We start from the raw sequence: 54066 nt of genomic DNA on the forward strand, positions 1-54066 counted from the left end.
TGCTAGCGCGATGCGCGCGCTGTCGATCGCCTGCGCGGTGCGGGCCTGCTCGCGCGTCGCGGCCGCGACTTCGCTTTCCGCCTGGCGTTGCTGCGCGACGTTGTCGATGCCTTTCGTGACGCGCTGGCGCGTGAGCACGAGCGCTTCGTCGGCGCGCGTGTATTCGGCCTGCGCGACGTCCTGCTGATCAAATGCGTACGCGAGATTCACGTAGGCGCGCGCAACGTTCACCGACAGCAGCACGCGTGCGGCTTGCGCTTCGATCTGCGCGGCGCGCGCTTCGCCGAGTGCGGCTTCCCACGCGGCACGGCGGCCGCCCCAAAGATCGAGATCCCAGCTCAGGCCGAGATTGATCTCGCGCGTGTGGCTGAAGAAGCCGCCGCCCTCGCCCGACGAGAACTGGGTGCCGGACAGCCGCTCGGCCTTCGCGCTCGCGCGGCCGACGAGATGCGGCAGCCGCGCGGCCTGCGCCTCGACTACCAGTGCCTGCGCTTCGCGGGCGCGCGCATCGGCAGTCGCGAGATCGGGGTTGCCGGCGAGCGCCTCGTCGATCAGGGCAGTCAGTTGCGCATCGTTCAGCGCACGCCACCAGTTGGCGGCCGGCCAGTCGGCGGCCGGCGCATGCGCGAGGCTGCGCGATGCGGCGAGCGCGTCGGCATTGCGCAACGTGCCGGCCGGCGCGAGCCCGTCGCGGCTCGCGCACGCGCCGAGCATGACGAGCGCCGCGGCGGCTGCCATTCGCGACACGCTACGCCGCGCGACGGCATGGCGTGTCCAGGGAGCAAGTGCTGCATGCATCGCATTCCTCTGCTTCGTATCGGTTTGAACATGACACGCATTGTTGGACGCTCCCGGACAAAGCTGATAATGTTGTTTAGACAAAAAATAATGAATTCCGGCCATGCCCATCCGAGACCCTTCTCCCCCGCGCACCGTGCAGCGCGTCGACTCCGATCCGAGCGAGCGCGAGGACGGCCCGTCGCTGATCGCCGTCTGGGGCGAAGACGACGGCAGCAATACGTACCGGCTCGGCACCCGTGAGGTCGACTGGCACAGTCATCTGCGCGGCCAGGTGTTCTGCGTGGAAAGCGGTTTCGCACACGTGCGCACGCCGCACGGTTCGTGGCTGCTGCCGCCGCATCGCGCGGGCTGGATTCCGCCGGGTGAGCAGCACAAGGTCAGCATCAGCGGTGCGTTGAGCGGCTGGAGCGTCGTGATCGCACCGGCCGCGAGCCGGCGGATGCCGGGCCGGCCGTGCGTGATCGCGATCACCGAGCTGATGCGCGCGCTCGTGCGGCGCGCGGTGTCGTGGGCTGACCAGGATCGGCTCGATGTCGAGCAGGCGCGCATCAGCGTCGTGCTGCTCGACGAGATGCGTCGCGCGCCGCACGAGCCGCTGCACCTGCCGATGCCACGCGACCGGCGGCTGCTGCGCATCGCCAACGGGATCCTCGGGCAGCCACACGACAGCCGCACGCTCGAAGCGTGGGCGGAATGGGCCGGGTTGTCCGCCCGCACGCTGAGCCGGCTGTTCGTCGCGGAAACCGGCACGAGCTTCGCGCAATGGCGTCAGCAGGCGCGTCTGACGCATGCGCTCGAACGCCTCGCGAATGGCGAGCGCGTCGCCGATATCGCCGATGCGCTCGGCTATGCGACGCCGAGCAACTTCATCGCAATGTTCCGTCGCGCGTTCGGCGATTCGCCCGCGCATTACTTCGCGAAGCGCGCGCAGCCATAACGCGGCGCGGCTTTGCCCCGCTCCTGTCCCCCTGCCGGTACAGCACCTGCCTTGACGTCGCTACAGCCGCCGTGCGACCGGCCGACGGGCTGACGATGTCGTGCCGGTACGCGTGAGCGCGCCGGATTGAATGCGGGCGCAACGTATGGTCGCCCTCCCCTCCATCGAATCGATCGAGGAACACACGGGGATGGGCCGGGAAGTCGAACACCAGACGCGTTTTTGAAACGGCGAGTTTGGATATTTAATGAAGCTATTGTGATAAGAAAAGTTATCCAAATGGTGTCGACATGATCGAAACCAGACCATTCGAAAACGCCGGTCCGGCAACTCCACCGGACCGGAAAAAAGCGTGAAATGACCGAGGCATGACGCGCATGGTCGCAACCGGGCGGATGTCAGCGCCGCGTGGCGAAGACGTCGATGCCGGTCAGTTCGGCGGACAGCGCCCAAAGGCGGGCGGCCTCTCCGGGATCGATCGCGTGCGGTCGCACCCCTGCTTCCTCGTCGCTCGTGGTCACGGTCGCGATGTCGCAATCCTCGCAGTAGACCCCGCCGAGATGCGCCAGGCGTGACGACGTCGCCGCCCACACCTGGGTCGCGGCACCTTGTGCGGTTGTCTTGAAAGTCGGATCGATGGGTGCCCCGTGCTCGTCCACCCAGCCTTGCGCCATCATTTCCGCGTGGGTCAGATGCCGCTGCAGCGGCGTGGCGATCTTGCCCGGATGCAGCGAGTAGGCCCTGACGCCGCTGCGCGCGCCGAGCGCATCGAGCTGCACCGCAAACAGCGCGTTCGCGGTCTTGGACTGCCCGTATGCGAGCCATTTGTCGTAGCCGTGTGCAAACTGGACGTCGTCCCAGCGGATCGGCGACAGTCGATGCCCCAGCGACGACACCGCGACGATGCGCGCGCCGTGGCCATGAGCGAGCACGGGCCACAGTCGGTTGACGAGCGCGTAATGGCCGAGGTGGTTGACCGCGAACTGCGCTTCCCAGCCATCGCCGACGCGCGTCTCGGGGCACGCCATGATGCCCGCGCTGTTGATCACGATGTGCACGTCGCGCCGTGCGTCGACGAAACGCGCGGCGAATGCGGCTACGCTGGCCAGATCGGCGAGGTCGAGCGCGGTAATCTCGACGCCGCTCAGGCCGTGCGTCGCGGCCCGCGCGGCCTCGGGATCCCGTGCACCGACGACGACGTTCGCACCCGCTTGCGCGAGTGCGCGCGTCGTTTCGAGGCCCAGGCCCGAATGGCCGCCCGTCACGATCGCGGTCTTGCCGCCCAGATCGACGCCGGCCAGCACGTCGCTGGCAGTCGATGCGGAACTGAAGTCGGAATGCACGGGTATCTGATGACTCGTCATGGAAGACTCCTGAAGTGATGCATGGCGCTCGCGGCCGGGCGTCGGCCGCGTCGATGCATGGCATTCATTCTCGGGTGACGTTCCTGGACTGTGAATGCAATAAAATCCGGTTTTTCGTCGAGATCGTCCGAGGGGTGCATGGATCCGCTATCGGAGGTGCTGTCGCTGCTGGAAACGCGCGACTCCTATTTCACGGGCCTGCGCGCCGGTGGAGACTGGGCGATCGCCCTTCCCCCGCCCGACGGGATCAAGTTCAATGCGATCGTCGAAGGTTCGTGCTGGCTGACGGTCGATGGTGCCGGTCCGCCCGTCCGGCTGCGCGCGGGCGATTGCTTTCTGCTCACCGCGCCTCGCGCGTTCTGGCTGGCGAGCGATCCGGCCGTCGCACCGGTGGCCGCGGCGGAGGTGTACGTGAATACCGAGAGCGGCATCGCGCACTACGGCGAGCCGACGAATTGTTTCCTGATCGGTGGCCGCTTCTCTTATGAGGACGGGGCGCAGCTGTTGCTCGGCGGCCTGCCTCCGGTGGTTGTCGTGAACGGAGAGTCGGAGCAGGCGGCGGTGATGCGCTGGGCGTTGCAGCAGCTCGCACACGAATTCGGCGCGTCGTCGCCGGGGGCGTCGCTCATGGTCCGGCAGCTCGGGCACATGATGCTGGTGCATATCCTTCGGCTCTACGTGACCGAGGGCGCGCCCGACAACACCGGATGGCTCGCCGCATTCGGGGATGCGCGGGTCACGGCGGCGCTCAGCGCGATTCACGCGGCCCCGGCACGACGCTGGACCGTCGAGGATCTTGCCGCGTGCTGTCATGTATCGCGTTCGACGTTCGCGCTGCATTTCAAGCGACGGATGGGATTCGGGCCACTCGAGTACGTGCTGCGCTGGCGGGTGCAGCTCGCGATGCGCGAACTGCGCCGCTCGAACGTGTCCGTGTCCGCGATTGCGCAGCAGCTCGGTTACGACTCGGATAGCGCGTTCGGACACGCGTTCAAGCGCATCGTGGGTTGCTCGCCGCGCACCTATCGCGGTCTCGGCATCGATCCGGCCGGCTGAAATCCGGCTGCAACCCGGGGCACGCGACGACAGCCGGCACGCGATGCGATCGCCGTTCGCGCTGCACCCCGATCGCATTGCTATTTCCGTCGGACACCCTTACTGCCCGCGCTCCCGGCCGGTGACGCGGTTCACGCATGTGCCGCGCGACGGCAGCCTCCCTCCTCCCCATTTGTTCCCCCGACGCAAGACTGTTGCTCCACGGTGGGTGTTCGAGATCGTGACTTGCGCGCCTACAGTTGGTCCATCGGATTCATTGATCCGGTCGGCACCGAAGCCGAGAACCATTCACCTATCGAGGCATATCATGAGCGCATCCAAAGTCATCATCGTCACCGGCGCATCGCAAGGCATCGGCGCGGAAACGGTCAACGCATTCCGGGCCCGCGGCCATCGCGTCGTCGCCACGTCACGTTCGATCGGGCCGTCGAACGATCCCGATCTCGTCACCGTCGCGGGCGACATCGGCGATCCGGCCGTCGCACGGCGCGTGGTCGACGCCGCCATCGAACGTTTCGGCCGCGTCGACACGCTCGTCAACAACGCCGGCGTGTTCATCGCGAAACCGTTCACGCAATACACCGCGGACGACTATGCGCAGATCACGAGCGTCAACCTGAGCGGTTTCTTCCACGTCACGCAGCATGCGATCGCCGCGATGCAGAAGCACGGCAGCGGCCACGTGGTCAGCATCACGACGAGCCTGATCGATCACGCGAACAGCAACGTGCCGTCGGTGCTCGCGTCGCTGACGAAAGGCGGATTGAATGCGGCGACGAAGTCGCTCGCGATCGAGTATGCGAAGGCCGGCATTCGCGTGAATGCGGTGTCGCCCGGCATCATCAAGTCGCCGATGCAGGCGCCCGAATCCCATGCGACGCTCGCGTCGCTGCATCCGGTCGGCCGCATGGGCGAGATGAGCGACATCGTCGACGCGATCCTGTACCTGGACTCGGCGCCGTTCGTCACGGGCGAGATCCTGCATGTCGACGGCGGCCAGAGCGCCGGGCATTGACGCGCAGCGTTGAAACCGCGAGCCGGCGCGCCTATCGCGATGCGCCGGCCCGTTTGGCGCGTGTCGCGGCCACCGGCCTGGCGGGCGCGTGCGCCAGATGCTCGACGAGAAAATCGACGAATACACGCACGCGCGACGACAGAAAGCGCGCATGCGGATACAGCAGCATGAACGGCCGCGACCGGCCGCCCAGGCCGGGCAGCACTTCCACAAGCGTGCCGGCGCGCAGATCCTGCTCGACGATGAAGCGATAGGTCTGGAACAAGCCCGCACCGCTGCGCGCGAGCGTCACACCGGCAATGTAGTCCCCCGACGTACTGTAGCTGCCGGTCGTGGCGACATCGATTCCCTCCGATCCATCGTTGAACAGCCACGGAATCGGCCGCCCGCTGCTCGGCAGCTCGAACTGGATGCATTCGTGCGCATGCAGGTCGTCGATGGCGGTCGGCATGCCTGCGCGCTTCAGGTAGCCGGGCGTCGCGACGACCACGAGCTCGGCGTCCTCCAGCTTGCGTGCGACCAGGTTCGAATCGGCGGGCGCGCTGCCGCGGATCGCGAGATCGTAGCCTTCCTCGGCGAAGTCGATGTTGCGGTTGCTCAGGTGGGTTTCGACGCGTACGTCCGGGTACCGCTCGCGAAACGCCGGCAGCAGCGGCAGCACGCGATAGTGTCCGTACGGCGTCGGCATGCTGATCCGCAGCAAGCCGGCGGGCGTGGCCTGCTGGCCGGTCGCCTCGCGTTCCGCGTCGACGAGTTGCGACAGCGCGTCCCGGCATTGCTCGAAATAGCGGCGGCCGGAATCGGTCAGGCGGATCTGGCGTGTCGTGCGCACGAACAGCCGCACGCCGAGACGCTCCTCGAGCCGCGCGACCGACCGGCTGACCGCGGCCGGCGTGACGCTCGCCGCGTTGGCCGCCAGCGTGAAGCTGCCGAGTTCGGCGGCGAGACAGAACAGCTCGATGCTGCCGAGCAGCAGATCGTCGAATTGTCGTTGCATGGGGCGATTCCTGTCGTCTCCGGCGTGTGGCGCGCGATGAAGCCGAGTGTGCATGAATCTCGCGCGGGAAACCAGCAGGCGCGCATCGCGCGATTCGTTACACCGCGTCGTGAATCAATTGCGCCGCCGACATTTACCGGCTTCGGCCGCATGACTACAGTGGTTCACAGGCAGCACCGATCGCCCGAACCCTTATCCCGCAAGGAGCACGACATGACCGTCGAACAGAAGCTGGCCGACCTCGGCCTCACATTACCCGAACCGCCGAACCCGCTCGGCAGCTATACGGCCGTCAGCGAAGCCGGCAACCTGCTGTTCATCTCGGGACAGCTGCCGCTCGTCAACGGCAGGATTGCCTATACCGGCCGCGTCGGCGAGCAGTTGAGCGCCGACGAAGGCAAGCATGCCGCCCGGCTCGCGGCGCTGAACGTGCTCGCGCAGATCCGCCGGCACCTGGGCGGGTTCGAACGCCTGCGCAAGATCGTGCGCGTCGAGGGGCACGTGAGTTCGGCCGACGGCTTTTTCGGGCAGCCGGCCGTGATCGACGGCGCGTCGGACCTGTTCGCCGCCGTGCTGGGCGGCAAGGCCGGACACGCGCGCTCGGCGTTCTCCCAGCGTCAGTTGCCGGCCGATGCGGCCGTGATCCTCGTCGTGATCGCCGAGATCGACCCGGCGTGACGGTTCGGCCGCCCTGCGGGGCGGCCAGCCATTTCCTTCCGGAGGGTGTTTTCGCTCGCCCTGCCCGGATGCGTCGCTTGTGCCGATCCTTCGAATATCAGGGATCGATCGCCGGGAATCCTTGTCTGGCAATGCCGCACACGTTCCAGATACATTGAAATACAAAATATCGTATGCGATTTAATCGAATGCGCTTGACGAGGCCGATCGTCTCGACGAAACTCCATCGCATGCGATCGAATCGCATCTGAAACAAACCACCCAACTGACGGAGCAAATGATGAGCAAGATCGAAACAGTGCTGTACACGGGCAAGACGCATACGACTTCGGGCGGCCGCGATGGCGCGGCGCGCAGTTCCGACGGCCGCCTCGACATCCAGTTGTCGTCGCCGGGCAGCGCCGGCACCGGCACCAATCCGGAGCAACTGTTCGCGGCCGGCTGGTCGGCCTGCTTCATCGGCGCGATGCAGCTTGCGGCGCGTGCCGCGAAGGTGACGCTGCCGGCCGATCTCGCGGTCGACGCCGAAGTGGATCTCGGCACCGCCGGCAACGCGTACTTCCTGCAGGCCCGGCTGAACGTGAGCGTGCCGGGGCTCGATCGCGACGTCGTGCAGCGCATCGTCGACGCCGCGCACCAGACCTGCCCGTATTCGAAGGCGACGCGCGGCAACATCGACGTCGACATCCGTATCGCTTGAACGATGTATCGGGCGGCCGAGCGCCGCCTGCCGAATGCCCGATTCCTTTTCTTTCTTTTCGAGGTGAATGATGAATACCCGACTGATCGCCGCCCTGCTCGTCGCTGTTTCGGCCTCTGTTGCCGCACCGGCGTTTGCCAGCGAAGCCACCGTGACGCGTGCGCAGGTGCGCGCCGAGCTTACGCAACTGCAACAGGCCGGCTACCCGTTGAATCGCGCGACCGACGCAACCTATCCGGACGATCTTCAGGCTGCACTCACGCAGATCCATGCGGCCGATGCGGTCGCCCGCACCGAGCAGGCTTCCGGCTACGGCAGCAACGGCGATGCGGCGACGCAATCGGGCCGTCGGCATGCGGTCAGCGTGGCCGATCGCTCGGTGTATTTCGGTCATTGAGCGCGGCACATCGTCGATACGCGAACCCTGATTCCTTTCTATCCCAGTCCTGTCGAGGTAAATGATGAAAACCCAATTGATCGCCGCCCTTCTCGTGGCCGTTTCCGCATCCGCTGCCGCACCGGCGTTCGCCGATGCAGCCGTCGTATCCCGCGCGCAGGTGCGTGCCGAGCTCGTCCAGCTCGAACAGGCCGGCTATCGGCCGGGTCGCGCGAACGATCCGCACTATCCGGACGATCTGCAGGCCGCCCTGACGCGCATTCACACGAACGACACCGCAGTGGCCGATGCAGCGACGTCCAGCTATGGCAGCGATGCCGTCGCCGCGACGCAGTCGGGCAGTCGCAGCGCGGTTCGCACGGTCGAGCGCTCGATCTACTTCGGCCATTGAGCATGGCGTGGCGGAATCGTCGAGCCCATCCGGGCAGCTCGGTACGACGTGCGAGAAACGGGGCGCGCGAGCACGACGCGCGCCTCGTCGGTCTTCCGCAAGAAACAACGTTGCAGGTCGACATGCGCCCCGCGCGTGCGTCGGCTCGGGATTCGATGGCGCGCGGCGCCGATGTGGCTGCCGACCCTAGCGACCAGCCAGCGTGGAAGAAGCGACCGCAGCCGTGGCAGGCCGAACAGCCCCCCTTGCCCGAGCGGGTTCACGATGATGGACGTCCTTCCGTCGATGGCCCGGCGCCGCTCGAGTTGAGTGATGGCGCATGGGGACATCGGGTGATGTCGAGGCTGTGCAAAGTGGTTGCTTGCGCAACCGTATCCAGCTGCGGCCGAGCACCTGGCCACGGATGCCGGACCTTGTCGATCCGGCGTTCGAAGCGATACACGATGGCGGGCGGAAAATTCATCCACGCGACGCCGATCCTGACGGCGCGAATGCGCATGGCCTCCAGATAGCGCGCCGGGATCGGGCAGCGCGGCACATACGTGAACTGGTAGAACGCGCCGTCGGCGGCCAGGTGACGCGCGAACGCGCAGTGAACGATCGCGACGGCCTGTTCGACCGGCATCGCGACGAGCGGCAACCCGCTCACGATCGCATCCGCGCGCGCCCCCCCGAAAAAGTCGCCCGTCATGCCGAGTTGCGCGGCATCCATCTGCATGATCCGCAACGCGGGAAACTGCTGTCGCAGCGCGTTCGCGAAAGAGGGATCGGCCTCCACCAGCACCAGCCGGTCGCTCGAGACACCACGTGCGAGCAGCGCGCGCGTGAACACGCCGGTGCCCGCACCGAGTTCGATCACGGTGGCGCCGTCGCGCGGGATATCGGCGGTGATCAGCGCGGCGAGCGCCGGGCCGGACGGCGCGAGCGCGCCGACCCGGCGCGGATTGCGCAACCAGGTACGCAGGAACAGCATCCATTCAGGGATTCGCATCGACAGGCTCCAGGCGGGTTCGATCGGGCAACGACATGTCCGGCTAGGCGGCCGCTTGCGCGGCCAGGTAGCCCGCCGTGATGAACAGCGTGTTCCATAGCGCGATGCCGGCCGCGGCGCCCGACGCGAATCGCGCGAAGCTCGTTTCCAGCAAGCCGGCGAGCGCCGGGGCAACGAGCCGGACGAACGGCACCAGTTGCGACCAGAGTGCGAGCCGCGTGGGCCGCGTGCGGATTCCGTCGATCAGCGCGTCCATTCTTGCGGGCTGCAGCCTGCCCAGCGGCGCGACGCGGCGCAGCAGCGTCAGCACGCTGTCTTCCGGCCACAGGTTGCCGAGCGCGTAATGCAACAGGCAGCCCGCGAAGCTGCCGAGCGCCGTGACAACGATCGCTTCCGGCAAGGTCCATGCGCCTTGCGCGCTGGCGACGCCGATCATCGTCAGGAGCACGTGGGACGGCAGCACGGGGATCAGCCGTTCGATCAGCGACAGGCCGACGAGGCAGGCGATGCCGTTGGCGCTGGCCAGGCTGAGTGCGAGACCGAACGGGACGAGCGTGGCGAGCTGGTTCATCGCGCGGCTCCCGCGCGGCGGGCGCGCAACGCGCACGACGTGCGCGACCTTCCATGCCAGAATGGCCCGCACCGGGGCGGTGCGAAGCGGGTGCTTCGGGCCGCATTGCGTTGCAGCAACGAAATTGAAGGACGTGACACGGTCATCGCGAGCCTCTCGAAAAAACGCCAGATGCATTGCACCGGCAATGCGGCGAATGGCACGCATCGTGGCCGCCAGGCTTTAAGAAGTTTTTAATCGCGGTCGGTCAGGCTGGCGACCTCGACATTCGAGGAGCGAAACCGATGCATATCCTGCTGGTGGAAGACGATGTCATGCTGGCCGACGCCGTTTGCGCGGGCCTTCGGCAGAACGGCTGGCGCGCGGACTGGTCGGCCGACGTGCCGGCCGCGCGGCTCGCGCTCGTCGGCCATGACTACGACGCGGTGCTGCTCGACCTGCAGTTGCCGGGCGCGTCCGGATTCGCGCTGCTCGGCGCGATGCGCGCGAACTACGACCCGACGCCGGTATTGATCGTGACCGCGCGCGATCAGTTGAGCGACCGCATCCGCGGCCTCGACGCCGGTGCCGACGACTATCTCGTGAAGCCGTTCCAGCTCGACGAGCTCTATGCGCGGCTGCGCGCGCTGACGCGCCGCAGCCAGGGTCGCGTGTCGGAGCGTCTGATCTACCGCGACGTGCACGTCGATCCGGCGCGCCAGGCAGTCACGCGGGCCGGCGAACCCGTTGCGCTCAGCATTCACGAATACCGCACGCTGCTCGCGCTGATGGAGCGGCAAGGCCGCGTCGTCACGCGAGCGCAGCTCGAAGAGCGCGTGTACGGCAACGACAGCGAGATCGAAAGCAACACGATCGCGGTGTACATCCATCAACTTCGGCGCAAGCTCGGCGACGAACTGATCGTGACGGTGCACGGCTTCGGCTATCGCGTCGGGGAGAGCCCCGCATGAAGTCGCTACGTGTGCGCCTGCTCGCGACCGTGATGGCGGCGGTCGTCGTGTTCTGGGCGAGCTGGGGGGCGTTTCTCGGCATCGGCCTGTGGCGTGAGCAGCGCGGCTGGCGCGACAGCATGCTCGAGAGCGCCGCGCAACTATTGCTCCTGTCGTTGCCCGATGCGATCGACCGCCTGCCCGCGGCGAACGCCCAGGCGGTCGTACCGAACACCGCGTATGGCAAATACGACGTTGCGTTCCAGGTCTGGGTCGACGGCCGCAACGTGATGCACAGCGCGGATGCGCCGGGGCCGGCACTCAAGGCCGACCTGCGGGACGGATACGGGGTGAGCACCGGGCGTGGCGCCGCGCACGACGAGACCTGGCGGGTCTACTCGCTGTCGGATCCGGCGGGCCGGATTCACGTTCAGACGGGCGGCCCGGCCACGACCTGGCAGGAGAAGGCGAACAACGCGCTGCAACTCGGCCTGTTCAATACGGCGGTGATGCTCGGGATGCTGGGCGTCGTGATCTGGTGGGTGATCCGCTGGTCGTTCGGGCCGGTGCGCGAGGTCCAGCACGCGATCCAGCGGAAGGCCGCGTTCGATTTCTCGCCGTTGCCGCTGGTGACGCTGCCGCGCGAACTCCGCCCGCTGGTCGAGTCGTTCAATCGCCTGCTCGCGCGGCTGAGTCAGGCTGTCGACACCGAGCGCCGTTTCATCGGCGATGCGGCGCACGAGTTGCGCACGCCGCTCGCGGCCTTGTCGGCCCAGGCGGAAGTGGCGTTGCAGGCGAACAGTCTGGCGGACAAGAACGAAGCACTGCGTAGGCTGGCAACAGGCGTCGAGCGCAGCGCTCGTCTATCCGGGCAATTGCTCGAACTGGCGCGGCTGGATGCCGGTTCGCGCGCCGAACAGCATGGGCCGGTGGAACTGTCGCGGCTCGTTGCGCTGATCGCGAGCGACTTCGACGCGGCCGCGCATGCGCGTGGACAGACGGTGCGGATCGCGGTCGACCCGGTGCGCGTCTGGGGCGATCTGGACGAGATCGCGATTGCGGTGCGCAACCTGCTCGACAACGCGCTGCGTTACGGCCGTGACGGCGGGCGGGTCGAGATCACGTGCGCCATCCCTGCCGATGCGGATGGCGCGCGGGTCAAGCTGCGTATCGCCGACGACGGGCCCGGCGTGCCGGTCGGCGAGCGCACGCGGATCTTCGAACGCTTTTACCGCGTACCGGGTACGGTGCAGCCGGGCAGCGGCATCGGCCTGTCGCTCGTCGCGCGCATCGCGGAGTCGCACGGCGGGTCGGTCGAGGTGACGGCCGGTATCGGCGGGAACGGGCTGGCGGTGATCCTGTCGTTCCCGATCTGGGTGGATCCGGAACGGTGGCAGCGCTAGTGCGGCGTGCCGTGCCGGCGACGCGATCGATATCGTTACGCCGCGCCCTGCCCGGCCGATCACGGTCTATGCTGTGCCACCGACACCTTCAATCGAGGAGCAGCCGATGTCCGATGCAACGACCGGAAACGCGACAGGCCGTGCACACCCGCTCGACCACGTGGTGTGGAATGCGCTGACGGGCCGGCAGCGCCGCTTGGCGCTCGGCAACGACCGGGCATGGCGGTTTCCGGCGGCCATCGCGCCGTTTGCGGCGATCGAGGACCCGAGCGCGGCCTCGTTCGACGCGTTGCGCGCCCTGATTGCCGCACACGGGCCGGCGGCGCTGGTCACGCCGGACGAGGTCGAGCTGCCGGCGGGATTGTCGGCGATCCGGCGCGCGAACCTGCTGCAGATGGTCTGGCAAGGGGCGCTCGACCCGGCGCCCGAATCCGGACATGTCACGCTCGCCGAAGCCGACGTGCCGGACATGCTCGCGCTGACCACGGCCGCGCAGCCCGGCCCGTTTGGCCCGCGCACGTTCGAGCTCGGCCACTACATCGGCATCCGCAGCGAAGGCCGGCTGGCCGCGATGGCCGGCGAGCGGATGCAGATCGACGGGTATACCGAGATCAGCGCCGTGTGCGTGGATGCCGCGTTCCGGCGGCAAGGGCTCGCGGCGCGTCTGATGCGGGCGTTGATTGCGGAGATCGATGCGCGCGCGGATACGCCTTTCCTGCACGTCCTCACGTCGAACCAGGTCGCGATCGAGCGCTATCTCGCCCTTGGTTTCGCCATCCGCCGCGAGATGCACCTGCTGGTGCTGGGCGACGCGCACGCATGACGACGCGGCCGGCGCGATACACGTGCCGGCCGCCGCTTGTCCGGGCGTTTATTCTTCGGTTGACTGGATCAGGTTGCCGCGCAGCGTGACGATCGCCTTCTGCATCTTCGCGAATTCGTCCGGCTTCAACCCGGTGGCTTCGACCAGATTCATGTCGAGCCCCTTCTCGCGCAAGCGGCGGCCGCTCTTCGTCAGGCTGACGAGCACCTGGCGTTCGTCCGACGGATCGCGGTGCCGCTCCAGGTAGCCCATTGCCTCGAGCTTCTTCAGGATCGGCGTCAGCGTATTGGATTCGAGGAACAGCTTCTCGCCGAGCTGGCCGACCGTCTGGTTGTCCTGCTCCCACAGCGCAATGATCGCGATGTATTGCGTATACGTGAGGCCGAGCTCTTCGAGGATCGGTTTGTAGGCCTTGCCGAACGCGAGGTTCGCCGAGTAGATCGCAAAGCACAGGAACTCGGACAGCTTCGGCGCGGCGGCGGATGGGGCTTCGGTCGGTTTCATGAACGTCCTCCAGCGACGCGAACGGTCGCAGATGGACGCATTATATATCGCGTGCGATCTTATCGGAAGCATGATAATCGGCCTCGATGAACCGGCGGAGTGGCGCGACGCTGCCGGCGCGCCGTCAGTCTGCCCTGCGGCGCTTGCCGGTCTGTGTGCGGTTAACAGACAGCAGCGTGCATTGCACCGGATGCGCGATTTCGGTCGCGAGCCCGCCTGCTGCGAACAGCAGGATCATCAGCCAGCGTTTCATGCGTCCTCCACGACCGAGAGGCTCGCGCCGTCGGCGACCGTCGCGTCGAGTGCATACGGGTCGATGCCGTCGAGACAGCCGAGATTGACGCGCCAGCAGGCGGGATCCTTGCGCGTCTGATGGAACGGGTAGACGCCGCAATGGCTGCAGAAATAGTGACGGGCCGTGCGCGTGTTGAAGCGGTAGCACGTCAGCGCGCCCTCGCCTTCGACGATCTTCAGTTCGCTGGCGGCGAACATCGGGCTCATCAACGCGCCGCGCCGGCGGCACAGGCTGCAGTTGCAGCGCGCTGCCGGCGTAACGGCGGTTCGGACTTCGAATTTGACGGCCCCGCAATGGCAGGACCCTTTGAACCAGGTTGCAGACATGATGCGCTCCCGAAGAGGTCATGCCTGCTTTATAGCGGACGCCCGAACGTGCGTTGTATCGCGATGTATCCACGGTTCGTGCAGATACAGAACATTGCAAATCGGCAGGCGATCGGGGTGCGTTCCCCGATCGCCGGCATGTGGCTGCGGCCCGTTGCCTGCGGATCGCGCGATCAATCCAGCACGTGCTGCATCCGCTCGATCGCCGCCCGCGTTTCGCGTTCGAGCGTGGCGAACAGCTCGGCCGCCGGCAGCGACCGCACGAGCGGCGCCGCCTGCCCGGCCCATTGCGCGCCGTAGCCGAATTCACCCTTCGCCTTCGCGGCCGCATGCAGCGCCTTGCCGGCGTCGTACGCGATCGGATACGCGGGCGTGGCCGGCGCGTGCGCATCGTCGCCGAGCGCGGTCAGCCGGTTGGCGATGCCGCGCGCGATCCGGCCCGAGATCGCGGCCGTGAACGTCGTGCGGCGCGCCGCGTCGCCGAGCAGCGCGCGACGATAACCGTCGTCGATCGACGTCTCCGGGCACGCGACGAACGCGGTGCCGAGCTGGGCGGCCTGCGCGCCGAGCGCGAGCGCGGCGGCGATGCCCTCGCCGTCCATGATGCCGCCGGCGGCGATCACCGGCAGCGCGCATTCGCGCACGATCAGGCGCGTGAGCGCGAACGTGCCGAGGCGATCGTCGTGCGCGGTCGAATCGAACACGCCGCGGTGTCCGCCCGCTTCGATCCCCTGCGCGACGATCGCGTCGATGCCGGCGGCGGAGATCTGCTGCGCCTCGTCGAGATTCGTCGCGGCCGCGAACAGCGTGATGCCCGCGCGCTTGAGCGCGGCGATCACGTCCGCGGACGGCAGGCCGAAATGGAAGCTGACGACGGCCGGCTTCTCTTCGACGAGCATCGCCTGCATCGCTTCGTCCACGACGAAACTCGTATAGATCTCCGACAACGATGCGGGCGGCGTCGCGCCGTACTCGCGGAACGCCGGCGCGAGCCACGCGAGCCACGCGCGTTCGACGGCCGCGTCGGCGTGCGCCGGCTGGTGGCAGAACACGTTGATGTTGAACGGCCGGTCGGTGAGCGCGCGCGTGTCGCGGATCATCTTGCGGGCGCCGTCGGCGTTCGTCGCACCCACGCCGAGCGAGCCGAGCCCGCCCGCATTCGACACGGCGGCCGCCAGCGCCGGCGTGCTGACGCCGGCCATCGGCGCCTGGACGATCGGTGCGCGCATGCCAAGCGCGCGCAACAGTGTCCGGTTGTCGGTCGATTGATTCATGTTGCCTGCCTCCTGCAAGATCCGTCATCGAAATGCTTCGGCCGGATGCGGGCCGAAGCGCGTGGGTCGGGTTCGGATCGGTGCGCGTTCGTCGTGCTGGGTGCGCAACCGGTCACGTGAAAGCGATGTCGAAAACGATGCGCCGCCGTGCTATGCAGCGTCCGCGATGCGCGATGAACGCGTACGTAGTCGCCGCTTCCCGGCGCGCGCCCCCGCAACTGCGCCCATCCTACGCCAGCCTGCGATCCGCCGGCCAGGCGCTATCGGCCGCGTGCCCAATGCGCGAGCCCCGCGCAAACTGCCAGCAGCGCGCCCGTGACGAAGAACACCGAATGCAGCCCCAGCGCGACGCCGATCTGCCCGCCGATCACCGGGCCGATCACCTGCCCGCTGAACTGCGCGGACTGCAGGTAGCCGAGCATCTGCCCGGTCGCACGCTCGTCGACCGATTGCCGCACGAGCTTGCCGATCGACGGCAGCAAGCCCGCGAGCGTCATGCCCATCAGCACGCGCAGCGCGCCAAGCTGCCACCAGTGCGTGACGAACGCCTGCGGCACCATCGCGAGCGCGGTCAGCAGCAAACAGCCGATGATCACGTTCCAGCTGCCGATCCGGTCGGCCAGCGCGCCGAGGCGTGCGGCGGTCAGCATGCTACCGAGCGCCGAACACGCCATCACGACGCCGGCGACTCGCGCAAGGTGAGCGCCACCTACCCCGAGGCCGCCGATATAGACGGTGATGATCGGCTCGATCGACATGTTCGCGAGCAGCACCATCATCGCCGTCACCAGCAGCGCGGCGACCGCCGCGCGATTCGTGCGGTGCGGCGTGCCGCCCGCGGCGCTCGCGGTGCGCGTCCTGGCATCGGTGCCCGCGTGGAAGTCTTCCTTCACGACGAAGATCGTCAGCAGCGCGGCGACGGCGATCATCGCGCCACCGGCGAAGAACGTGCCGCGAATGCCGAGCCAGCCCGGCAGCAGCCCGCCGACGAGCGGCCCGATCAGGTTGCCCGCGAGCGCCCCGGTCGACAGGATGCCGAGCGCCCAGCCGGCGCGCTCGCGCGGCGCCTGGGTGCCGACCATCACGGTCGACGCCGACGCGTAGCCGCCGACGAGCCCCGCGAGCAGCCGCAGCGCGACGAGTTCGACCACGTTGTGCGCGACGCCGATCAGCGACATCACGATCGCCATGCCGATCGCCGCGCGCACGAGCATCGGCTTGCGGCCGAAGCGATCCGCGAGGCGGCCCCACAGCGGCGCGGTGACGGCCGTGCCGAGAAACGTCGCGCCGAACGCGATGCCGGACCACTGGATCACGGCCGACTGCGCATCGACGCCGAGTTGCCGCACGTACAGCGGCAGGAACGGCAACAGCATGCTCAGGCTGACGAGCGTCGTGAACGAGCCGAACACGCAGACGGCGAGATTGCGTCGCCAGTAGCGCGCGTTGCGCTCGGCATAGCTGGCGGCGGGCCGTTCGGCCCGGGCCGCGGCGGGCGCATGCGAGATCGTGCTCATTGCACCCTCGCCGTCGCGGTCATCGGTGCGGGAAAGCCCTGCGCGGCGAAGCTCGCCGGCAACGGCACACATGCGCACCGGGCAATGCCGATAGCGGACACCACGCGGTGCGTCAGTCCGGCCGCACGGGCGCGACGCGGGTCGGGAAGCGCTTGATGCATGTTGACCTCCATTCGCTGAACGGACGCCATGCGCGTCCATCGGTTGAAGGAAGTCTAGATTGAGTCGAATCCCGGGAGAATCCCCGTCATGCGAAAGCCATTCTTCCGCGTCCCGGTTCAATCGCCGTCGGTGATGGCCGCCAGCCGCGCGAAGTGCTCGCGCAGGCGCGGCGCCGCGAAATCGACGAATGCGCGCACCTTCGGCACCGAAAGGCGTCCGTAAGGCGTGACGAGATGGATCGGCAACGGCGCGTGTTCGCTGTCGCGCAGCACGATCCGCAGCGTGCCGTCCCGTACCGGTTCGGCAACGTGATACGAGAAGAGCCGCGTGACGCCGTGCCCGGCGACGGCCGACGCAACCGCGCCGCGGATCGTGTTGATGATGAAGCGCGGCGTGAACGGGACGACCTGCGGCAGCGCCGACGGCGTGGACGGCGGAAAGCTCCACGAATCGAGGCCGAAATGCGTCATCGAGATGATCCGGTGCTGCGCGAGATCGGCCGGCGTCTCGATCGCCGGATGCTGCGCCAGGTAATCGGGCGAAGCCACGACGACCCGCCGCACCGCACCGACCGGAATCGCGACCAGCGTCGAATCGGTCAGGTGCGCGATTCGCAGTGCGACGTCCATCCCTTCGTCGATCAGGCTGACGGGACGGTCGAGCAACTGCAGGCGGATCGACACGGCCGGATGGCGTTCGATGAATTCGTCGAGCAGCGCACGCAGCACGTCTTCGCCCGCGGCGACGGGCGCGGTGACCGTCAACAGGCCGCGCGGCGCCGAGCGTTCGTCGGCGACCAGCATGTCGGCTTCCTCGAGATCGGACAGGATGCGGCGGCACGCGGCCGCATAGCGTTCGCCGGCCTCGCTCAGCCGGATCGTCCGGGTCGTGCGGTACAGCAGCGCGGTGCCCGTATGTTCTTCAAGGAACGCAATCGCGCGGCTGACCGCCGCCGGCGACCGGCCGAGCTTCCGGCCCGCGCCCGCGAGGCTGCCCTCGTCCAGCGTGGCGACGAACACCTTCATCGCATCGATTCGATCCATGGTCTGGGTGGGCTGGGTGCGAACGGTCGTGTGAGGGGCGGCAGGCAAGCGAGCGAGCAGTCTACCGCACGCCGGCGCGGCGCTTGGCCCGGGGGATACTGCACTTGCGGTTTTGGCCCTACAATGCGCAGGCGAAGTAACCGCATGACCGGCCGTCAGGATGCCGCGTTCCTCGAACGCTGCGTCCGACATTCAAGCGGTTCCGCTGAATAACGAACAACATCCAAAACAGCACTCATGAAAAGAAGAACATTTCTCGCGCTGCCCGCCGTGGCAGCGTCCGGCATGCTCGCCGGCTGCGCCGATTTCGGTCCCGCCACGAAAGCGTGGATGAAGGATTCGGAATACGACGAAACCTTGTCGACCTTCCTGATTACCGCGGACGGCAAGCAACTCGTCGTGCTCGGCCAGAAGTATCACTACATCTTCGAGATGCCGCCGGGCCTCGCGACGGTGCTCACCGCGCCCTATCGTCCCAAGATCCACACGGCGTTCAACGATTTCGAGACGCACGGCGACGCGATCACCGGTCGCTACACGATGAGGCTGGACTACCCGGATGCGCCGACCGGCTCCGACGTCCGCGAGCGTGCGCTCGCGGACGGTTTCAAGAAGGACCATGGCTACCTGACGTCGGAAGGCACGATCAGCGGCAAGCGCTATCTGCCGAACGATGTCACGCCTTCGTCGGTTCCGCAGGCGTTCAATCGTCCTTACCATGTCACGGTGACGGACAAGCTGACGGCCGTCGGCCACGGCGCCAAGCTGGCGTTGTCGCCGATCGCGATGGCGGCCGATGGCGCGCTGGGCCTGCTCGGCCTCGCCCTGTTCCCGATCGCGCTCACCACCTTCATCATCATGGCAAGTTGAGACCGGAGTCCAGGATGACATCCCCTGCCCGAAAGCTGTTCCGGATCGGCTGCGTGGCCACCTGCCTGGCCTTCGCGCAGCACGCGTGCGCCGAAGGCGACTGGGACGCCGCGCGCCATGTCCGGACCGACTGGGTGTTCGCGTCGATGAAGGAAAGCGACGTGCGGCCCACGCTCGATCGCGCGCTGAAGGATCAGGTGCGCTGGGCCGACCTGCCCGGCAACGCGCCCGATGCAGGCGCGTTCCGCTGCACGAAGCTAGCGTTGCCGCCGCCGTCGGCCGAAGCCCAGGCCGCGTTCGACGCGGCGCCGTCGCCACGCGGCCGCGAAGCCGACATCGCGTATGCGAAGGCGGCCTCGCTCGGTTCGTGGCGCGCGGCCGCGCGCCTGGCGAGCAGTTCGCTCGACGACGAGGATTGGGAAGGTGCGCAGCCTGCGATCGCGTGGCTGCTCGTTCATCACGTGCCGGCCGGCTACAACAAGCTCGCGGATGTCTTGCAGGCGATGTCGGGCTACGACGGCGAAACGCCCGGCCAGGGCATGAGCGGGATGATCGCGTCGCTGCGCTGGCGCGCGGCCCGTGAAGGCGATCCGGTCGCGCAGATGGAGATGGCCGACCTGTTCGAGAAACTGGGCAAGGCCGATCTCGTCACCGCGCTGCGCGCCTGCGCGACGCAGCAGAATCCGGTGCTGAAATGAAACGAGCCGGTACGCCGCGATGACGTGCGGCGTACCGGCTCGTGTGGTGACGGCGTCGCATCAGACTTCGTAGCGCACCGCGTGCGCTTCGGTGGGTAGCGGCAGATCCCAGCGCAGCAGCATCGCCTCGAGCGCGCGATTCGTCAGTGACGTGTCGCGCCGCGCGTTGCGACGCAGCAGTACCGCGCGAGGCTGTTCGAGGTAGACGAGCGTCACGTCGGCGCCGTACGCAAACAGCAGGTCGAGCGTCTTCTTGCGCATCAGCGGCGACAGGTTCGTCGCGTTCCACACGAAGGGTTGCTGTTCGCGCAACAACGCCTTCGCGGCGTCGACCGCATGGTGCGCGACCGCGCCCTCGTTCTGGCCGTGGCGTAGCCCCAATGCATCGCGTGCATCGTCGAACGACACGACCGGCAGATCCGGATGATGCCGCGCAACCCACGTGTTCTTGCCCGACGCGGGCAGGCCCGACATCACGACGACCCGCGAGCCCGGCGTGCGGTACAGCGGATAGTCGGGATGCACGTCCGCGCCGCGAAAATAGCTGAGCGCCGTGTGCGCATCGGCGAACGCGCGCGGCTGGCCGTAACAGCCCTCTTCCCGCGCCAGCTCGCGCAACAATTCGATGTTGTCGAGTACGCGCTGCGTGTCGTCGCAGATGCGCCCGCGAATGTCGGCTTCGGCGAGCAGGCACAGCAGCGGCAGGCTGACCTGCCACGACAGCTCGCGCGCGATGAACTCGGGCGTGCCGCGGCGCGACCCGCTCATCGCGAAGAACGGCACCTGATGCACGGCGATCATCCGGCAGATCGCCTCGCGCACCGCGAACGGCATGCCGGCATCCCACAGCGCGATCCGTGCATCGATTGCGCCCTTGCGCGAGTGGCCGGGATGGCCGATCGCCCCGGTATCGGGATCGACGACCGTCGTGCTGTACTTGGCGATGTCGTGCAGCAGCGCGGCGAGGAACACGATCTCCTGATCCGCGCGCGACGCGGCCTGGTACTCGGGCAGCGCGAGCAGCGCATCGAGCACCATCATCGTATGCGTCCACACGTCGCCTTCGCCGTGATGCGCGGGCTCCTGCGGGGTCGTCTTCGCGTGTTCGAGCGCGGGAAACGCCGCGAGGCACGCACGATAGTCCGGCTGCCGGCCGGGCGCAGGCACGAGCGCCTGCAGTTGTTCGTACTTCATGATCAAGACTCCTCTCGAAACAGCGCTCGGCCGTTCCGCATTCATTGGTTCGGCTGCGCAGCGGGGATCGATGCCCACGTGACCGTCGGGCGCGGCGCATACAGGTCGACCTCCGGTGCGAGCAGGTTCGGGATGAACGGCTGCTCCGAGTGATGGCGTGCCGATTCGAGAATGGCCTGCACGAAATCGTGGCGCACCCACTTCAGGCGCGCGGTCGTCGTGTCGTCCGTCTCGACCTTCACGTAGAGCCCTTCGGAGCGCTCCGACTTGTCGCACTGCTGCCATGCCCGCGCGAGGTCGAGCCCCTGCCGCCGCACCGTTTCCTCGAACGCGCGACGCCAGTCCGGCGTCTTCGCGAGCGACGGGCCGAGCAATGCCTTCAGGTCCGCGAGCCGCGCCGGCGCGATGCCTTCGTACAGCACGGGCACCGACAGCACGGGCCCGTCGGCGAGCAGCGCGCGACGCGCGGGCGTCGACAGGAAGCGGCCCGTCGTGCGATCGAACACGTCGAACTCGAAGAAGTGATGCGGCAGCGCGTCGTAGAACACCGCGTGCTTCTTGCTCATCGTCTCGCCGTACATCACGTAGCGATCGCCGAGGCGATCGAGCAGCCAGCCGGCATGGGCGGCCGCCCAGGTCTTCACGAACCCGAATTGCCGCTCGCGGCCGCCGCCGGCCAGGTAGTGGCCGCGCGACTGCAGCAGCAGTTCGCCCGCCGGGCTGAAGCTGATACCCGTGTTTGCGCCATCGAGCTTTTCCTCGACGACGAGATGGGCGCCCGCGAGGGTGCGATAGGGAACGTGGTCGTGACCTTCGTCGCCGTCCTGCAGGCGCGAGCCTTCGAGATGCGGCGTGCGCGGGTAGCGGGCGAGGTCGAGCGATTGCGCGTAGGCGCGAAAATCCAGCGTCATGGTCTTTCTCCGGAAACAGGGGAAAAAGCCGACGACGTGAACGAACGATGGGGTGTGCGTTGCGGTGTCAGTGCGAGTCCGGGCGCGTTCCTGCGATCGACGTTCCGGTGCTGCGAGGCAGGCGGAAACGGGCAGGACGACACGCGGCCGGGACGGCAGTCGTCGGCGTATCAGGCGAAGGGACGAATGTTTGCGGGCACTTGGATCACCGATTCGATGAGGGTTCAGGGATGAAGCAGGCGGATGCTACGAAACGGCTTTTGTGCTGTCAAGCGTGGTTGGGCACATCCGTGGTGGCTGTCTGCGTACGTCGCATGCCTGCTGCGGCGCGTCGTGCGCGCCATCGACGATGGAATGATCCGGATTCCTATATGTATGATTTTCGCAACATCGAACGACGATTCGATGGACAGCGTTGCGCTGCCCGCTTGCTGCGACCGTCGCGAGCATGCTAGAGTCGCCGCCATTCCGATCAACCCCTCACTCGCAAGGAGAAAAAAATCATGACGTCACGCCAACACTCCTCCCGTCGCGGGTCGTAGTTCGGGTTTTTCGCGTCCGTTCGTTTCATCGTTCACGCCAAGCAGCACCACGCATCGCCGTCACGGCGATGAGCCGGGTCGTTCCGATCCGGTCGTGCCGCCCTCTTCCCGACTTCCGATGTCGGGCAGCGCATCTGTGCGCTGCCTGCGCCATGGCCCGCCGTTCTTCCTTTTCATCGAACGGAAACCTCCATGGGCAATTCCATGCAATACCTGGCCAAGCACATCACGCTGTGCGCTTGTGCCACCACCTGGATCGAAGGTGAGGCGATCCGGCAGCTCGAACACGCTGCCACCCTCCCCGGCATGCGGCGCGTCGCCGGCATGCCCGATCTTCATCCTGGACGCGGCTACCCGGTCGGCGCTGCGTTCTTCTCGACGGGCCGGCTGTATCCGGCGCTGATCGGCGGCGATATCGGCTGCGGGATGGCGCTGTGGCAAACCGCGCTCGACGCGCGGCGCGTCAGCGCGTCGAAGCTCGCGAGCCGGCTCGGCTCGATCGATGCCACGCCCGATGCCAGCTGGCAGCCGTGCATTGCGGCCGCCGGCTTCGCGGATCACGCGTTCGCGGCGTCGCTCGGTACGATCGGTAGCGGCAATCATTTCGCGGAGGCGCAGCGGATCGACGCGGTGTACGACGCGGATGCCGTCCAGGCGCTCGGCCTCGACCGCGACCGTCTGCTGCTGCTCGTGCACAGCGGGTCGCGCGGCTTCGGCCAGTCGATCCTCGAGCAGCACATGCGCGAGCACGGCTACAACGGCCTCGACGACACCGATGCCGCCTGCACCGCGTACCTCGCGCGTCACGATGCGGCGTTGCGCTATGCGGTCGCGAATCGCGACCTGATCGCGCGGCGCATGCTGGCGCGCTGGCGTACCGACGGCCAATGCGTGCTCGACGTGAACCACAACCTGGTGAGCCGCGCGAGCGTCGACGGCGAGCCGGGCTGGCTGCATCGCAAAGGTGCGACGCCGGCCGATGCGGGGCCGGTCGTCATTCCCGGGTCGCGCGGTGACTACAGCTACCTCGTCGCCCCGGTACGGCCGGACGATGCGGCCAGCCTTGCGTCGCTGGCGCACGGTGCGGGCCGCAAGTGGGCACGTGGCGATTGCAAGGAGCGCCTCGAACGGCGCTTCACGCCGTCTCAGCTCACGCGCACGCCGCTCGGCAGCCACGTGATCTGCGAAGACCGCGAACTGCTGTACGAGGAAGCGCCGCAGGCCTACAAGCCGATCGACAGCGTCGTCGACGCGCTCGAGGCGGCCGGCCTGCTGCGCAAGCTCGCGCGGCTCGCGCCGGTGCTGACCTACAAGACGTCCGCGGAGGCTGACCGATGCTGATGCAGATTTCTTCGGCGCATGGCCCGCTGGAGTGCCAGCTCGCGGCGGCCCATGCATTGCGGCGCCTGCAGGCAGAAGCCGACGCGCAGCGCGTCGTCGTCACGGTGCTCGATGCGCAGCCCGGCGAACGGCCCGGCACGCTGCGCTCGGCGCTGCTCGATCTCGACGGCGCTGGCGCGCACGCGCTTGCCGACCGCTGGACCGGCACGCTGCAATGGATTTGCGCGAGCCCGTACCGGTTGCGCCATCCACGCAAGAACTGGTTCATCGGCGTCACGCGCTGTGCCGACGCACAGCCGCTGCCGGATGGCGATGTGCGGTTCGAAGCGATGCGCGCACGCGGGCCGGGCGGCCAGCACGTGAACAAGACGAGCTCCGCGATTCGTGCGACCCATGTCGCGACCGGCCTGTCGGTGCGGGTGGAAAGCGAGCGCAGCCAGCACGCGAACAAGCGGCTGGCGCTGCAGTTGCTGCAGGTGCGGTTGCAGCAGGAAGCCGACCGTCACGCGTCCGATGCGCGCCGGCAGCGGCGCATGCAGCACTTCGCGCTGGAGCGCGGCAACCCCGTGCGCGTGTTTTGCGGGGCGGCGTTCGTGCCGGCTGACTGAGCACGCGATCCTGGCCGCCGGCGGCTGTTGCGCCGGCGGTCACACAACGGCGCTCATGGTTTTCCCGGCCTGCCGGTGGCGTGCAAGCGCAACCGGATCCGGGGCGTCAACGCGCGCCACGCAGGCTGCACGGGCCTGCCGCGGCCATGCCGGCCGCCGCGTGTTCCGCACCCTTTCTGCACAGGAAAGGACGCTTGAAACATCCGCAATTATCACGTGCCGCGGATTTGCCCACCATGTGCCGGACGATCGGTACAGCCCGCCTATCCGGCCCTTTCACGGGCCTTGCGGTGCCTGCCGCCACGTCGTGCGACCGGGTGCAGTGCGCCGGTCGCGAACGGCCGGGCCACGCGCCACGGCGTATCGATAATCAGGAGACACGATGAACAGCCATTCCCTCGATCTCGGCGGCAACGCGGGCGAACCCGCGTCCGCACGGCCGCCGGCCGCTGCCGCCGGCGTCGACGCCGATGCGTCGGCCCGCCCCGCCCGCCGTGTCACGCTCGGCGCTTTCATGGACGACCTGCCGGTTGGCGCATTGCACCGGTTCGTCGTCTGGGTGATCGGCATCGGGTTGTTCTTCGACATGTACGAGATCTTCCTCGTCAGCACGATCGGTTCCGCGTTGCAGAACGAATACGGGCTGAGCCGGCAGAGCACCGATTTCAAGCTGCTGCTGGCGTCGGCATTCATCGGCATGTTCGTCGGCGCGATGTGTCTCGGCAGCCTCGCCGACCGCATCGGCCGGCGCAAGGCGTTCCTGCTGACGCTCACGTGGTACAGCGCGTTCTCGCTGGTCGGCGCGTTTTCGGTGAATGCCGACATGCTCGTCGCGTGCCGGTTCCTGACGGGGATCGGCGTCGGCGCGATCTACCCGGTCGCCGACAGCTTCCTGTCCGAAATCCTGCCGAAAGAAAAGCGCGGGCGGCTCGCTGCGTGGGCCTATACGACTTCCTATGTCGCGGTGCCGCTCGTCGGCTTCCTCGCGCTGTGGCTGAACCCGTTGCATGTGGGGGGCGTGGCCGGCTGGCGCATCATCCTCGCGATCGGCAGCCTCGGCGCGGTGTATGTGCTGCTCGTCCAGCACCGGTTGCCGGAGAGCCCGCGCTGGCTGCTCGCGCAGGGGCGCACCGCGGAGGCGCACGCGGCATTGCGGCGCTTTGCGGAAGGCACCGGCGTGCGCGTGCCCGAGCAGTTCGCGGAGCCGGTCGAGCCGCAACGGCCGCTCGGGCTCGGCGAGCGTATCGCGCTGCTGCGTCGCGAGCCGTATGGTGCGCGCTACCTGATGCTCGCGATCTTTCACCTGTTCCAGGGCTTCGGTTATTACGGCTTCGGTACGCTGGCCGGTACGGTCGTGAAGAGCCGCGGTTTCGATGTGACGGACAGTACGCTGTTCATTGCGCTGTCGTTCATCGGCTATCCGATCGGCTCGCTGCTGTCGATTCCGCTGCTCAACTGGATCGAACGCCGCACGCTCGTGATCGTGTCGATCCTGTCGATCGCCGTGTTCGGACTGTGCTTCGCATACTCGGGCCATACGATGCTGATCGTCGGCTTCGGGTTCCTGACGACCTGCGCGTCGAACGTGTTCAGCAACGCGTATCACGTGTACCAGGCGGAGATTTTCCCGGCGCGCGTGCGTTCGACGGCGATCGGCAGTACCTATGCGTTGTCGCGGATCGTCAGCGGTGCGCTGCCGTTCGTGTTGCTGCCGGTGCTCGGCAGTTATGGCGCGGGTGCGATGTTCGGCGTGATTTCGATTGCGCTCGGTATCGTCGCCGTCACGCTGCGCGTGCTCGGGCCGCTGACGACGCGGCGCAGCCAGGACGAGATCAATCCGGTGTGAGCGTGTTTCGATGCGGGGGCGCGGGAACGCGCTCCCCGCATCATGTCTGGTGCGTCGCGACAAGGACGCTACGACGACATTCCCGCTCGAGAAACGACGACCGTAAATTCGATCCCCGATTCAAAATCCAGCGTCGTGGTCGAGAACCGCGGATCGTCGTCGAGGTAGTGCTTGTACGGTCGAACGGCGTCCTCGGCCGTGTACATGTTGTCGGCCAGTACGATCGATCCCGGGCGTAGCAGGTGCTCGATCTCCTTGAACACCTTCAGATAGACGTCGGCCCATACGTCGATGAATACCATGTCGAACGTACCGTCCAGTTCGGCGACGATCTCGAAGACGTCGCCCTCTCGCACATCGACATAAGCGTCCAGGCCCGCCGTTCCGACGTGATCGCGCAAACGCGTGCACTTGAGCGCGTCGCGTTCGGTCGCGACGACCACGCCGCTGCCCAACGTGCGCAGCGCCTCGGCAAAATACAGCGTGGACACGCCGCATGAACTGCCGAGTTCGAGGATTCTCGCCGGTCGTTGCGAGAGCACCAGGTTGCGTAGAAATTCGCCCGTTTCCGGCGACACGGCCAACGACAGCGGACTGCCTTCCGGGGACGCGAAGTCGTCGCTGGACAGCCCGAACGTTTCGAGAAACCGCCCCCGCAGACGCGGTGCGATCGCTTCGTAGTCTTCGGCTAACGACAGAAAATCCGCGTTCGATCCCTGGAACTGCGCGCGGGCGCGGGCGACGATTTCGGTCCTGCTCTCTTCGTGGAGCCGTCGCAGAAGAACGGTGGTGGGTGAAGCCATGTGCGTTCCTTGACGAAATTGATCACTTCGACGCTGTATCCAGCGACCGCCTGCCCCGTCAGGGTTGCTGCGCCGTCACTCGATAGCGGCGATACACGGACGTTGCTATGCCGTTCGGGCGAGCGTGATCGCGTGTTCGGGGCACGCCGTCACGCACAGTCCGCATGACCGGCACGCATGCGCGTTCGGCGTGTAGGCGACTTTCATTCCATGCACGCGCTGCTTCAGGCGATGCATCAGATCGAGGCCGACGTAATCGGCCTGGTCGATGCGCCGGACCTCGAACACGTTCTCGGGGCAAACCGCGACGCAATCCCCTTTGCCTTCGCAACGTTTCAGATCGACGACCGGCACGATCACGCCCGGTTTCTGTTTGCAGTCGCCCGTTGATTTTTCGCGCACGTTCACTCCCCGTCGGGCCGGTTGCTGCCGGATCGCCACGCGGTCCGGAAATGCTCGCGTTCTTCGGGCGTCATGGATTCCCACTTGCGCCAGTGGCGCCGACCGCGCCAGCCGCGGTGTCCACGGAAGCCGCCGAACAGGATGCGGCTCAACACGAGCAGGCCCAGCGCATGGGCGAAGTCGATCGTGCGGGCGCCGATGAATAGCGCCGGCATTACCCAGTTCCACAACATCATGACGACCCATCCGAGCACCGCGATGGCGATCACCACGAGCAGCGCCTTGCCGGCACATCTGATTCGGAAATTCATCTGTCGACTCCTCTAGGTATTGTCCAGTTCGTCATAAACAGGCTGCAGCCGGGCACGCAGATGCAAGACCGCATAGCGTTTGCGAGCGAGCAGCGTATTGAGCGCGACACCGCTTTGCGCGGCCATCTCCTTGAAGGAGCGGCCCTCCAGTTCGTGCGCGATGAATACCTCGCGCTGATTCGCCGGCAACTCGTCGAGCGCATCCTGCAGGGCCTTGAGCAAGAGCGTGCGCGCGTAGAGCGCCTCGGGGCCGGCATCGTGCGCAGGTAGCGCGAGGTCCAGGCGATACTCGTCGTTCGCGTCATCCTCGGCGTCGAACCGATCCGCCAGCGGCTGCTCCTTCTTCTTGCGAAAGCGGTCGACGATACGGTTGCGCGCGGCACGGAAAAGCCACGCGCTCGCCTGTTCGATTGGCGCCGGTAGCCGGTAAGCCTGAACGAACTCGTGAAACACATCCTGCAGAACGTCCTCGGCATCGTCCGGGTCGCGTATCCGACGCCGGATAAAGCTCACGAGCCTCGTTCGTTCACGCATCACGATCGCGGTGATGTCGCGGTCTGGGTCGGTCATCGTGCGTGAAGTGAGTGGCGGTCCATGTGCCTGAAGACGTTTCAGCCGCGCGAATATTGTGTCGAGTGTGAAAATTTACTGCGCGAGCGCGCAGGCTTTACGGGGGGATAGCGTGTACGGCGCCAAGCCCGGGGAACACGCGTGTTCCCCGGCCCGGAGGTCATCGCTGACGCAACTTGGCACCGTGTAAAGAGAGTGAAAGAAACGGGCCGGCGACGACGGTCAAAAGGTCACGACCAACCGTGCATGGCCTCCGACTGCCGCCGGCCCGAGGCGGCGGCAACCGACCGCGGCTGAGTGACAACGCTCAGCGAACGTCTCGTGCGAGAAAGACTTCGCGTGTCACGCAGCCTCGATCCAGATCGGCTCTGCAGGATGATGCTCTTGAATGACGGCAACTGCTTGCACCATTTCCTGGACGTCTCCTGCGCGAGCATGGCCTGTGAAGTTCGTGACGAGCATTCCCGTAGAGCGAAGCGCGGCCATCTCTTCTTCAGTCAGTACGCCAGCATCCACCCACAGGCGGTGAGCCTTGTTGTCGCGCCATAGACTTTCGAATGCGGTGACGCCGATCCTGGAGCAGGCAAAGAACACCATGTGCATCTCCGTCGTTGTGCAACTGGCCAAGTATCAGGCATCCGGCTCCGCCGGGATCGCTTTTTGTCGTAGCGCGTCAGTCAGTGCCTGACCGGCGTCGGCGATGTGTGTGGCCAGGCGCTCGCAGGCTTCGTCGACCCGGCCGGCGCGTGCCGCATCGAATATCTCGACATGCTCGTTGTCGGAGCGCGCACGCCAGTCGAGCCATTTCCACGCGGCAAACAGATGGCGCGCGCTGGCCTGATGCAGATCCGCGATCACGGAGACGACCCGCGGCATGCCACACGGCATGGTGATCGCCTGATGAAAGCCTCGATTGATGCGTTCGAGCGCGGCGATGTCTCCCGATGGTGCGTCGGCCTCGAGAAAGGACGCAGCGCGTGCCAGGTCATCTTCGGTGTAGCGGGGAATCGCGTACCGGAGCGCGAGCGGTTCGAGCGCAGCCCGCATGCGGGAGACCTCAATGACCGCCTCCACATCGAGCGGCGCCACGCGCACCCCACGCCGAGGCTCCGCGATGACCAGCCCTTGTGCCTCGAGCCGGCGAAACGCTTCGCGGACCGGCACATGGCTCGTACTGAACGCGTCGGCCCACTCGTCCTGCTTGAGCCGCTCGTCCGGCGCAAGTTCACCCGAAACGATCCGGGCGGCAATCGACTGCGCGATATGCGCCGCGACCGAGCGATCGTCCTTGACATCGCCATTCATCTCAACCACCATCAGAATAGATTATCTATTATCTATAGTAACAGATCGGGAGACAGACATGCGCCACCGCCGCCCCGCCCGACTGCAGGAGATCGCCGGTATCGGCGTCGACCGCATGGGATCTATCGCGGACCACTCTGGCCGCGACGTGCTCCGACTGGAGAATCTCGATACGGATATCCCGCCGCACGCCGATGCGCTCGCGCGAACGCGTGCGGCGGCGAGCGAGGATGCCGCGAATTCGTATCTGCCATTCGTCGGCCAGGACCGGCTGCGCGCCAGCGTTGCAGCGCACGTCACCGTGCAGACGGGGGTGAACTACCGGGCCGACAACGTCATCGTGTCGGCGGGCGGCCTGTCCGGCATCCTGAACGTCCTGCTGGCGGTGCTGGAAGTCGGCGACGAGGTCATTCTGACCGACCCGACCTATGCGGGGCTGCTCAACCGCGTGCGGCTGGCCGGCGGCTCACCCGTGCAGATCCCGTTCAGCTTTCACCCGGGCGCGGAATGGAAACTCGATCGCGCGGCGATGTCCGCCGCGTGTGGCCCGAAGACGCGCGCCATGCTGCTGATGTCCCCGTCGATGCCTTCCGGCGCGGTGCTTGACGAGGAGGACTGGGCCTTCGTCGCCGGTCTGTGTGTGCAGCACGACCTGTTGCTGATCGTCGACAGCGCGATGGAGCGGTTGTTGTTCGACGGGCGCAAGGTCGTTCATCCGGCTCGGCTGCCCGGCATGGCCGAGCGCACGATCACGGTGGGCTCGGCGTCGAAGGAGTTGCGGATGATCGGCTGGCGGGTGGGCTGGATCGTGGCGCCGGATGCGCTCATCCCCGATCTGGTTGCGGTGTCGCTCGCGAACGTGGTCGTGCCGGTCGGCATCGCGCAGGAGGCCGCCGCCCTCGCGCTCGAGCGCTCGACGATCGACCTGCCCGATTACGTCGCGGAACTGCAGCGTCGACGCGACGCGATTGCCGCCGAGCTGCACGGCCTGCCGTTCGGCATGCCTGCGGGCGGCTGGTCGATGCTGCTGCGCGTGTCGGATTTCGGTCTTACGGGTGAACAGATGTCGGAGCGGCTGCTCGAACTGGACGTATGCGCGACGGCGATGACGGGCTGGGGTCGGCAACACGGAGGCGCCTATATCCGTTTCGTCTTCGCGAACGAGCCGGTGAACCGGTATGCGGGATTCGGCAGGAAAGTCACCGAGGCACTCGGGATGTGAGGAGGCCTGATTGAATTCCTCTGCCCGAGATTCTGCGGCCCGAGAACGGAACGTCATCAAAAAGCTCGGGAAGTGAATTCATGGCGAGTTCGCCCGCAAGGGATGCTATCCGGATGAGCTTCGATATCAAAAGGCGGTCGATGTAGCTGACGCAATCGGCAACGTGATTAACCGCCCTATTGAAGCCATTCGGACATTCGGGAAGCGGACGTTCGAAGCAACCTCAGATCTCGACAGTGATCGATCGCGTGACCACCCCGGTGCCTCCGGCCATCAATCGCGAGATCCTGCCGCCTTCGACATCGAGCATGACTTTGATGACGCTCGGCGAAGGTTGTGGCATCAAGTGCCCTTGTTCAATGATGATTTCCGTGTCGCCCGCCCCCATCCGCTCGTATAGCAGGCACGCCAGCGGCCCGGCTGCCGTTCCGGTCGCCGACTCTTCGGCAATGCCGAAACGCGGCGCGAACATGCGGGTGCCTGCATGGCGCCCGGGTATTTTCGTCGTCGTCGAGAAGACGTAGTAACCGATCAAATCCAGATCGTCGCTGATCGATTCAATCGCTCGCTGGTCCGGACGAATCGCAGCCACGGACGGCTCGTCGGGCAACGCAATCATCAGGAAGCTGTTGCCGGTGTTGACGACGGTCGGGCTTTCGACGCTATAAATTTGAGCCGTCGATACGCCCAGCGATTGAGCGATTCTTGCGGAGAACGGGGAGTCCGCTTCGATCGAGCGATAAATCGGGGAACGCTGCTCCATCAGAACGGTATTGCCATCGATCACGATGTCTCTGCATCCGTCGATCGTCTCTTTCGACGACTGTCCGTCATCCACCCTGCCGATTGCGCTCAACAGAGAAAACGTGGCGATGGTGGCATGGCCGCAATGAGCGATCTGCCGCGTCGGCGTGAAAAATTCCACCTTGACCGTCGCAATATCCGATTTCGACACGAATGCGGTTTCCGACAATGCGGCCTGCCGGGCAACATACAACTTCTGGTTTGCCGAAAGCGCATCCGCATCAATCACCACGCCGGCAGGATTGCCTCCGGCATGTCCGTCTGTCAACGCATTGACGATTTGAACTTCAACTCGCACAAGTCCTCCCAATGGACGAAACGCAAACCAGGCGCGATAAACACCTGCGCTCGTATCGACTCTCGACGATCTCGAGGCCGGCGCCGACTGACTGCGACCGGTCGACGCTGCGCATTCAGCAAGATCTGCGAGCCGGTCCTTTCCTGCCTAATTGTTGCTCGTGGTGGTTGACCCTTGCAGCTGGATATCGTCCCCGCACCACGTCGCCCGCATCCGCTTGCCGTTGCCGAGATCGACCACGGTGTCCTCGAGTGTCGTATCGTCAGCAGTCTTGAAAAGATACCGGTAGTGAGTGTTTTCATAGCCGATCGAGAAGCCGGCCGGCAATTTCTGTGGCGCGATGGGCCGGAGCGGACCAAACCGGTGCGCCGGCGTCGGCGCGGCGAGCTTCGCGAGCGCGCCGCACAACGGCCCATCGTCCCTCGACAATGCACTCCGCAGGTTGATGAACCCGAGGTCGTCGGCCAGGTAGCCTGCTACCGGGCCACTCAAATGACCGGCGATTTGCACGCTACTTTTCATGACGCCTGCGCCGTAGCTTTGATGCAACGGGTCAAGATCGAAGATCTGCTTTCCACCGATACCGAGATACGACGAGCCCGATATCAGAAAATAAACGAAGTCGGGCACATTGGCGATGCGCTTGATATCGTCGAACTCGTGGAAATACAGCACATCCAGGCCACTGCGGGCTACCCGGAACTCGTCCGGCTGGACATTGTGGACGCATTTCAAATCGGGTGCGCCGGGCACCGGGCACACCGGAACCAGCATCTGGAACGTGGCCGCCCGCACGCCGTCAAGCGGCTTCCGGCCCAGGTAGACACGCTCGCCGTCGCTGATGATGGCGGGTTGGAGTGAGGCCGGCGGGCTCAGCAGCTTCAGCGGCGCCTTGATTTCAGGCCGATAAACGGGGCCCTCGAGGGCGTCGACTGAAAATACGCGTCCAGCATTGACTGCGAAGGTATTACCGATCACTTCGACCGGACCAGGCACCATCTTCGGGGCCATTCGCTCTTCCAGATACACGTGGTTGCGGTCGTACGCCCACCCATCGTCGGCTTTTGCGCCCTTGGGCACAAAGGTCTTGAAGGTCGCGGGATCGGCGCCCGGAATCACGTCGGCGCCGTCGAATACCAGCTGGCCGTCGGTAGCGTGGAGTCGATCCAGAATGCGCAGCGCCGAACCTCGTTGCGTGAGCAGATAATAATGTCGTGCCACGTCGTCTTCATGACGACGCATATGCGACGGTAAAAGACAGGCCAGATCGGGTACCGGCCCGCCGTGCGAACACGCATCATGTAATTCGTGCAATTCCGAGATGAAATACCCCCGGCCATTGATCACGCCATACTGGTCGCTCAGCATCTTGACCGGCGGATGCTGGCACGGCCCCTCGCGCTCGGCGGCCAGCGCGCCCATGCTTTTGCCAGCACGCGCCTGCGGATACCAGTATTCCCGACAGATAGTGTCCGTGTATGCCCGTGCCGAACCAGCGAGGCTGAACATGAGCAATCCAAGTATCAGCGCGATTACGTCGCGGATTCGGTCGCTCGATCGCGGGCTCACGCGAACCCCGGCTTGCAAGGTATTTTCGTTCATAAGAGTGGGTTCGGTTTAGCTCGACTCCCTATCGTCGACGTCCGATTGTCAGCGATCCGCGCCGGTATGTCGAACGACCCGTCGTGGCCGATTGCTGCCCGATGCCGAAGGTCGTGGGTGACCCGATATAGACGCTCGGCCTTGTCCAAACCAGACATGGGAATCAATACGGCTCACCGTTTTTGTGTTCGAAAACCCATTGGCCAGTTGAATTCATCACTGCGACGAGGTCGTCGGTTGCATAGCTGACTGCGTCGCCCGCGACTCTACTGCCGACTTCGATGATCGTGGCATCGCCTGTCGAGTTGTTTTGTATATGGTGCGGCGTGCCGTTCGCGCGAAAGCCTGCGCACATTCCCGGCCGCATCAGATAATGATCGTCACCGAGGTAGAGCGTGACCTCGCCGCTGAGCACATACACCCACTCGTCCTGCTTCGAGTGTTGATGGTGGAGAGCGGATACTGCACCGGGACGCAATATCGTCAAGTTCACGCCAAATTGACTCAAGCCGAACGGATCGCCAAGCGGTTTCTTCTCCCGCCCCGTCATGCGAGACGCAAACGGCTCCGGGTAGTTTGAAGGTTTTGTGCGCGGCGCGGCATCGGCGGCAACCATGCAAGCTTCGAGTCGGTCCATTCGCAATCCTCGTTCAGTCGACATTGACAGGCGGAATCGTGCGAATTCACAAACGGAACGTCAATCTTGATTCGAATAATCAACCTGTCTTCGATTGACCGTGTGCCGAAATCGCTTTGATAACCTTTGAATTCTCAACGTAAGCGCCTCGCCAAGGCCGTCTCCCGTTCCGCACGTTCGGCATGCATGATCCCGGACTAACCTGGGCATCGCATGAGATCGCGTCCACGATCGCCAATCATGGAGACGATCGCGATTTGTCCGCAGGTGTCCGAGCTTGGCCGAGTTTCAGCATTGAAACACATCGCGTTTTCGCCGGAAGCCAATATCGACGAGCGCAAAGAGGCTCTTCGTCTACGCTCCACGGTTTGGCGAGGTCCGCGCCGTGTCGTGCATGAAACATATTTCGATTTTCTCAACCAAGCCATCACCAATCGCCGGCTTTTTTTCAATGAAATCAATGCCAAAACACGTCGGGCACGCCTATAGCTTGGATACGCAGGTGCCGAGGGGGGGCGAGGGTGAGTGCGTTTGCAGACAAAGCCCGCATACCTCCAGTCAATTGGACTTGATCGGTGCGCGCGTCATGAGCACGACGTATCCGAACAGTCTGTCGGTAGCCTTCGCGGCAGCTTTGGCCCTGGCTGCGACAGATCGCGAGGTGGGCCATGTCCCAGGAAGGGGATCAAGATGGAATCCGCACGCAAAGTAAAGAGCGGTGGGCGCTACTACGTTCACCGCGTCCTGATGGCTTTCGCCCTTTTGGCTGTCGCGGCCTTCCAGCCTGCCTCCGCCCAAAGTGTCACCATGCAGGACCTGGGCACGCTCGGTGGCGACTCCAGCCAAGCTGCCGGGATCAACAATCGCGGCCAAGTGGTGGGCCAAGCGGACATCGCGAGCGGGGGCACGCATGCCTTCTTGTTTGAAGGTGGGGTGATGACCGACCTCGGCACGCTCTCCGGTAGCGGATCTAGCCAAGCCTACGCGATTAACGAGCGAGGCCAAGTGGTCGGAAGTTCGACGATCAGGAGCGTCGGGCCTACGGACGCTTTTCTGTTTGAAAAAGGGGTGATGACCGGCCTGAACATCGGTATTGACAGCCGCGTCGACGCTACCGGCATCAACAATCGCGGCCAGGTGGTCGGCAACTCCGGCCCCAGACACGGTCGTCCACATTCAGCGACTTTTCTGTATGAAGACGGGGGGCTGACCTGGCTCCCCGGTGCCGCTTTTAGCGTAGCGACCGGGATCAACAACCGCGGCCAAATCGTGGGTTGGGCGATTGTCACAACCGGGCCCGCACATGCTTTCCTGTTTGAAAGCGGGGTGATGTCAGACCTCGGCACGCTCCCCGGTGGCACTTATAGCGCAGCTTTCGGGATCAACGACCGCGGCGAGGTGGTCGGCCAGGCGAGCACCGCGAACGGGCCCATGCACGCCTTTCTGCTTCGCAAAGGGGTAATGTCCGATCTCGGTATGCTCCCCGGTGGCACTTATAGCGCAGCTTTCGGAATTAACAACCGCGGTGCCGTGGTCGGCGAGGCGAGCACCGCAAGCGGAGCCGTGCATGCTTTTCTGTTTCAAGACGGGGTGATGTCCGATCTCGGTACGCTCCCGGGTGGTACCTTCAGCCGAGCTTTGGGGATTAACGATCATGGACAAGTGGTTGGCGTCGCGAATACTGCGAGCGGAGCCATGCACGCTGTTCTCTGGACGCCATAGACGGAAACAGGCTTGCCGGGATGTGCGTGAACACCATCGTGTTGAGCAAGCTCGGTAAGCACCTCACGACGGCCGTCCACAACACGACGCCCGCGTGAGGCATGATCGGGCATCGGACTACCTGGTTGTCACTGAGTGGCAATCAGTCAGTTGACGCCGGCGGGCCAACCTGCCGAGGCAGCTTTCTGGCCACGTTCCAGGGCTTTTGACGCTTGCCGACCGCTTCACCGTGCCGACATGAAATCGAACAGCTTCGCGATATCGGTCGTCAGCACACTGCCCGCCTTCACGCCAACCCACAGCGTTCGTGTGGCCCACGCATCGTCGAGCTTCACGACCCCGAGCCGCGCCGCGCGCTCGCCGGTCACCGCATCGCGCGGCAGGATGCCGATGCCGAGCCCCGCTTCGATCATCCGGCTCACGCCGTCGAAATTCGATACCTGGATCCGCAGCTTCAGCGAGCGCTCGACCGCGAACGCGGCGTCGGTCATGCGCGCGAGCAGCGAACTGCCGTCGCTGAGCCCGACATAGTCCTCGTCGAGCGTATCCGCGAAGCGGATGCTGTCGCGCGCGGCGAACCGGTGCGTGCGCGGCACGAGCAGCACGAGCTCGTCGCGCCGGTACAGCCGCCGTTCGATGCCGGGGGCCGGCACGTTGTCGGCGAACACGCCTAGATCGGCCTTGCCGGACGCGAGCGCGTCGACGATCTCGTGGCTCAGCCGCTCCTCGAGGCTGACCTTGATGCCCGGATTGTCGGTGAGGAACGCGGCGAGATCAGCGGGCAGGAACTGGACGATCGCGGACGTGTTGGTCCACACGTGGATGTGGCCGCGCACGCCGGCGACGTAGTCGCTCATCTCGTGCGCCATCCGGTTGACCTGCTCGATCACCTTCGCCGCATGGTCGAGCAGCGCACGGCCCGCGGGCGTCAGCTCGACGCCGCGCGCATGCCGGACGAACAGCGCACTGCCCGTCACGCTTTCGAGCTCGGCGATGCGCTTGCTGACCGCGGACAGCGTGAGCTGGCCGTGTTCGGCCGCTTTCGTCAGGCTGCCGTGCTCGGCAACGAGCGCGAACACGCGCAGCGACTGCAGATCGAAATGAAGCGGGTTCACCATGTCGTGGGTCCTGGGAAGGCCATGCCGGCGCATGCCGTCAGCGCCGCGGCCTAGCGCCGATCATACGCCCGGCCGTGTGAGTGCGAAATGGCACGCCTAACGCGGCGCGAACGACCGCAATGCGGCAAGCATCGCGCCGTCCGGCTTCGCGAGATCGTCGAGCACGTCGAAGTGCTGCATGCCGGGCAGCCCGACGTGGACGCTCCGCTCGCCCGCCGCTTCGCAGGCCGTCGCGTAGTCGCGTGCCTGCCGGACGAGTTCGGGCAGCTCGGCGTCGCCGACCGCAACGACCGTCGGCGCGCCGGACCCGATATGGCGCAACGGGCTGTACGCGTCGACCTCGTGCGCGGTGATCTGCAGCTTGTCGTTCAGGCAACACAGCGAGATCGGTTCGAGATCGACGAGCGGGCTGATCGCAAGCGCCGACACGACGGCCGGATGCGCGCGGTGCACGGCCGTCAGGTGGCCGCCCGCCGAATGGCCGCTCAGGTGGATCGGCCGTTTCGCGGTGCCGAGGCCGTCGGGGTCGTTCGCGAGGTAATCGAGCAGCGCACCGATCTCGCCGACGATGTCGGTCATCGTCGCGACCGGCGCAAGCGTGTATTCGGCGAGTATCACGTCGAAACCGCGCGCGAGCGGCCCGCTCGCCGCATACGCGAAATCCTCTTTCGCACAGTGCTGCCAGTAACCGCCGTGAATGAACACGAACAGCGGCGCATCGGGCTGACCGCACGACAGCCAGTCGAACCGCTGCGCGGGTCGTGCGCCGTAACGCAGGTCGCGCCGGCCGGATGCCGCTGCGTAAAGCGCCGCGCTACGCGCCTGCATCGACGCCAGCAACGCCGGGAAATCGGGCACCACCTTCGTGTTCAGATAGGCGGCGTCGAGCGCCGCGCGGTCCATGCCGCGATAGAGAATCGTCATCGGGAATCGCCTGGTCGGGTTGCGGAAAGCGCGGACGCAAGCGTCGCGTCCGGTGCGAGGGCGGCCTCTCGGTCGCCGATGCACGCATTATCCGCAGCGTGCCACGGGCCGGCTATCCGGAATCGGCGAGCGCGGAAACCGGCTGTCCGTTTTCGGCGGGAGATCGGCGCGGCATGCGGCCGCACCGACGCGCTCCTGCGGCACGCGATACGGCCGGCGCTGCGCCGACGGTCAGATCAACTCGGAGATCTCGATCAGGTTCAGGTCGGGATCGCGCACGTAGACCGACCGGATCTTCTGCGTTGCGCCTGTGCGTTCGACGGGCCCTTCGACGATCGGCCATTCGACGCGCTTCAGATGCGCGATCACGTCGTCGAGCGGTACCGCCGCGATGAAGCACAGGTCGAGCGCGCCGGGCACCGGCACATGCGCTTTCGGTTCGAATTCCGCGCCGCGCACGTGCAGGTTGATCTTCTGGTTGCCGAAGCGGAACGCGAGCCGGCCGGCGCCGAAGGTTTCGAGCTGCATCTGCAGCACCTCGGTGTAGAAATGCCTGGTCCTGTCGGGATCGACGCAGGTCAGTACGAGATGGTCGAGGTGGTCAATCAGCGCCATGAAATTCGCTCCGGTTCGTTGTTCATGAGAAAGCACGTTGCGCGGGCATGTCGCCGGCGTCCGCGCGCGGCGGCGGATGAAGGTCCGAGCGGCGCCCGGCCTTCAGGATCTGGCTCGGCACGTCATGACCGATCAGCGCCGGCAGCCGTGCCGACGCGGCCAGCACGGCCGCGAGATCCACGCCCGTATCGTAGCCGTCGAGTTCGAGCATGTGCACGAGTTCTTCGGTGCACGCGTTGCCGGTCGCGCCCGGCGCATACGGGCAGCCGCCGAGACCACCGAGCGATGCGTCGAAGCGGTCGATCCCGGCATCGAGTGCTGCAAGCGTGTTCGCGAGCGCCATTCCCCGCGTGTTGTGGAAGTGCAGCGTGAGCTGTAGCGCACCGAAGCGTTCGCGGGCGCGTGCCGACAGGTCGCGTACCTGCGACGGAAACGCCATGCCCGTCGTATCGCACAGCGTGAAGCCGTGCACGCCGAGATCCGCGAAGCGCTGCATCCACGCGAGCACGCCTTCGACCGGCACGTCGCCTTCCATCGGGCAGCCCATCGCGGTCGACAGCGACACGTTGATCGCGACCCCCGTGCCGCGTACCGCGTCGATCACGTCGCGCAACTGCGCGAACGATTGCTCGCGCGTCATCCGCAGGTTCGCGCGGTTGTGGCTTTCGCTCATCGACATCACGAGGTTCACTTCGTCGACGCCGCACGACAGCGCACGCTCGGCGCCGCGCACGTTCGGCACGAGCACCGTATAGACCACACCCGGTACGCGCGCGATGCCGTGCATCACGGCCTCCGCGTCGCGCAACGCGGGGATCGCTTTCGGCGACGTGAACGACGTGACCTCGATCTTCGCGTAGCCGCACGCGCTGAGCGCATCGACGAGCGCGATCTTGTCGTCGGTGTCGACGAACGCCGCTTCGTTCTGGAAACCGTCGCGTGTCGCGACTTCGTGAAGGTAGAGCCGTTTGCGTTGCCCGTTCATGTTGTCTGCTCCTGTTTCCGCGTCTCAGATCACGCCGCGCGTGCGCCAGTCGTCGCGCGTCGCCGCATCGATGCCGAGCGAGTCGAGTACCGCGTCGGTATCCGCGCCGAGCGCGGGCGCCGCGTGTTCGATGCGCCCGGGTGTCGCGCCGAGCTTCGGCACGATGCCGGGCACGAGCACGGGCGTGCCGTCGGGCAGCGCGGCATCGACGAGCATGTCGCGCGCACGGTAATGCGGATCGGCCGCGATGTCGGCCACGTCGTAGATGCGCCCGGACGGGATGCGCGCTTCGTTCAGCGCGGCCAGCACGGCGTCGAGATCGTGCTGCGCGCTCCACGCGCCGATCGCCGCGTCGATCCGTTCGACCTGCGCGACCCGCCCGTCGTTGTGCGCGAGCGCGGGATCGTTGCCGAGATCGGGCCGGCCGATCAGCTCCATCAGGCGCCGGAAGATGCTGTCGCCGTTGCCGGCGATCAGCGCGTACTTGCCGTCGCGGCAGCGGTACGCATTGGTCGGCGCGATACCGGGCAGGCTGCTGCCGGCCGCCTCGCGCACGGCGCCGAACGCCGAGTATTCGGGCAGCAGGCTTTCCATCAGGTTGAACACCGATTCGTACAGCGCGACGTCGACGACCTGCCCCTTGCCGCCCTGCTGCTCGCGATGCCGCAGTGCGAGCAGCACGCCGATCACGCCGTGCAGCGCCGACAGCGAATCGCCGAGCGAGATGCCGACGCGCACCGGTGTGCGGCCGGGCTCGCCGGTCAGGTGTCGCAGGCCGCCCATCGCCTCGGCGATCACGCCGAAGCCGGGACGGTCGCGGTACGGGCCCGTCTGACCGAAGCCCGACACGCGCAGCATCACGAGCCCCGGATTGATCGCGGACAGCGCATCCCAGCCGAGCCCCCAGCCTTCGAGCGTGCCGGGCCGGAAGTTTTCGATCAGCACGTCGGTCTCGGCGACGAGGCGGCGCACGACGTCCTGCCCTTCGGGCGTACGCAGGTCGAGCGTGAGCGAGGTCTTGTTGCGCGACTGCGCGGCCCACCACACCGATGTGCCGTCGTGCAGCAGCCGCCATTTGCGCAGCGGATCGCCGAGCCCGGGCGGCTCGACCTTGAGCACGTCCGCGCCGAATTCGGCGAGCATCCGGCCCGCGAACGGCCCGGCGATCAGTTGGCCGAGTTCCAGCACGCGGATGCCGTCCAGGGGGCGTGTCATGGCTGTCTCCGATGAAATCGTGGTGTCGATGACGGCGATCATGACGGCGTTCGCGCCCGGCGAACATCGATCGATGCTCAACCAGCCTTTCCGAAACGGAAAGGCGTGTGCCTCGCACGTTCCCATCTGCGGTGCGTCAGCCTTTCCATCCGGGAAAGCGCACTCGCGCAACGGTCAAACGACGGCATGCGCGCCGCCGGCAGAATCGAACCCGTTCCGCGCCCGCCGGGCGCCTGTCAGCGAGCCCCGCCATGTTTTCTGTTTCCTCTCCCGCGAAGATCGTGTTTCTCGACCGCGCGACGCTGTCGCCGCACACCGTACTGAAGCCGTTTCCGTTTCCGCACGTGTTGCGCACGTTCGACCGGACGGCCGCGCACGAGATTGCCGCGCGCATCGGCGACGCGGACATCGTCGTGACCAACAAGGTACGGCTCGATGCCGCCACGCTCGCCGATGCGCGGCGCGTGCGGATGATCGCGATCGCCGCGACGGGCACCGACATCGTCGATCTCGACGCGTGCGCGGCGCGCGGCATCGTCGTGAGCAACATTCGCGGGTATGCGGCCCGCACGGTGCCCGAGCACACGTTCGCGCTGATCTTCGCGCTGCGCCGCAGCCTCGTCGCGTACCGCGACGCGGTGCGCGCGGGGCGCTGGCTCGACAGCGGGCAGTTCTGCTTTTTCGATCATCCGATTCGCGACCTGGCCGGTTCGACGCTCGGGATCGTCGGCGATGGTGTGCTCGGGCGCGCGGTGGCCGGCATCGCCCGCGCGCTTGGCATGCGCGTGCGGTTCGCGGCGCACGGCGAGGCGTCGGGGGACGACTACGCACCGCTCGACACACTGCTGCGCGACAGCGACGTGATCACGCTGCACTGCCCGCTCACGCCTGCGACGCGGCACCTGATCGACGCGGCCGCGTTCGCGCGGATGGTGCGCCGGCCGCTGCTGATCAATACCGCGCGCGGCGGGCTCGTGGACGAAAGCGCGCTCGTCGGCGCCTTGCAGTCGGGGCAGATCGCGGGCGCGGGGTTCGACGTGGTCACGCAGGAGCCGCTGCCGGCCGCGCATCCGTTCCACGCGATCCTGTCGCATCCGGCGTTCATCCTGACGCCGCACGTTGCGTGGGCAAGCGACGAAGCGATGCAGACGCTCGCCGATCAGCTCGTGGATAACGTCGCCGCGTTCGCGGGCGGCACGCCGCGGCATGTGGTATGACGGGCGATGAGCACGGCGTGGCGGGAGGTCATTTGAACCGCGCAAACAGAACGGCCCCGCTCGATTGCTCGAAGCGGGGCCGGCTGAATTCGGGGGGCTGCTTACGTCAGCGACTCGGCACGTGGCGGGCTCGTGCATCCGCCCGGTCTTGCGGCCGGTTGCGAATTCCTGATGGGCGCTACTTCAAGGAATCCGGGCCGCCGGCGCTGTAGCGCGCGTCTGAAACTGAATCGGGCGAATCCTGGAAACGCCCGTTTCGACAGCAGCACACCGTTATCGGCGCGAATGTCAGTAAGCGGACATCTCGACGCAAGGATCGACCTTGGACGGCGAGCAGATGACCGAATACTTGGCGCTCTCGCGCATCAGTGCTTCGCCTTCGTGCAGCGCGATCTTGATCTCGGGGTGACGCTCGTACGCGAGGAATGCCGAGCACACGACGGCAGACATCACGACGAGGGAAAACACAAATTTTTCAAGGGTTTGGAAACGTTCAGGCATGGTTCGACCTATCTCTTAGGCCGTGATTATATCTCGAAATAAGGGTTTTCCCTATAAGGCAGCCCGCATACCGAGGATGCGTTCAATCGCGCGCGGACCCGGTGCTCGCGCCCTTTTTCTCCGTTAATCCGCGCTTAAGCACCGGTCGAACAAGATGGGTTGACCGGTTGCGGTGTCCGCGCCGTGCCGGCCACCCTGTCCTGTTCGGAGATCCTGAAGATGAAACCTGCCCTTTCCCTGCTCGTCCTCGCAGCTGCGATCGCGTCGCCCGCCGTGTCGTTTGCGCAGACGGCCAATGGCCCTGTCACGCGCGCCGACGTCGTCGCGCAGTTGCGCCAGGTTGAACAAGCCGGCTACAAGCCGCTGAAAGGCCAGTACCCGGAAGATATCCAGGCGGCCGAAGCACGCATCGCGCAGTCGTCGGGGATCGGCGCGGAAGCCGGTGGGTCGGCCGCGTCCGGCCGTCCGGCGCTGCCGGCAACCGTATCCGGCCAGCCGAGTCGCGGGCGCTGACCCGCCCCCGCCCCGATGCAGGCCGCGACGTGCGCGCGGCAACCGGTCGCTGGCGTGCCGTCGGTCGAGCAGAAGGAACCGTGCGGCCTTCACGCGCGACAGACCGCGCATCACGGGACGGAAGCGACCCGCCCGCCACCTGCTTGCGTCACTGCGGCGCAGACGCGCCGCTCGCCGCATTGCCGGGCCACGCCTTGCCGATCTCGTCGACCAGCGATTTTGCGGTGCCCGTCACGATCGCCGCGTCGACGCCGGACGTCTGCCACGAGCCGTCGGCGGCCTTCACGAAGGTCAGGTTCGCGCGCGACGGCTTGTAGTCGGCATTGCGCCACGTGACCACGACGTCGCACGAGTAGGTGCGATCGCCGAGCTTCTTGCAATCGCCGTCGGGTTTCGCCGACACGACATCGGCCGAGACGGGCAGCGGCTGGCCGAACAGCGCGTTCAGGCCGCCGTGGTTTTCCGCCTCGAGTGCGCGGCGCACGGCGGCATCGACGTCGCTCGATCCGGGGCCGTCGTGGAGCAGGTTGCAGGCGGCCAGCAGCGTCGATGCCCCGGCGAGTGTCAGCAGCGTGTGGAACTTCATGGATATCCGTTATCGGGTGAACGCCGCGTAGTCTGCAACGTCCGCGTGTCGGGCGCGGTATCCATTTGTAACCAATTGCACGGATGCGCAAGCGGCATCGCGCGCCCGTGCGTCGCCCTCGCCTACTGCCGCTCCTGCTTCACGCGGCTGACGAGCTGCGTCGGGCTCACGAACTGCAGCGCGATCACGACCCACACGAGCGTGATGGCCATGTAGATCATCGCCATCGCGTCGATCGACTGCGGCGCGCGCACGCCGGTCGAGAACACCGCGTAATACAGCGCGACGACGAGCGTCTGCGTGCTCGGCCCCGCGGTGAAGAAGGTCAGCTCGAACATCCCGATCGTGCGCACCAGCACGAGCAGCCCCGCCGCGAGCATGCCGGGCACGAGCAGCGGCAGCAGCACGTAGCGGAAATAGCGCCACGTGTTTGCGCCGAAGATGCGCGCGGCGGCTTCGAGATTCGGGTCGATCTGCTCGATGAACGGCGTCATCACGAGGATCACGAACGGCAGCGCCGGCACGAGGTTCGCGAGGATCACGCCGGGCAAGGTGCCCGCGAGCCCGACCTTGTACATCACGGTGGCCATCGGGATCCCGTACGTGACGGGCGGCACCATCAGCGGCAGCAGGAACACCAGCAGCGCGAAGCGCTTGCCGCGAAACTGCACGCGCGCGAGCGCATACGCGGCCGGCACGCCGAGCGCGATCGACAGCAGCACGACCGCGCCGACGACCTCGACGGTCACCCACAGCACGCTCGCGAGCTGGAAGTCCTCCCACGCCTTCGCATACCAGTGCAGCGTGAAGCCTTGCGGCAGCGGCGTGCCGAACCAGCGGGTCGCGATCGAGTTCACCGCGACGGTCGCGATCAGCAGCATCACGTTCAGCAGGAAGAACGCCATCAGCCCCCAGACGAGCGCCTTCCACGCACGGCCGGCCAGGTTGCTTTTCATCTTGCGCGGTTTCCTCGCATCGACGGCCCGCGCATCGGCCCCATCGTGTTTCGGCGGCCAGGTGCGCGCGGCATGATTGTCGGTCGCCATCAGCCCTTGCCTCCCGTCACCGCGCCGGTATAGAAGAAGCGGCGCGCGCCGAGCATCGAGGCGACCACCAGCAACTGCACGAAACCCATCACGATCGCGATCGCCGACGCGAGCGAATAGTCGTAGCTCTCGAACGCGGCTTCCGCCGCCGCGATCGAGATCACGCGCGTGGGCCCGGCCGGCGCGCCGAGCAGCACGGCCGACGGGAACACCGAGAACGCCTGCACGAACGACAGGCACGCGGCCATCGTGAGCCCCGGCACGAGCAGCGGCAGGTAGATCTGCCGGAACTGCTGCCACGGGTTCGCGCCGAGCGTCGCGGCCGCGCGCGCGAGCGTCGGGTCGATGCCGCTGATGTACGACAGCATCAGCAGGAACGCGAACGGAAAGCCCGACACGATCAGCGACAGCAGCACACCCCAGTAGTTGTGCGTGAGGCGCACTTCGTCGGTGTACAGGTGCAGCCCCTGCAGCGCCTGCGGGAACCAGCCGTTCGGCCCGAAATACGTGAGCATCCCGTCGGCGACGAGCACCGTGCCGAGCGTCACGGGAATCACGAGCAACGTCGTGACGAACTTCTGGTATGGCGAACTGCGGCGCAGCGCGAACGCGACGGGCACCGCGATGCCGACGTTGAGCAGCGTCGCCGGCACCGCGAGCTTCAGCGTGACGAGCACGGTCGGCCACATGGCCGTGTCGGTGAAGAACTGCACGTAGTTCGCGAGCGCGCCGCCGCCGTTCATCGGCTGGAACGACAGCACGAGGCCGTACGCGAACGGATAGATGAACAGCGCGACGATGAACCCGAGCGCGGGCGTGACGAGCCAGGCTTTGGCGTCGCGCGGGGTGCCGGCCGAGAGTGTGCTCATGCGGCCTCCCTGTGTAGCCGGGCTGCGGCCACGCCGCTCATTTCGGCGCTCCCGGGTAGACGAGCGTGCGTGACGGCGCAACGCGCAGCCGCAACCGCTCGCCTTCCGCGAATTCGCCGGCCACGCGCGCCCAGATCGCGCCGAACGGCGTGACCGCGCGGATCAGCGAATCGCGGCCGCCGTATTCGACCGTTTCGACGGTGGCATCGAACGTGTTCGTGTTGTCGCCCGCATCGTCTGCCCGCTCGATGTCGTCGGGCCGCAGCGCGACTGTCACGTCCTTTGCATCGAAGCCATCCATCGGCACACCGGTGAGTTGCGTGCCGCCCCCTGCGACCTTCACGTAATCGCCGGCCATCCCTTCGAGCGTGAACGACAACACGTTGCGATAGCCCATGAAGCGCGCGACATGCAGGTTGTGCGGGCGCGTGTAGACGTCCTTCGGCGTCGCGACCTGCTGCACGACGCCCTCCTTCATCACGACGATGCGGTCGGCCATCGACAGTGCCTCGTCCTGGTCGTGCGTCACGTAGATCGTCGCGCGTTCGAGCTGCGTGTGGATGCGGCGGATCTCGGCGCGCATTTCGATGCGCAGCTTCGTGTCGAGGTTCGACAGCGGTTCGTCCATCAGCACGAGCGGCGGCTCGATCACGATCGCGCGTGCGATCGCGACGCGCTGCTGCTGCCCGCCCGACAGCTGCCCCGGCAGCTTGCCCTCGTGCCCGACGAGCTGCACGAGTTCGAGCGCCTGCTGCGCGCGCCGCCGCGTTTCCTGCTTCGGCACGCCGCGCATCTTGAGGCCGAAGCCGACGTTGTCGAGCACCGACATGTGCGGAAACAGCGCGTAGTTCTGGAACACCATCCCGAAGCCGCGGCGCTCGGGCGGCAGCACGTCGATGCGCGTGTCGTCGAGCCAGATGCCGCCGCGCGTGAGCGGCTGCAGCCCCGCGATGCAGTTGAGCGCGGTCGACTTGCCGCAACCCGACGGGCCGAGCAGCGCGATGAACTCGCCGCGCCGGATCTCGAGATCGAGCCCGTTCAGCGCGGCGACCTGCGCGCCTTCCGCATTGGTGAAGCTGCGGCACACGCCATCGAGCCGCAGCCGTTCGAAACTGTGTTTCATCCGGCCCACTCCGTTGACGCGGGCGCCGAGGCGCCCACGGGTTCACGCGTCACTTCGACTTCTGCGCACCGATTTCACGATCCCACTTCTGGAACGCGGCGACCATCGCCTGCGCGCTGAGCGGCTGCACGTGCGGGCGATCCGCGAGCAGCTTCGCGTACTCGGGGCGGCCGAACTTGCGGACCACCTCCTGGCTGTGCGCGGGCGCCATCTCGAGCGTCACGCCCTTCACCGCCGGGCCCGGATAGAAATAGCCGTCGTCATAGGTCATCGCCTGTTGCGCCGGTTCGAGCAGGAAGTTCATCAGCTTGAACAGCACGTCGAGCTTCTCTTTCGGCACGCCCTTCGGGATCACCATGTAGTGCGCGTCGTTGACCCACGTCATGTTGTCGAACGCCTGGATTTTGAACTCGGCCGGTACGATGCCGAGCGCGCGCGGGTTCAGGTCCCAGCCCGTGACGGTCACGGTCATGTCGCGCGTGCCCTCGCCGAGCTCCTTCATCACGGCCGACGTGCCGCCCGGGTAGTACGGCACGCAGTCGTTCAGCGCCTTGAGGAACGCCCAGGTCTTGTCCCAGCCGTTGATCGGATCCTGCGGATTCTTGTCGCCGAGCACGTACGGCAGCCCCATCAGGAACGTGCGGCCGGGGCCCGAGTTCGCCGGGCGCGCATAGATCAGCTTGTTCGGGTGCGCCTTGCACCATGCGAGCAGTTGGTCGGGTGTCTTCGGCGGGTTGCTGACCTTCGCCGGGTTGTATTCGAGCAGCGGGCCGGCCGGCATGTAGGTGACTTCGAGACCGAAGCCCTGCGCGAGATCCTGCATCTTGCGCGGGCCGGGCGCGTATTTGTCGAGCACGCCGGGGAACGCGGCCGCGTCGTCGGGCAGCAGCTTCAGCCACAGGTTCTGCTCGATGCCGGCGGCCAGCGCGTCGGTGCCCGTCAGGACGAGGTCGATGTCCGAGCGCCCCGCCGCCTGCATCGCCTTGATCTTGCCCGGCAATTGAGGCGCCGGCGCGTTCGTGAACGTGACGTTCGAGACAAGATTCGGGTTCTTGTCGCGGAAGGCCTCGATGGCCTTCTGCGTGAGTTGCAGGTTGCCCGCGACATCGACGATGTTCAGCGAGACGGGAGCGGCAACGGCTGCCGCGGCCGACAGCGTGAAACCCAGGGCGAGTGCGATCCGGCGGACACGGCGAGCGATCGTGGTGGCGTTCATGTCTCCTCACTTCGGTCGGTGGATGGGACCTTTCTTTTCAGGAAATCATGACGGCGTTATACGATGTCGGTCAACAAAAAACCACCGTGCGCGGGGCGGGACTTTCCCTGACAAACACCTTCCGGTGGAAGGGGATTTGGTTAACAAACGATGCGGATCGCGTGACCGGCGCTGGATGAGGATGTGTCTTGTGACGTCATATCTCCGAGGGGCTTCCCCTCGAGAAACCGATTCGGCAGGCATCCGGCAGGGATCGCGCTCGCCGGCATCAACGATGCTTTAGGGCAATCAGCACATCCCGATGTTCGGAGATGACTTTTCGAGCCGAGCGAAGCACGTCGTCTTTCTCGGCTTGAGTGGAAACTTTGACTTCGGTGGTAGGACGGATGATCGTGCGGGGTTTCAACGCAACCCCGTACAGCACCTTGCGTTTCGGAACCATGCAACATCCCGCTATATAAATTGATCGCAATCGGCCGCTTGTCCCCCATTCGGACGCAGCGGCCACGTTGCGTTCAATCATGGCGCTCGACAACCTGCCGAAGACGGCCCGGGATTGCCAAGCGTCGCTGAAAGGTCATGCCGTCAAGCTGGCACGCCCTTCACCGAGCGCAATCACCTCCTCGATCAACGGCTCCGCATCCCGCCACTCGCCATACCCCGACGCCGGGTTCAGGTGCCCGACCGCCCCCAGATCGACGAGCTGGCTACCCCACCCGGCCGCCAGCGCCTCGACGCGCTCAAAACGCGCGAGCGGATCGTTGCGGCTCGCGGCGACGACGCTCGGAAACGGCAGCCGTTCGGTCGGTATCGGCGTCCAGCCGTTCGCTTCGATCGCATCGGACGCCGGATAACCGGCGGGCATCGGCGACTCGAGATCGGCGGGCGCCGCGAGCAGCGCGCCGTGGATCTTGCGCGTGGCCTGCCGCGCCCAGTGCACCGTAATCATCACGCCAGCGCTGTGCGCGACCAGGATCACGGGGCCGTCGATCTCGGCCAGCGCCGCATCGAGCGCCGCGACGCGTGCGGCGCGGCTCAGCTTGTCGGCTTCGAGCGGCGCGACCGAGCGCGCGTTCGGCAGGCGCCGTTCGAGGTGCGTTTGCCAGTGGTCTTCGACGTGATCGCGCAAGCCGGGCACGATCAGGATGGTGGGGGTGGTCGTCAGGGTCATGCAGTCTCCAGAGCATTCAGGAAAGTTGGGACGCGCGGCGTTCGCGTTCGACGCGCGCGAGATCGGCCACGTAGCTCGCGCGTCCGATCGCGAACAGCACGGCAGCCATGAGCGGCACGACAGGAATCCATTGCAGCGCGCCGACGAGCCCGGCGCGATCGGCGACCCACCCCGTCAGCAGCGGGCCCGGCGCCATGCCGAGCAGGTTGTTGGCGAGCGTGAGCGTCGCGAATGCCGACGCGTGGATCGCGGCCGGCGTCAGGTTCGCGACCATCGCCCCCGACGCACCGGACGCACCCGCGCCGACCAGCATGCCCACGCAGATAAGCGCGAGCTGCAGCGGCCCGGGCGGCAGCCGGAACGCAATCGCGAGGCACACGCCCGTGAGCACGCAATACGCGATCGCGGTCAGCCACTTGCGCTTGCCGTCGGTCTTGCCGACGCGGTCGGTGACGATCCCGCAGCCGACCATCCCGACGCCCGCGAGCAGCACGAAGCCGGCCGCGAGCACGGCCGCACGGTCGGGCGCCATCGCGTAGTAACGGTTCAGGTAGCTGGGCAGCCACGCGAACAGCGCGCCCGGCACGAACAGGTGCAGCCCGCTGCCGAGATACGCGCAGATCACCGAGCGCGACGCGAACAGCCCCGACATCAGCGCACGCGCGCTGCCGCGCAAGTCACGCGGCGCGCTGGCGTCGCGCCGGCACGGCTCGATCCGATAAGCGGCGAGCCGCCGTTCGGTCACGACGCAGCGATAGGCGACGAGCAGCACGATGCCGAGCGCGGCCATCACGCCGAACGACCAGCGCCAGCCGAGATGCGCGCCGACCAGCCCGCCGAGCGCCATCCCGAACACGGAGCCGAACGCGCCGCCGGCCATGAACGCGCCGGTCAGCGTCGCGCGCAGGCGTGCCGGAAAGATGCTGAGGATCAGCGCGACGCCGACACTGCCGTATGCGGCTTCGCCGAGCCCGACGAGGCCGCGCGCGACGAGCATCTCGGCGTAGTTGGTCGACAGCGCGCAGCCGAGCGTCGCGACGCTCCACAACGCGGCCATCAGCACGATGCTGCGCACGCGGCCGAAGCGGTCGGCGAGCACCGACAGCGGAAACGTCAGCAACCCGACCAGCAGCGCGACGACACCGGACAGCGAACCGAGCTGCGTGTCCGACAGCGCCCATGCGTGCTTGAGCAGCGGGAACACGGCGTTGAGCACCTGCCGCGACATGTAGTCCGACAGCAGCAGGCCGACGGTCAGTCCGAACACGAGCCACGCATACGCGGGCGCGCGCCGGCCGGCGGCGGCGACGTCCTGCATCGACGGCTCGACATGATGGATCAGCATGCGTGTCTCCTCCGGCACCGGAGCGGTCGTGCTCCGGCGCGGCTTGCGTGGCCCCGCTCCGTTGACCGGAGTCCGCTCCCGCGCGCTGCGCAGGGGTGGGTGCCACGCCACAACGATCGGCGGGCGGCGGCCGTCACGGCCGCCTACCCGGATGCGCGGATGCGCGGATGCGCGGATGCGCGGCGCGTCAGGCCGCCCGCAGCGGCACGTTCGCCTGGCCCGGCCGGCGGTTCGGCGTCATCCCGAGGTGCGCAAGCGTCTCGTCGATGCCGTCGTACTGCACGCCGATCCGGTAGATCGCCTTCGCCTCCTTGCCGGTGGCGATGTCGCGGCCGAGTTCGCGCGCGATCCGTGCGCACTGCTCGACCTGCTGCACCGACGTCATCCGGTTGCCCTTCTGGTCGATGATCGTGTCCTCGATCCCGCAGCGCGGATGCAGGCCCAGCGCCATCGCGACCGTGTTGATCGGCAGCACGTTCTTCATCAGCGATTCGAGCGTGATGCAAGCGCCATCCGGGCAACGCCGCACGAATTCCATGAAGTTGTACGGATTCGGGCCGTCGAAGCCGCCGCCGATGCCGACCCACGTGACGTTCAGCGGGCCGCGATAGACGCCGCGGCGGATGATCCGTTCGAGCGTTTCCAGCGCGTGCATGCCGGTGAGCTGGAAATGCGGCTGGATGCCGGCCGCCTGCAGGCGGCGCAGGTGTTCGTCGACCCAGCCGGGGCCGGCCGGCACGGTCATCTCGCGGTACGCGTCCCAGTACGCGGCATCGTTCAGCGACGTGCCGGCGATGTCCTGGCGGTTCATCAGCTCGGTGATGTTCATCTGCACGGTGTTGATCGCGACCGTCACCTGGTCGGGCTTCGGCGTCAGCTCGGCGAGCATGTGGCGCGTGTCGTCGGACAGCCACTTCGCATCGGCGCCCTCGCCTTCCGGCGCGAACGAGATCGAGCCGCCCACCTGCAGGATCATGTCGGGCACCGCCTCGCGCAGCCGGCCGAGCAGCTCGTTGAACTTCGACAGCCGCTTGCTGCCCTTGCCGTCGAGCTCGCGCACATGCATGTGCAGCACCGTCGCGCCGGCGTTGTAGCAGTCGACGGCCTTCTGCACGTGCTCGTCCATCGTCACCGGAATGTCTTCCGGAAAATCGGCCGGCATCCATTCGGGGCCGTACGGGGCGACCGTGATGACTACCTTGTCCTGGTTTTCCGGGTGCAGCGAATCGTCGAGAAATTGCATGTCGTCCTCCAGTGGAAATCGTTGTATGTCGGGCGTACGGGCGTGCGTATCCCGCCGCGCCGGGCGGCAGGCCCGGCGCGTGGTTCAGGGTTGCGAATCGGTTACGGTGCGGACGCGCTCAGAACGGCACGTCGCCGACGATGCCCGCGCGCTCCATCCGGCGCACGCACGGTGGGTAGTCCATCACCGCGTAGTGCTGGGTGCTGCGGTTGTCCCAGATCGCGACGCTGTTCTTCTTCCAGCGCCAGCGCACCTGGTATTCGGGGATGTAGGCCTGGCTGATCAGGTATTGCAGCAGTTGCCCGGCGCCCGGGTTCGCGTCCTGCCCGACCCGCACGCGCTCCGGCGTATGGAAGTTGGTGAAATGCGTGGTGAACGCATTCACGTACAGCACCTTCTCGCCCGTTTCGGGATGCGTGCGCACGACCGGATGCTCGGCGTCCGGGTATTGCGCCCTCAGCGCGAGGCGCTTGTCGATCGGCATCGCCGCGCCGAAGCTCGCCTCGATGCTGTGGCGCGCGCGCAAGCCGTCGATCTGCTGCTTTACGTGCTCCGGCAGGCGCTCGTAAGCGAGCACCATGTTCGCCCACATCGTGTCGCCGCCAACCGGCGGACCGTCGACGCAGCGCAGCACACAGCCGAACGGCGGCGCCACGCGCCAGCTCGCATCGCTGTGCCACGCATTCTCGTAGCGGTCGTTCGGCTGGTCGGGCGACTTGTAGATCCGCACGAGCCCCGGGTGCTCGGGATCGCTGCCGGCCACCGGATGATCCTCGAGCTCGCCGAAGCGCCGCGCGAACGCGACATGTTCGGCGCGCGTGACATCCTGGTCGCGCAGGAACAGCACGCGATGCCGGAGCAGCTGCGCGCGGATCTCGGCGAACAGGCCGTCGTCGTGCACGGCGTCGGCGAGGCTCACATCCAGCAGTTCCGCGCCGATCGCGCAGGTCAGGGGTTCGACTCGCATGCGCGTCTCCTCAGACGATGAACACCGACGAACCGGTCGTCTTGCGCGATTCGAGATCGCGGTGTGCCTGTGCGGCGTCCTGCAGCGCATAGCGCTGGTTTATCTCGATCCGGATCCGGCCGGCCGCGACGTGCGCGAACAGTTCGCCGGCCAGGTCGTTCTTCTCGGCGGGATCGGCGATGTAGTCGGCCAGCGCCGGGCGCGTCAGGTACAGCGAACCCTTCATCGCGAGGCGCTGCGGATCGAACGGCGGGATCGGGCCCGACGCGGTGCCGACGCACACCATCAGCCCGCGCCGCTTCAGCGAATCGAGCGAGCCTTCGAAAGTGTCCTTGCCGACGCTGTCGAACACGACGTCGACACCCGTGCCGTCCGTCAGTTCGCGCACGCGCTTCGCGACGTCCTCGCGGCTGTAGTCGATCGTATGGTCGCAGCCGTGCGCACGGGCGATCTCGGCCTTGTGCTCGCTGGAGACGGTGCCGATCACCGTGAGTCCGAGCAGCTTCGCCCATTGCGACACGATCAGCCCGACGCCGCCGGCGGCCGCGTGCAGCAGGATCGTGTCGCCCGGGGCGAACGCGTGGATGCGGCGCATCAGGTAGGCCGACGTCAGGCCGCGCATCGTCATCGCCGCGGCCGTTTCGCACGTGATGCCGGCCGGCAGCCGCACGAGCGGCGCGGCGGGGATCAGCCGTTCGGTGCTGTACGCGCCGAGCGTGTTCAGGAAGCCCGTGTAGGTCACGCGGTCGCCGACGGCGACATTCGTCACGCCGGGGCCGACGGCCTCGACCACGCCGGCTGCCTCGACGCCGAGGCCGGCCGGCAGCGGCACCGGATACAGGCCGCTGCGGAAATACGTGTCGGCGAAATTCAGGCCGACCGCGTCGTGCCGCAGGCGTACCTGGCCGGGGCCCGGGTCGCCGACCTCGACTTCCTCCCAGCGCAGGACCTCGGGGCCGCCGGTTTCGTGGAATCGCACTGCATGTGCCATCTTTGTTCTCCGTATGGTGTCAGTCGGATGCGCGTCGCGCATCGTCGGGTTCGTTCGGTTCGTTTGCGCGTGGCGGCTGCGCGGCTGCGCCGTCCGCCAGCGATTCATCCAGTCCGGCCCAGTCCGCGTCGCCCAGGTAGCGCCGCGCGGCCGGGAAAATCACGCCTTCCATCCGCCCCATCTGCTCGAACGCGCCGTGCGCATAGCGGGCAAGCGCCGCGTCGAACGCGGCCGACGGCAGCCCGTCGGCGGCGATCCGCAGGAGCGCATCGAGCGCTTGCGCGTCGCGCCGCCGCTGGCGGTCGAGTTCATCCAGTTCGGCCGCGACGCATTCCGCCCGGACGCGCAATGCCGCGAAGAGACGCGCTTCGGCGGCCGTGCCGACCCGGGCGCGCTGCAAGGCGGCGAGCGATGTCAGCGCATCCTGCGTGTCGGCCTGTTGCTGCTGCGCGCTCACGTCCACGTCTACGTCCGCGCCGGACGCCATCAGCGCATGCAGCAATCCGCCGACTGCGCGATGCGCTTCGAGGCAACGCGCCATCACGCGCGCCTCGGCAGGCG

General features: G+C 66.6%; 60 protein-coding genes (1 of these 60 only partly in view). 20 read left to right on the plus strand and 40 right to left on the minus strand.

What is annotated here, in order from left to right; all coding sequences use genetic code 11:
* A partial coding sequence (locus G3N61_RS15820) for a TolC family protein (protein WP_241017769.1) occupies positions 1–738 on the minus strand: 738 nt, incomplete at its 3' end.
* Between the two features lie 163 nt (positions 739–901).
* Here G3N61_RS15820 and G3N61_RS15825 point away from each other — a divergent pair.
* Positions 902–1738, plus strand: coding sequence for a helix-turn-helix transcriptional regulator (locus G3N61_RS15825; RefSeq protein WP_205822973.1), 837 nt, complete (start codon positions 902–904; stop codon positions 1736–1738).
* Positions 1739–2136: 398 nt separating this feature from the next.
* Here the strand turns inward: G3N61_RS15825 and G3N61_RS15830 are convergent, their stop codons facing one another.
* A complete protein-coding gene (locus G3N61_RS15830; RefSeq protein WP_205822975.1) occupies positions 2137–3102 on the minus strand; it encodes an SDR family NAD(P)-dependent oxidoreductase in 966 nt (321 codons plus the stop codon).
* 138 nt (positions 3103–3240) lie between these two features.
* Between G3N61_RS15830 and G3N61_RS15835 the strand changes: the two genes are divergently transcribed.
* Together G3N61_RS15835 and G3N61_RS15840 are read left to right on the plus strand one after the other, a co-directional pair.
* Positions 3241–4158, plus strand: coding sequence for an AraC family transcriptional regulator (locus G3N61_RS15835; protein ID WP_043182937.1), 918 nt, complete (start codon positions 3241–3243; stop codon positions 4156–4158).
* A 307-nt stretch (positions 4159–4465) separates the two neighbouring features.
* On the plus strand, positions 4466–5173 hold the full coding sequence (locus tag G3N61_RS15840) for an SDR family NAD(P)-dependent oxidoreductase (RefSeq protein ID WP_205822976.1): 708 nt from the start codon (positions 4466–4468) through the stop codon (positions 5171–5173).
* 31 nt (positions 5174–5204) lie between these two features.
* On the opposite strand, the gene G3N61_RS15845 is transcribed toward G3N61_RS15840, so the two are convergent.
* Positions 5205–6170 (minus strand): LysR family transcriptional regulator, encoded by a 966-nt coding sequence (locus G3N61_RS15845; protein WP_089450523.1) that lies wholly within the window; start codon positions 6168–6170, stop codon positions 5205–5207.
* Between the two features lie 213 nt (positions 6171–6383).
* Between G3N61_RS15845 and G3N61_RS15850 the strand changes: the two genes are divergently transcribed.
* The 4 genes from G3N61_RS15850 (at position 6384) to G3N61_RS15865 (ending at position 8336) form a co-directional block, all read left to right on the plus strand.
* On the plus strand, positions 6384–6848 hold the full coding sequence (locus tag G3N61_RS15850) for a RidA family protein (RefSeq protein WP_205822978.1): 465 nt from the start codon (positions 6384–6386) through the stop codon (positions 6846–6848).
* Between the two features lie 280 nt (positions 6849–7128).
* Positions 7129–7548 carry an organic hydroperoxide resistance protein gene (locus G3N61_RS15855; protein ID WP_205822980.1) on the plus strand — a complete coding sequence of 140 codons (420 nt, stop codon included), beginning with the start codon at positions 7129–7131 and terminating at the stop codon, positions 7546–7548.
* A gap of 70 nt (positions 7549–7618) precedes the next feature.
* Positions 7619–7945 (plus strand): DUF4148 domain-containing protein, encoded by a 327-nt coding sequence (locus G3N61_RS15860; RefSeq protein WP_205822982.1) that lies wholly within the window; start codon positions 7619–7621, stop codon positions 7943–7945.
* A gap of 61 nt (positions 7946–8006) precedes the next feature.
* A complete protein-coding gene (locus tag G3N61_RS15865) occupies positions 8007–8336 on the plus strand; it encodes a DUF4148 domain-containing protein (protein ID WP_205822984.1) in 330 nt (109 codons plus the stop codon).
* A 259-nt stretch (positions 8337–8595) separates the two neighbouring features.
* Here the strand turns inward: G3N61_RS15865 and G3N61_RS15870 are convergent, their stop codons facing one another.
* Both G3N61_RS15870 and G3N61_RS15875 read right to left on the minus strand, forming a co-directional pair.
* A complete protein-coding gene (locus tag G3N61_RS15870; RefSeq protein WP_205822985.1) occupies positions 8596–9327 on the minus strand; it encodes a methyltransferase domain-containing protein in 732 nt (243 codons plus the stop codon).
* A 43-nt stretch (positions 9328–9370) separates the two neighbouring features.
* Positions 9371–9898: a VTT domain-containing protein gene (locus tag G3N61_RS15875; RefSeq protein ID WP_205822987.1), complete on the minus strand. Its 528-nt coding sequence runs from the start codon at positions 9896–9898 to the stop codon at positions 9371–9373.
* A gap of 284 nt (positions 9899–10182) precedes the next feature.
* On the opposite strand from G3N61_RS15875, the gene G3N61_RS15880 reads away from it, so the two are divergent.
* From G3N61_RS15880 to G3N61_RS15890, 3 genes are all read left to right on the plus strand, one after another.
* Positions 10183–10848, plus strand: a complete 666-nt coding sequence (locus G3N61_RS15880) for a response regulator transcription factor (RefSeq protein ID WP_205822989.1) — start codon at positions 10183–10185, stop codon at positions 10846–10848.
* Positions 10845–12230, plus strand: coding sequence for an ATP-binding protein (locus G3N61_RS15885; RefSeq protein ID WP_043182925.1), 1386 nt, complete (start codon positions 10845–10847; stop codon positions 12228–12230). The genes G3N61_RS15880 and G3N61_RS15885 overlap by 4 nt, the downstream gene beginning before the upstream one ends.
* A 106-nt stretch (positions 12231–12336) precedes the next feature.
* Complete coding sequence (locus G3N61_RS15890) at positions 12337–13053, plus strand: GNAT family N-acetyltransferase (protein ID WP_089450516.1); 717 nt, start codon at positions 12337–12339, stop codon at positions 13051–13053.
* A 48-nt stretch (positions 13054–13101) separates the two neighbouring features.
* Here G3N61_RS15890 and G3N61_RS15895 read toward each other — a convergent pair whose 3' ends face one another.
* The 6 genes from G3N61_RS15895 to G3N61_RS15915 all read right to left on the minus strand — a co-directional run bounded on the left by G3N61_RS15895 (position 13102) and on the right by G3N61_RS15915 (position 18174).
* On the minus strand, positions 13102–13557 hold the full coding sequence (locus G3N61_RS15895; RefSeq protein ID WP_043182920.1) for a MarR family transcriptional regulator: 456 nt from the start codon (positions 13555–13557) through the stop codon (positions 13102–13104).
* Between the two features lie 124 nt (positions 13558–13681).
* The gene (locus G3N61_RS40075) at positions 13682–13810 is read right to left on the minus strand and encodes a hypothetical protein (protein WP_260865350.1); all 129 of its coding nucleotides are present in this window, start codon (positions 13808–13810) and stop codon (positions 13682–13684) included.
* On the minus strand, positions 13807–14178 hold the full coding sequence (locus tag G3N61_RS15900; protein ID WP_089450515.1) for a GFA family protein: 372 nt from the start codon (positions 14176–14178) through the stop codon (positions 13807–13809). Before G3N61_RS15900 ends, G3N61_RS40075 begins: the two co-directional genes overlap by 4 nt.
* A gap of 173 nt (positions 14179–14351) precedes the next feature.
* On the minus strand, positions 14352–15452 hold the full coding sequence (locus G3N61_RS15905; RefSeq protein WP_089450514.1) for a nitronate monooxygenase: 1101 nt from the start codon (positions 15450–15452) through the stop codon (positions 14352–14354).
* Between the two features lie 260 nt (positions 15453–15712).
* Positions 15713–16969 carry an MFS transporter gene (locus tag G3N61_RS15910; RefSeq protein ID WP_089450513.1) on the minus strand — a complete coding sequence of 419 codons (1257 nt, stop codon included), beginning with the start codon at positions 16967–16969 and terminating at the stop codon, positions 15713–15715.
* Positions 16970–17247: 278 nt separating this feature from the next.
* On the minus strand, positions 17248–18174 hold the full coding sequence (locus tag G3N61_RS15915; protein ID WP_043182911.1) for a LysR family transcriptional regulator: 927 nt from the start codon (positions 18172–18174) through the stop codon (positions 17248–17250).
* A 237-nt stretch (positions 18175–18411) separates the two neighbouring features.
* On the opposite strand from G3N61_RS15915, the gene G3N61_RS15920 reads away from it, so the two are divergent.
* Together G3N61_RS15920 and G3N61_RS15925 are read left to right on the plus strand one after the other, a co-directional pair.
* Positions 18412–19044 carry a hypothetical protein gene (locus tag G3N61_RS15920; RefSeq protein ID WP_043182909.1) on the plus strand — a complete coding sequence of 211 codons (633 nt, stop codon included), beginning with the start codon at positions 18412–18414 and terminating at the stop codon, positions 19042–19044.
* Between the two features lie 14 nt (positions 19045–19058).
* On the plus strand, positions 19059–19742 hold the full coding sequence (locus G3N61_RS15925; RefSeq protein ID WP_205822990.1) for a hypothetical protein: 684 nt from the start codon (positions 19059–19061) through the stop codon (positions 19740–19742).
* Between the two features lie 60 nt (positions 19743–19802).
* Here G3N61_RS15925 and G3N61_RS15930 read toward each other — a convergent pair whose 3' ends face one another.
* Together G3N61_RS15930 and G3N61_RS15935 are read right to left on the minus strand one after the other, a co-directional pair.
* Entirely contained in the window at positions 19803–20936 is a 1134-nt protein-coding gene (locus G3N61_RS15930) for an AAA family ATPase (RefSeq protein WP_205822991.1), read from the minus strand.
* 41 nt (positions 20937–20977) lie between these two features.
* Positions 20978–21847 carry an RNA ligase family protein gene (locus G3N61_RS15935; RefSeq protein ID WP_205822992.1) on the minus strand — a complete coding sequence of 290 codons (870 nt, stop codon included), beginning with the start codon at positions 21845–21847 and terminating at the stop codon, positions 20978–20980.
* A gap of 734 nt (positions 21848–22581) precedes the next feature.
* Here G3N61_RS15935 and G3N61_RS15940 point away from each other — a divergent pair.
* The 3 genes from G3N61_RS15940 to G3N61_RS15950 all read left to right on the plus strand — a co-directional run bounded on the left by G3N61_RS15940 (position 22582) and on the right by G3N61_RS15950 (position 26184).
* Positions 22582–23730, plus strand: coding sequence for an RNA ligase RtcB family protein (locus G3N61_RS15940; protein WP_175020991.1), 1149 nt, complete (start codon positions 22582–22584; stop codon positions 23728–23730).
* Positions 23724–24338, plus strand: coding sequence for a peptide chain release factor H (gene prfH, locus G3N61_RS15945; protein WP_205822993.1), 615 nt, complete (start codon positions 23724–23726; stop codon positions 24336–24338). Before G3N61_RS15940 ends, prfH begins: the two co-directional genes overlap by 7 nt.
* A 382-nt stretch (positions 24339–24720) precedes the next feature.
* Entirely contained in the window at positions 24721–26184 is a 1464-nt protein-coding gene (locus G3N61_RS15950; protein ID WP_205822994.1) for an MFS transporter, read from the plus strand.
* 68 nt (positions 26185–26252) lie between these two features.
* Here G3N61_RS15950 and G3N61_RS15955 read toward each other — a convergent pair whose 3' ends face one another.
* From G3N61_RS15955 to G3N61_RS15980, 6 genes are all read right to left on the minus strand, one after another.
* Positions 26253–26987 carry a class I SAM-dependent methyltransferase gene (locus tag G3N61_RS15955; protein ID WP_205822995.1) on the minus strand — a complete coding sequence of 245 codons (735 nt, stop codon included), beginning with the start codon at positions 26985–26987 and terminating at the stop codon, positions 26253–26255.
* 105 nt (positions 26988–27092) lie between these two features.
* Positions 27093–27389: a 4Fe-4S dicluster domain-containing protein gene (locus tag G3N61_RS15960; RefSeq protein WP_205823020.1), complete on the minus strand. Its 297-nt coding sequence runs from the start codon at positions 27387–27389 to the stop codon at positions 27093–27095.
* A gap of 2 nt (positions 27390–27391) precedes the next feature.
* Positions 27392–27700 (minus strand): hypothetical protein, encoded by a 309-nt coding sequence (locus tag G3N61_RS15965; protein WP_089450504.1) that lies wholly within the window; start codon positions 27698–27700, stop codon positions 27392–27394.
* A gap of 12 nt (positions 27701–27712) precedes the next feature.
* Positions 27713–28270 (minus strand): sigma-70 family RNA polymerase sigma factor, encoded by a 558-nt coding sequence (locus G3N61_RS15970; protein WP_205822996.1) that lies wholly within the window; start codon positions 28268–28270, stop codon positions 27713–27715.
* A 342-nt stretch (positions 28271–28612) separates the two neighbouring features.
* Positions 28613–28867 carry a hypothetical protein gene (locus G3N61_RS15975; protein ID WP_205822997.1) on the minus strand — a complete coding sequence of 85 codons (255 nt, stop codon included), beginning with the start codon at positions 28865–28867 and terminating at the stop codon, positions 28613–28615.
* Positions 28868–28900: 33 nt separating this feature from the next.
* Positions 28901–29575, minus strand: coding sequence for a GntR family transcriptional regulator (locus G3N61_RS15980; protein ID WP_043182890.1), 675 nt, complete (start codon positions 29573–29575; stop codon positions 28901–28903).
* Between the two features lie 58 nt (positions 29576–29633).
* Between G3N61_RS15980 and G3N61_RS15985 the strand changes: the two genes are divergently transcribed.
* On the plus strand, positions 29634–30797 hold the full coding sequence (locus tag G3N61_RS15985; protein ID WP_205823021.1) for a pyridoxal phosphate-dependent aminotransferase: 1164 nt from the start codon (positions 29634–29636) through the stop codon (positions 30795–30797).
* Between the two features lie 223 nt (positions 30798–31020).
* Here the strand turns inward: G3N61_RS15985 and G3N61_RS15990 are convergent, their stop codons facing one another.
* From G3N61_RS15990 to G3N61_RS16000, 3 genes are all read right to left on the minus strand, one after another.
* The gene (locus G3N61_RS15990) at positions 31021–31899 is read right to left on the minus strand and encodes a PhzF family phenazine biosynthesis protein (RefSeq protein WP_205822999.1); all 879 of its coding nucleotides are present in this window, start codon (positions 31897–31899) and stop codon (positions 31021–31023) included.
* A 147-nt stretch (positions 31900–32046) separates the two neighbouring features.
* Positions 32047–33501: a hypothetical protein gene (locus G3N61_RS15995; RefSeq protein ID WP_205823001.1), complete on the minus strand. Its 1455-nt coding sequence runs from the start codon at positions 33499–33501 to the stop codon at positions 32047–32049.
* Between the two features lie 163 nt (positions 33502–33664).
* The gene (locus G3N61_RS16000) at positions 33665–34138 is read right to left on the minus strand and encodes a cupin domain-containing protein (protein WP_205823003.1); all 474 of its coding nucleotides are present in this window, start codon (positions 34136–34138) and stop codon (positions 33665–33667) included.
* A 240-nt stretch (positions 34139–34378) separates the two neighbouring features.
* Here G3N61_RS16000 and G3N61_RS16005 point away from each other — a divergent pair, with 240 nt between their 5' ends.
* Positions 34379–34627: a hypothetical protein gene (locus G3N61_RS16005; protein WP_205823004.1), complete on the plus strand. Its 249-nt coding sequence runs from the start codon at positions 34379–34381 to the stop codon at positions 34625–34627.
* A gap of 201 nt (positions 34628–34828) precedes the next feature.
* On the plus strand, positions 34829–35860 hold the full coding sequence (locus G3N61_RS16010) for an HAF repeat-containing protein (protein ID WP_205823005.1): 1032 nt from the start codon (positions 34829–34831) through the stop codon (positions 35858–35860).
* Between the two features lie 224 nt (positions 35861–36084).
* On the opposite strand, the gene G3N61_RS16015 is transcribed toward G3N61_RS16010, so the two are convergent.
* From G3N61_RS16015 to G3N61_RS16035, 5 genes are all read right to left on the minus strand, one after another.
* Positions 36085–36978 carry a LysR family transcriptional regulator gene (locus G3N61_RS16015; protein WP_043182881.1) on the minus strand — a complete coding sequence of 298 codons (894 nt, stop codon included), beginning with the start codon at positions 36976–36978 and terminating at the stop codon, positions 36085–36087.
* Positions 36979–37074: 96 nt separating this feature from the next.
* The gene (locus G3N61_RS16020) at positions 37075–37902 is read right to left on the minus strand and encodes an alpha/beta hydrolase (protein WP_205823006.1); all 828 of its coding nucleotides are present in this window, start codon (positions 37900–37902) and stop codon (positions 37075–37077) included.
* Between the two features lie 231 nt (positions 37903–38133).
* The gene (locus G3N61_RS16025; protein WP_069745340.1) at positions 38134–38517 is read right to left on the minus strand and encodes a VOC family protein; all 384 of its coding nucleotides are present in this window, start codon (positions 38515–38517) and stop codon (positions 38134–38136) included.
* A gap of 22 nt (positions 38518–38539) precedes the next feature.
* Positions 38540–39502 carry a hydroxymethylglutaryl-CoA lyase gene (locus G3N61_RS16030; RefSeq protein ID WP_205823007.1) on the minus strand — a complete coding sequence of 321 codons (963 nt, stop codon included), beginning with the start codon at positions 39500–39502 and terminating at the stop codon, positions 38540–38542.
* A gap of 24 nt (positions 39503–39526) precedes the next feature.
* A complete protein-coding gene (locus G3N61_RS16035; protein ID WP_205823008.1) occupies positions 39527–40717 on the minus strand; it encodes a CoA transferase in 1191 nt (396 codons plus the stop codon).
* 251 nt (positions 40718–40968) lie between these two features.
* Here G3N61_RS16035 and G3N61_RS16040 point away from each other — a divergent pair, with 251 nt between their 5' ends.
* Positions 40969–41934 carry a D-2-hydroxyacid dehydrogenase gene (locus G3N61_RS16040; RefSeq protein ID WP_089450494.1) on the plus strand — a complete coding sequence of 322 codons (966 nt, stop codon included), beginning with the start codon at positions 40969–40971 and terminating at the stop codon, positions 41932–41934.
* Between the two features lie 288 nt (positions 41935–42222).
* Here the strand turns inward: G3N61_RS16040 and G3N61_RS16045 are convergent, their stop codons facing one another.
* Positions 42223–42435 carry a hypothetical protein gene (locus G3N61_RS16045; RefSeq protein WP_006497261.1) on the minus strand — a complete coding sequence of 71 codons (213 nt, stop codon included), beginning with the start codon at positions 42433–42435 and terminating at the stop codon, positions 42223–42225.
* A 219-nt stretch (positions 42436–42654) separates the two neighbouring features.
* Here G3N61_RS16045 and G3N61_RS16050 point away from each other — a divergent pair, with 219 nt between their 5' ends.
* Positions 42655–42948 carry a DUF4148 domain-containing protein gene (locus G3N61_RS16050; protein WP_089450493.1) on the plus strand — a complete coding sequence of 98 codons (294 nt, stop codon included), beginning with the start codon at positions 42655–42657 and terminating at the stop codon, positions 42946–42948.
* A 148-nt stretch (positions 42949–43096) separates the two neighbouring features.
* On the opposite strand, the gene G3N61_RS16055 is transcribed toward G3N61_RS16050, so the two are convergent.
* The 12 genes from G3N61_RS16055 to G3N61_RS16110 form a co-directional block, all read right to left on the minus strand.
* Positions 43097–43534 carry a hypothetical protein gene (locus tag G3N61_RS16055; protein ID WP_043182875.1) on the minus strand — a complete coding sequence of 146 codons (438 nt, stop codon included), beginning with the start codon at positions 43532–43534 and terminating at the stop codon, positions 43097–43099.
* A gap of 122 nt (positions 43535–43656) precedes the next feature.
* Complete coding sequence (locus tag G3N61_RS16060) at positions 43657–44580, minus strand: ABC transporter permease (RefSeq protein WP_043182874.1); 924 nt, start codon at positions 44578–44580, stop codon at positions 43657–43659.
* Positions 44580–45449: a sugar ABC transporter permease gene (locus tag G3N61_RS16065; protein ID WP_205823009.1), complete on the minus strand. Its 870-nt coding sequence runs from the start codon at positions 45447–45449 to the stop codon at positions 44580–44582. Before G3N61_RS16065 ends, G3N61_RS16060 begins: the two co-directional genes overlap by 1 nt.
* Positions 45450–45486: 37 nt before the next feature.
* Positions 45487–46572, minus strand: coding sequence for an ABC transporter ATP-binding protein (locus tag G3N61_RS16070; protein WP_205823010.1), 1086 nt, complete (start codon positions 46570–46572; stop codon positions 45487–45489).
* A 49-nt stretch (positions 46573–46621) separates the two neighbouring features.
* Positions 46622–47788 carry an extracellular solute-binding protein gene (locus G3N61_RS16075; RefSeq protein ID WP_089450490.1) on the minus strand — a complete coding sequence of 389 codons (1167 nt, stop codon included), beginning with the start codon at positions 47786–47788 and terminating at the stop codon, positions 46622–46624.
* Positions 47789–48056: 268 nt separating this feature from the next.
* Positions 48057–48230 (minus strand): hypothetical protein, encoded by a 174-nt coding sequence (locus G3N61_RS16080; protein WP_205823011.1) that lies wholly within the window; start codon positions 48228–48230, stop codon positions 48057–48059.
* A gap of 135 nt (positions 48231–48365) precedes the next feature.
* Positions 48366–48959, minus strand: coding sequence for an alpha/beta fold hydrolase (locus tag G3N61_RS16085; RefSeq protein WP_205823012.1), 594 nt, complete (start codon positions 48957–48959; stop codon positions 48366–48368).
* Between the two features lie 16 nt (positions 48960–48975).
* A complete protein-coding gene (locus tag G3N61_RS16090) occupies positions 48976–50304 on the minus strand; it encodes an MFS transporter (RefSeq protein ID WP_205823013.1) in 1329 nt (442 codons plus the stop codon).
* 187 nt (positions 50305–50491) lie between these two features.
* On the minus strand, positions 50492–51547 hold the full coding sequence (locus G3N61_RS16095; RefSeq protein WP_205823014.1) for a 3-keto-5-aminohexanoate cleavage protein: 1056 nt from the start codon (positions 51545–51547) through the stop codon (positions 50492–50494).
* Positions 51548–51665: 118 nt separating this feature from the next.
* Complete coding sequence (locus G3N61_RS16100) at positions 51666–52514, minus strand: TauD/TfdA family dioxygenase (RefSeq protein ID WP_205823016.1); 849 nt, start codon at positions 52512–52514, stop codon at positions 51666–51668.
* A gap of 10 nt (positions 52515–52524) precedes the next feature.
* A complete protein-coding gene (locus G3N61_RS16105) occupies positions 52525–53505 on the minus strand; it encodes a quinone oxidoreductase (protein ID WP_205823017.1) in 981 nt (326 codons plus the stop codon).
* 19 nt (positions 53506–53524) lie between these two features.
* Positions 53525–54066, minus strand: the 3' portion of a protein-coding gene (locus G3N61_RS16110; protein WP_205823018.1) for a universal stress protein. The gene runs 379 nt beyond the window's last position; only the last 542 of its 921 coding nucleotides appear in the window; its start codon lies off the right edge, out of view; its stop codon occupies positions 53525–53527.

Origin of the sequence: Burkholderia sp. Ac-20349 (assembly GCF_017104865.1) — a bacterium.
Taxonomy (GTDB): Bacteria; Pseudomonadota; Gammaproteobacteria; order Burkholderiales; family Burkholderiaceae; genus Burkholderia; species Burkholderia aenigmatica.

What these genes read in the sequence shown, in the direction of transcription:
- G3N61_RS15825 (WP_205822973.1), top strand. Translation starts at nt 902, where the DNA reads ATGCCCATCCGAGACCCTTCTCCCCCGCGCACCGTGCAGCGCGTCGAC.
- G3N61_RS15830 (WP_205822975.1), bottom strand. Translation starts at nt 3,102, where the DNA reads ATGACGAGTCATCAGATACCCGTGCATTCCGACTTCAGTTCCGCATCG.
- G3N61_RS15835 (WP_043182937.1), top strand. Translation starts at nt 3,241, where the DNA reads ATGGATCCGCTATCGGAGGTGCTGTCGCTGCTGGAAACGCGCGACTCC.
- G3N61_RS15840 (WP_205822976.1), top strand. Translation starts at nt 4,466, where the DNA reads ATGAGCGCATCCAAAGTCATCATCGTCACCGGCGCATCGCAAGGCATC.
- G3N61_RS15845 (WP_089450523.1), bottom strand. Translation starts at nt 6,170, where the DNA reads ATGCAACGACAATTCGACGATCTGCTGCTCGGCAGCATCGAGCTGTTC.
- G3N61_RS15850 (WP_205822978.1), top strand. Translation starts at nt 6,384, where the DNA reads ATGACCGTCGAACAGAAGCTGGCCGACCTCGGCCTCACATTACCCGAA.
- G3N61_RS15855 (WP_205822980.1), top strand. Translation starts at nt 7,129, where the DNA reads ATGAGCAAGATCGAAACAGTGCTGTACACGGGCAAGACGCATACGACT.
- G3N61_RS15860 (WP_205822982.1), top strand. Translation starts at nt 7,619, where the DNA reads ATGAATACCCGACTGATCGCCGCCCTGCTCGTCGCTGTTTCGGCCTCT.
- G3N61_RS15865 (WP_205822984.1), top strand. Translation starts at nt 8,007, where the DNA reads ATGATGAAAACCCAATTGATCGCCGCCCTTCTCGTGGCCGTTTCCGCA.
- G3N61_RS15870 (WP_205822985.1), bottom strand. Translation starts at nt 9,327, where the DNA reads ATGCGAATCCCTGAATGGATGCTGTTCCTGCGTACCTGGTTGCGCAAT.
- G3N61_RS15875 (WP_205822987.1), bottom strand. Translation starts at nt 9,898, where the DNA reads ATGAACCAGCTCGCCACGCTCGTCCCGTTCGGTCTCGCACTCAGCCTG.
- G3N61_RS15880 (WP_205822989.1), top strand. Translation starts at nt 10,183, where the DNA reads ATGCATATCCTGCTGGTGGAAGACGATGTCATGCTGGCCGACGCCGTT.
- G3N61_RS15885 (WP_043182925.1), top strand. Translation starts at nt 10,845, where the DNA reads ATGAAGTCGCTACGTGTGCGCCTGCTCGCGACCGTGATGGCGGCGGTC.
- G3N61_RS15890 (WP_089450516.1), top strand. Translation starts at nt 12,337, where the DNA reads ATGTCCGATGCAACGACCGGAAACGCGACAGGCCGTGCACACCCGCTC.
- G3N61_RS15895 (WP_043182920.1), bottom strand. Translation starts at nt 13,557, where the DNA reads ATGAAACCGACCGAAGCCCCATCCGCCGCCGCGCCGAAGCTGTCCGAG.
- G3N61_RS40075 (WP_260865350.1), bottom strand. Translation starts at nt 13,810, where the DNA reads ATGAAACGCTGGCTGATGATCCTGCTGTTCGCAGCAGGCGGGCTCGCG.
- G3N61_RS15900 (WP_089450515.1), bottom strand. Translation starts at nt 14,178, where the DNA reads ATGTCTGCAACCTGGTTCAAAGGGTCCTGCCATTGCGGGGCCGTCAAA.
- G3N61_RS15905 (WP_089450514.1), bottom strand. Translation starts at nt 15,452, where the DNA reads ATGAATCAATCGACCGACAACCGGACACTGTTGCGCGCGCTTGGCATG.
- G3N61_RS15910 (WP_089450513.1), bottom strand. Translation starts at nt 16,969, where the DNA reads ATGAGCACGATCTCGCATGCGCCCGCCGCGGCCCGGGCCGAACGGCCC.
- G3N61_RS15915 (WP_043182911.1), bottom strand. Translation starts at nt 18,174, where the DNA reads ATGGATCGAATCGATGCGATGAAGGTGTTCGTCGCCACGCTGGACGAG.
- G3N61_RS15920 (WP_043182909.1), top strand. Translation starts at nt 18,412, where the DNA reads ATGAAAAGAAGAACATTTCTCGCGCTGCCCGCCGTGGCAGCGTCCGGC.
- G3N61_RS15925 (WP_205822990.1), top strand. Translation starts at nt 19,059, where the DNA reads ATGACATCCCCTGCCCGAAAGCTGTTCCGGATCGGCTGCGTGGCCACC.
- G3N61_RS15930 (WP_205822991.1), bottom strand. Translation starts at nt 20,936, where the DNA reads ATGAAGTACGAACAACTGCAGGCGCTCGTGCCTGCGCCCGGCCGGCAG.
- G3N61_RS15935 (WP_205822992.1), bottom strand. Translation starts at nt 21,847, where the DNA reads ATGACGCTGGATTTTCGCGCCTACGCGCAATCGCTCGACCTCGCCCGC.
- G3N61_RS15940 (WP_175020991.1), top strand. Translation starts at nt 22,582, where the DNA reads ATGGGCAATTCCATGCAATACCTGGCCAAGCACATCACGCTGTGCGCT.
- prfH (WP_205822993.1), top strand. Translation starts at nt 23,724, where the DNA reads ATGCTGATGCAGATTTCTTCGGCGCATGGCCCGCTGGAGTGCCAGCTC.
- G3N61_RS15950 (WP_205822994.1), top strand. Translation starts at nt 24,721, where the DNA reads ATGAACAGCCATTCCCTCGATCTCGGCGGCAACGCGGGCGAACCCGCG.
- G3N61_RS15955 (WP_205822995.1), bottom strand. Translation starts at nt 26,987, where the DNA reads ATGGCTTCACCCACCACCGTTCTTCTGCGACGGCTCCACGAAGAGAGC.
- G3N61_RS15965 (WP_089450504.1), bottom strand. Translation starts at nt 27,700, where the DNA reads ATGAATTTCCGAATCAGATGTGCCGGCAAGGCGCTGCTCGTGGTGATC.
- G3N61_RS15970 (WP_205822996.1), bottom strand. Translation starts at nt 28,270, where the DNA reads ATGACCGACCCAGACCGCGACATCACCGCGATCGTGATGCGTGAACGA.
- G3N61_RS15975 (WP_205822997.1), bottom strand. Translation starts at nt 28,867, where the DNA reads ATGGTGTTCTTTGCCTGCTCCAGGATCGGCGTCACCGCATTCGAAAGT.
- G3N61_RS15980 (WP_043182890.1), bottom strand. Translation starts at nt 29,575, where the DNA reads ATGAATGGCGATGTCAAGGACGATCGCTCGGTCGCGGCGCATATCGCG.
- G3N61_RS15985 (WP_205823021.1), top strand. Translation starts at nt 29,634, where the DNA reads ATGCGCCACCGCCGCCCCGCCCGACTGCAGGAGATCGCCGGTATCGGC.
- G3N61_RS15995 (WP_205823001.1), bottom strand. Translation starts at nt 33,501, where the DNA reads ATGAACGAAAATACCTTGCAAGCCGGGGTTCGCGTGAGCCCGCGATCG.
- G3N61_RS16000 (WP_205823003.1), bottom strand. Translation starts at nt 34,138, where the DNA reads ATGGACCGACTCGAAGCTTGCATGGTTGCCGCCGATGCCGCGCCGCGC.
- G3N61_RS16005 (WP_205823004.1), top strand. Translation starts at nt 34,379, where the DNA reads ATGGAGACGATCGCGATTTGTCCGCAGGTGTCCGAGCTTGGCCGAGTT.
- G3N61_RS16010 (WP_205823005.1), top strand. Translation starts at nt 34,829, where the DNA reads ATGGAATCCGCACGCAAAGTAAAGAGCGGTGGGCGCTACTACGTTCAC.
- G3N61_RS16015 (WP_043182881.1), bottom strand. Translation starts at nt 36,978, where the DNA reads ATGGTGAACCCGCTTCATTTCGATCTGCAGTCGCTGCGCGTGTTCGCG.
- G3N61_RS16020 (WP_205823006.1), bottom strand. Translation starts at nt 37,902, where the DNA reads ATGACGATTCTCTATCGCGGCATGGACCGCGCGGCGCTCGACGCCGCC.
- G3N61_RS16025 (WP_069745340.1), bottom strand. Translation starts at nt 38,517, where the DNA reads ATGGCGCTGATTGACCACCTCGACCATCTCGTACTGACCTGCGTCGAT.
- G3N61_RS16030 (WP_205823007.1), bottom strand. Translation starts at nt 39,502, where the DNA reads ATGAACGGGCAACGCAAACGGCTCTACCTTCACGAAGTCGCGACACGC.
- G3N61_RS16035 (WP_205823008.1), bottom strand. Translation starts at nt 40,717, where the DNA reads ATGACACGCCCCCTGGACGGCATCCGCGTGCTGGAACTCGGCCAACTG.
- G3N61_RS16040 (WP_089450494.1), top strand. Translation starts at nt 40,969, where the DNA reads ATGTTTTCTGTTTCCTCTCCCGCGAAGATCGTGTTTCTCGACCGCGCG.
- G3N61_RS16045 (WP_006497261.1), bottom strand. Translation starts at nt 42,435, where the DNA reads ATGCCTGAACGTTTCCAAACCCTTGAAAAATTTGTGTTTTCCCTCGTC.
- G3N61_RS16050 (WP_089450493.1), top strand. Translation starts at nt 42,655, where the DNA reads ATGAAACCTGCCCTTTCCCTGCTCGTCCTCGCAGCTGCGATCGCGTCG.
- G3N61_RS16055 (WP_043182875.1), bottom strand. Translation starts at nt 43,534, where the DNA reads ATGAAGTTCCACACGCTGCTGACACTCGCCGGGGCATCGACGCTGCTG.
- G3N61_RS16060 (WP_043182874.1), bottom strand. Translation starts at nt 44,580, where the DNA reads ATGGCGACCGACAATCATGCCGCGCGCACCTGGCCGCCGAAACACGAT.
- G3N61_RS16065 (WP_205823009.1), bottom strand. Translation starts at nt 45,449, where the DNA reads ATGAGCACACTCTCGGCCGGCACCCCGCGCGACGCCAAAGCCTGGCTC.
- G3N61_RS16070 (WP_205823010.1), bottom strand. Translation starts at nt 46,572, where the DNA reads ATGAAACACAGTTTCGAACGGCTGCGGCTCGATGGCGTGTGCCGCAGC.
- G3N61_RS16075 (WP_089450490.1), bottom strand. Translation starts at nt 47,788, where the DNA reads ATGAACGCCACCACGATCGCTCGCCGTGTCCGCCGGATCGCACTCGCC.
- G3N61_RS16080 (WP_205823011.1), bottom strand. Translation starts at nt 48,230, where the DNA reads ATGGTTCCGAAACGCAAGGTGCTGTACGGGGTTGCGTTGAAACCCCGC.
- G3N61_RS16085 (WP_205823012.1), bottom strand. Translation starts at nt 48,959, where the DNA reads ATGACCCTGACGACCACCCCCACCATCCTGATCGTGCCCGGCTTGCGC.
- G3N61_RS16090 (WP_205823013.1), bottom strand. Translation starts at nt 50,304, where the DNA reads ATGCTGATCCATCATGTCGAGCCGTCGATGCAGGACGTCGCCGCCGCC.
- G3N61_RS16095 (WP_205823014.1), bottom strand. Translation starts at nt 51,547, where the DNA reads ATGCAATTTCTCGACGATTCGCTGCACCCGGAAAACCAGGACAAGGTA.
- G3N61_RS16100 (WP_205823016.1), bottom strand. Translation starts at nt 52,514, where the DNA reads ATGCGAGTCGAACCCCTGACCTGCGCGATCGGCGCGGAACTGCTGGAT.
- G3N61_RS16105 (WP_205823017.1), bottom strand. Translation starts at nt 53,505, where the DNA reads ATGGCACATGCAGTGCGATTCCACGAAACCGGCGGCCCCGAGGTCCTG.